The organism is Marinobacter azerbaijanicus, assembly GCF_030250645.1.
Classification (GTDB): domain Bacteria; phylum Pseudomonadota; class Gammaproteobacteria; order Pseudomonadales; family Oleiphilaceae; genus Marinobacter; species Marinobacter azerbaijanicus.
Map to the genome: position 1 here is coordinate 284,157 of NZ_JASSVS010000005.1, position 57,671 is coordinate 341,827.

General features: G+C 58.8%; 45 protein-coding genes and 1 riboswitch (2 of these 46 cut by a window edge). Of the genes, 19 read left to right on the top strand and 26 right to left on the bottom strand.

Annotated elements, in window-relative coordinates; translation table 11 throughout:
• The 5 genes from QPM17_RS12265 to cbiB all read right to left on the bottom strand — a co-directional run.
• On the bottom strand, nucleotides 1-406 hold the 5' portion of the coding sequence (locus tag QPM17_RS12265; protein ID WP_285391047.1) for a cobalamin-binding protein. 488 nt of this gene lie to the left of the window's left edge; 406 of the gene's 894 nt are visible here — the first part of the coding sequence; the start codon lies at nucleotides 404-406; the stop codon falls past the left edge of the window.
• The gene (locus tag QPM17_RS12270) at nucleotides 400-4,605 is read right to left on the bottom strand and encodes a cobaltochelatase subunit CobN (protein ID WP_285391048.1); all 4,206 of its coding nucleotides are present in this window, start codon (nucleotides 4,603-4,605) and stop codon (nucleotides 400-402) included. The genes QPM17_RS12265 and QPM17_RS12270 overlap by 7 nt, the downstream gene beginning before the upstream one ends.
• A gap of 24 nt (nucleotides 4,606-4,629) precedes the next feature.
• Nucleotides 4,630-6,474 (bottom strand): TonB-dependent receptor domain-containing protein, encoded by a 1,845-nt coding sequence (locus tag QPM17_RS12275; RefSeq protein ID WP_285391049.1) that lies wholly within the window; start codon nucleotides 6,472-6,474, stop codon nucleotides 4,630-4,632.
• Between the two features lie 152 nt (nucleotides 6,475-6,626).
• Nucleotides 6,627-6,838, bottom strand: a riboswitch (cobalamin riboswitch).
• Nucleotides 6,839-6,853: 15 nt separating this feature from the next.
• Nucleotides 6,854-7,885 (bottom strand): threonine-phosphate decarboxylase CobD, encoded by a 1,032-nt coding sequence (cobD, locus tag QPM17_RS12280; protein ID WP_285391050.1) that lies wholly within the window; start codon nucleotides 7,883-7,885, stop codon nucleotides 6,854-6,856.
• Nucleotides 7,882-8,838, bottom strand: a complete 957-nt coding sequence (cbiB, locus tag QPM17_RS12285; protein WP_422732759.1) for an adenosylcobinamide-phosphate synthase CbiB — start codon at nucleotides 8,836-8,838, stop codon at nucleotides 7,882-7,884. The genes cobD and cbiB overlap by 4 nt, the downstream gene beginning before the upstream one ends.
• Nucleotides 8,839-8,965: 127 nt before the next feature.
• Between cbiB and cobT the strand changes: the two genes are divergently transcribed.
• Nucleotides 8,966-10,030, top strand: a complete 1,065-nt coding sequence (gene cobT, locus QPM17_RS12290; RefSeq protein WP_285391051.1) for a nicotinate-nucleotide--dimethylbenzimidazole phosphoribosyltransferase — start codon at nucleotides 8,966-8,968, stop codon at nucleotides 10,028-10,030.
• A gap of 9 nt (nucleotides 10,031-10,039) precedes the next feature.
• The gene (locus tag QPM17_RS12295) at nucleotides 10,040-10,645 is read left to right on the top strand and encodes a histidine phosphatase family protein (protein ID WP_285391052.1); all 606 of its coding nucleotides are present in this window, start codon (nucleotides 10,040-10,042) and stop codon (nucleotides 10,643-10,645) included.
• Nucleotides 10,646-10,651: 6 nt separating this feature from the next.
• Here the strand turns inward: QPM17_RS12295 and cobU are convergent, their stop codons facing one another.
• Nucleotides 10,652-11,176: a bifunctional adenosylcobinamide kinase/adenosylcobinamide-phosphate guanylyltransferase gene (gene cobU, locus QPM17_RS12300; protein ID WP_285391053.1), complete on the bottom strand. Its 525-nt coding sequence runs from the start codon at nucleotides 11,174-11,176 to the stop codon at nucleotides 10,652-10,654.
• Between the two features lie 199 nt (nucleotides 11,177-11,375).
• On the opposite strand from cobU, the gene QPM17_RS12305 reads away from it, so the two are divergent.
• The 4 genes from QPM17_RS12305 to QPM17_RS12320 all read left to right on the top strand — a co-directional run bounded on the left by QPM17_RS12305 (nucleotide 11,376) and on the right by QPM17_RS12320 (nucleotide 19,595).
• Entirely contained in the window at nucleotides 11,376-13,835 is a 2,460-nt protein-coding gene (locus tag QPM17_RS12305) for a membrane dipeptidase (protein WP_285391054.1), read from the top strand.
• A gap of 16 nt (nucleotides 13,836-13,851) precedes the next feature.
• Nucleotides 13,852-16,863 carry a parallel beta-helix domain-containing protein gene (locus QPM17_RS12310; RefSeq protein ID WP_285391055.1) on the top strand — a complete coding sequence of 1,004 codons (3,012 nt, stop codon included), beginning with the start codon at nucleotides 13,852-13,854 and terminating at the stop codon, nucleotides 16,861-16,863.
• A gap of 127 nt (nucleotides 16,864-16,990) precedes the next feature.
• Nucleotides 16,991-18,868 (top strand): putative nucleotidyltransferase substrate binding domain-containing protein, encoded by a 1,878-nt coding sequence (locus QPM17_RS12315; RefSeq protein WP_285391056.1) that lies wholly within the window; start codon nucleotides 16,991-16,993, stop codon nucleotides 18,866-18,868.
• Nucleotides 18,858-19,595: a 3'-5' exonuclease gene (locus QPM17_RS12320; protein ID WP_285391057.1), complete on the top strand. Its 738-nt coding sequence runs from the start codon at nucleotides 18,858-18,860 to the stop codon at nucleotides 19,593-19,595. The genes QPM17_RS12315 and QPM17_RS12320 overlap by 11 nt, the downstream gene beginning before the upstream one ends.
• A gap of 11 nt (nucleotides 19,596-19,606) precedes the next feature.
• Here the strand turns inward: QPM17_RS12320 and msrB are convergent, their stop codons facing one another.
• The 3 genes from msrB to QPM17_RS12335 form a co-directional block, all read right to left on the bottom strand.
• On the bottom strand, nucleotides 19,607-20,827 hold the full coding sequence (gene msrB, locus QPM17_RS12325) for a peptide-methionine (R)-S-oxide reductase MsrB (RefSeq protein ID WP_285391058.1): 1,221 nt from the start codon (nucleotides 20,825-20,827) through the stop codon (nucleotides 19,607-19,609).
• 180 nt (nucleotides 20,828-21,007) lie between these two features.
• Entirely contained in the window at nucleotides 21,008-21,307 is a 300-nt protein-coding gene (locus QPM17_RS12330) for a hypothetical protein (RefSeq protein WP_285391059.1), read from the bottom strand.
• A gap of 419 nt (nucleotides 21,308-21,726) precedes the next feature.
• Nucleotides 21,727-22,176 (bottom strand): hypothetical protein, encoded by a 450-nt coding sequence (locus QPM17_RS12335; RefSeq protein ID WP_285391060.1) that lies wholly within the window; start codon nucleotides 22,174-22,176, stop codon nucleotides 21,727-21,729.
• Nucleotides 22,177-22,605: 429 nt separating this feature from the next.
• Here QPM17_RS12335 and QPM17_RS12340 point away from each other — a divergent pair, with 429 nt between their 5' ends.
• Nucleotides 22,606-23,010, top strand: a complete 405-nt coding sequence (locus QPM17_RS12340) for a cupin domain-containing protein (RefSeq protein ID WP_285391061.1) — start codon at nucleotides 22,606-22,608, stop codon at nucleotides 23,008-23,010.
• A gap of 356 nt (nucleotides 23,011-23,366) precedes the next feature.
• Here the strand turns inward: QPM17_RS12340 and QPM17_RS12345 are convergent, their stop codons facing one another.
• The gene (locus QPM17_RS12345; protein ID WP_285391062.1) at nucleotides 23,367-24,848 is read right to left on the bottom strand and encodes a sensor histidine kinase; all 1,482 of its coding nucleotides are present in this window, start codon (nucleotides 24,846-24,848) and stop codon (nucleotides 23,367-23,369) included.
• A gap of 3 nt (nucleotides 24,849-24,851) precedes the next feature.
• The gene (locus QPM17_RS12350) at nucleotides 24,852-25,565 is read right to left on the bottom strand and encodes a response regulator transcription factor (RefSeq protein ID WP_285391063.1); all 714 of its coding nucleotides are present in this window, start codon (nucleotides 25,563-25,565) and stop codon (nucleotides 24,852-24,854) included.
• A gap of 89 nt (nucleotides 25,566-25,654) precedes the next feature.
• Here QPM17_RS12350 and QPM17_RS12355 point away from each other — a divergent pair, with 89 nt between their 5' ends.
• Nucleotides 25,655-26,239, top strand: a complete 585-nt coding sequence (locus tag QPM17_RS12355; RefSeq protein WP_285391064.1) for a QsdR family transcriptional regulator — start codon at nucleotides 25,655-25,657, stop codon at nucleotides 26,237-26,239.
• A gap of 150 nt (nucleotides 26,240-26,389) precedes the next feature.
• Here QPM17_RS12355 and QPM17_RS12360 read toward each other — a convergent pair whose 3' ends face one another.
• The 6 genes from QPM17_RS12360 to QPM17_RS12385 form a co-directional block, all read right to left on the bottom strand.
• On the bottom strand, nucleotides 26,390-27,805 hold the full coding sequence (locus tag QPM17_RS12360; RefSeq protein ID WP_285391065.1) for an aldehyde dehydrogenase family protein: 1,416 nt from the start codon (nucleotides 27,803-27,805) through the stop codon (nucleotides 26,390-26,392).
• 15 nt (nucleotides 27,806-27,820) lie between these two features.
• Nucleotides 27,821-28,927: a Zn-dependent alcohol dehydrogenase gene (locus tag QPM17_RS12365; protein ID WP_285391066.1), complete on the bottom strand. Its 1,107-nt coding sequence runs from the start codon at nucleotides 28,925-28,927 to the stop codon at nucleotides 27,821-27,823.
• Nucleotides 28,928-29,121: 194 nt separating this feature from the next.
• Entirely contained in the window at nucleotides 29,122-30,924 is a 1,803-nt protein-coding gene (locus QPM17_RS12370; protein ID WP_285391067.1) for an acyl-CoA dehydrogenase family protein, read from the bottom strand.
• 439 nt (nucleotides 30,925-31,363) lie between these two features.
• Nucleotides 31,364-32,548 (bottom strand): acetyl-CoA C-acyltransferase, encoded by a 1,185-nt coding sequence (locus tag QPM17_RS12375; protein WP_285391068.1) that lies wholly within the window; start codon nucleotides 32,546-32,548, stop codon nucleotides 31,364-31,366.
• 268 nt (nucleotides 32,549-32,816) lie between these two features.
• Nucleotides 32,817-34,910 carry a 3-hydroxyacyl-CoA dehydrogenase NAD-binding domain-containing protein gene (locus QPM17_RS12380; RefSeq protein ID WP_285391069.1) on the bottom strand — a complete coding sequence of 698 codons (2,094 nt, stop codon included), beginning with the start codon at nucleotides 34,908-34,910 and terminating at the stop codon, nucleotides 32,817-32,819.
• A 290-nt stretch (nucleotides 34,911-35,200) separates the two neighbouring features.
• Complete coding sequence (locus QPM17_RS12385) at nucleotides 35,201-36,025, bottom strand: IclR family transcriptional regulator (RefSeq protein WP_422732760.1); 825 nt, start codon at nucleotides 36,023-36,025, stop codon at nucleotides 35,201-35,203.
• Nucleotides 36,026-36,166: 141 nt separating this feature from the next.
• On the opposite strand from QPM17_RS12385, the gene QPM17_RS12390 reads away from it, so the two are divergent.
• Complete coding sequence (locus QPM17_RS12390) at nucleotides 36,167-37,096, top strand: 2-hydroxyacid dehydrogenase (RefSeq protein WP_285391071.1); 930 nt, start codon at nucleotides 36,167-36,169, stop codon at nucleotides 37,094-37,096.
• A gap of 26 nt (nucleotides 37,097-37,122) precedes the next feature.
• On the opposite strand, the gene QPM17_RS12395 is transcribed toward QPM17_RS12390, so the two are convergent.
• On the bottom strand, nucleotides 37,123-38,478 hold the full coding sequence (locus QPM17_RS12395) for a hypothetical protein (RefSeq protein ID WP_285391072.1): 1,356 nt from the start codon (nucleotides 38,476-38,478) through the stop codon (nucleotides 37,123-37,125).
• Between the two features lie 182 nt (nucleotides 38,479-38,660).
• Here QPM17_RS12395 and QPM17_RS12400 point away from each other — a divergent pair, with 182 nt between their 5' ends.
• From QPM17_RS12400 to QPM17_RS12435, 8 genes are all read left to right on the top strand, one after another.
• A complete protein-coding gene (locus QPM17_RS12400; RefSeq protein WP_285391073.1) occupies nucleotides 38,661-39,830 on the top strand; it encodes an acyl-CoA dehydrogenase in 1,170 nt (389 codons plus the stop codon).
• Between the two features lie 31 nt (nucleotides 39,831-39,861).
• Nucleotides 39,862-41,058, top strand: a complete 1,197-nt coding sequence (locus QPM17_RS12405; RefSeq protein ID WP_285391074.1) for an acyl-CoA dehydrogenase family protein — start codon at nucleotides 39,862-39,864, stop codon at nucleotides 41,056-41,058.
• A gap of 10 nt (nucleotides 41,059-41,068) precedes the next feature.
• Entirely contained in the window at nucleotides 41,069-42,211 is a 1,143-nt protein-coding gene (locus QPM17_RS12410; protein WP_285391075.1) for an acyl-CoA dehydrogenase family protein, read from the top strand.
• A 33-nt stretch (nucleotides 42,212-42,244) separates the two neighbouring features.
• Entirely contained in the window at nucleotides 42,245-43,003 is a 759-nt protein-coding gene (locus QPM17_RS12415; RefSeq protein ID WP_285391076.1) for a class II aldolase/adducin family protein, read from the top strand.
• Nucleotides 43,004-43,031: 28 nt separating this feature from the next.
• A complete protein-coding gene (locus QPM17_RS12420; protein WP_285391077.1) occupies nucleotides 43,032-43,487 on the top strand; it encodes a MaoC family dehydratase in 456 nt (151 codons plus the stop codon).
• Between the two features lie 367 nt (nucleotides 43,488-43,854).
• The gene (locus QPM17_RS12425; protein ID WP_285391078.1) at nucleotides 43,855-45,807 is read left to right on the top strand and encodes a methyl-accepting chemotaxis protein; all 1,953 of its coding nucleotides are present in this window, start codon (nucleotides 43,855-43,857) and stop codon (nucleotides 45,805-45,807) included.
• Between the two features lie 41 nt (nucleotides 45,808-45,848).
• Nucleotides 45,849-48,185: an EAL domain-containing protein gene (locus tag QPM17_RS12430; RefSeq protein WP_285391079.1), complete on the top strand. Its 2,337-nt coding sequence runs from the start codon at nucleotides 45,849-45,851 to the stop codon at nucleotides 48,183-48,185.
• A gap of 196 nt (nucleotides 48,186-48,381) precedes the next feature.
• A complete protein-coding gene (locus tag QPM17_RS12435; RefSeq protein WP_285391080.1) occupies nucleotides 48,382-48,792 on the top strand; it encodes a helix-turn-helix domain-containing protein in 411 nt (136 codons plus the stop codon).
• Between the two features lie 3 nt (nucleotides 48,793-48,795).
• Here the strand turns inward: QPM17_RS12435 and QPM17_RS12440 are convergent, their stop codons facing one another.
• The 8 genes from QPM17_RS12440 to QPM17_RS12475 all read right to left on the bottom strand — a co-directional run bounded on the left by QPM17_RS12440 (nucleotide 48,796) and on the right by QPM17_RS12475 (nucleotide 55,533).
• Nucleotides 48,796-49,128, bottom strand: coding sequence for a ketopantoate reductase C-terminal domain-containing protein (locus QPM17_RS12440; RefSeq protein ID WP_340366692.1), 333 nt, complete (start codon nucleotides 49,126-49,128; stop codon nucleotides 48,796-48,798).
• Nucleotides 49,071-49,211 carry a hypothetical protein gene (locus tag QPM17_RS12445; protein ID WP_285391081.1) on the bottom strand — a complete coding sequence of 47 codons (141 nt, stop codon included), beginning with the start codon at nucleotides 49,209-49,211 and terminating at the stop codon, nucleotides 49,071-49,073. Before QPM17_RS12445 ends, QPM17_RS12440 begins: the two co-directional genes overlap by 58 nt.
• Nucleotides 49,208-50,884, bottom strand: a complete 1,677-nt coding sequence (locus tag QPM17_RS12450) for a long-chain fatty acid--CoA ligase (RefSeq protein WP_285391082.1) — start codon at nucleotides 50,882-50,884, stop codon at nucleotides 49,208-49,210. Before QPM17_RS12450 ends, QPM17_RS12445 begins: the two co-directional genes overlap by 4 nt.
• A 22-nt stretch (nucleotides 50,885-50,906) precedes the next feature.
• On the bottom strand, nucleotides 50,907-51,686 hold the full coding sequence (surE, locus tag QPM17_RS12455; protein WP_285391083.1) for a 5'/3'-nucleotidase SurE: 780 nt from the start codon (nucleotides 51,684-51,686) through the stop codon (nucleotides 50,907-50,909).
• Entirely contained in the window at nucleotides 51,683-52,744 is a 1,062-nt protein-coding gene (locus QPM17_RS12460) for a phosphotransferase (RefSeq protein ID WP_285391085.1), read from the bottom strand. The genes surE and QPM17_RS12460 overlap by 4 nt, the downstream gene beginning before the upstream one ends.
• Before the next feature lie 168 nt (nucleotides 52,745-52,912).
• A complete protein-coding gene (locus tag QPM17_RS12465) occupies nucleotides 52,913-53,680 on the bottom strand; it encodes an SDR family NAD(P)-dependent oxidoreductase (RefSeq protein WP_285391086.1) in 768 nt (255 codons plus the stop codon).
• 165 nt (nucleotides 53,681-53,845) lie between these two features.
• Nucleotides 53,846-55,048, bottom strand: a complete 1,203-nt coding sequence (locus QPM17_RS12470) for an acyl-CoA dehydrogenase family protein (RefSeq protein WP_285391087.1) — start codon at nucleotides 55,046-55,048, stop codon at nucleotides 53,846-53,848.
• Nucleotides 55,049-55,092: 44 nt separating this feature from the next.
• Nucleotides 55,093-55,533 carry a PaaI family thioesterase gene (locus QPM17_RS12475; protein ID WP_285391088.1) on the bottom strand — a complete coding sequence of 147 codons (441 nt, stop codon included), beginning with the start codon at nucleotides 55,531-55,533 and terminating at the stop codon, nucleotides 55,093-55,095.
• Between the two features lie 175 nt (nucleotides 55,534-55,708).
• On the opposite strand from QPM17_RS12475, the gene QPM17_RS12480 reads away from it, so the two are divergent.
• Nucleotides 55,709-57,289 carry a class I adenylate-forming enzyme family protein gene (locus QPM17_RS12480; protein ID WP_285391089.1) on the top strand — a complete coding sequence of 527 codons (1,581 nt, stop codon included), beginning with the start codon at nucleotides 55,709-55,711 and terminating at the stop codon, nucleotides 57,287-57,289.
• A gap of 254 nt (nucleotides 57,290-57,543) precedes the next feature.
• On the top strand, nucleotides 57,544-57,671 hold the start of the coding sequence (dctP, locus tag QPM17_RS12485) for a TRAP transporter substrate-binding protein DctP (protein ID WP_285391090.1). The gene runs 919 nt beyond the window's last position; the window shows 128 of its 1,047 coding nt (coding positions 1-128); its start codon is at nucleotides 57,544-57,546; its stop codon lies off the right edge, out of view.

Below are 57,671 nucleotides of genomic sequence, written 5' to 3' on the forward strand. Positions count from 1 at the left end.
CCTCAAACGTACGGGGTTCAATGGAAAACACCGGTAACCCCAGGTCTGCCAATGCTTCAAGCTGCTCCGGCGGATTGCCGGTGACCCAGCCGATCACCAGGTCCGGCTGCAGTTCCATCAGGCGCTCCAGATCCATACGGGTATGGCTACCCACGGAGGGCACGTTTGTTGCGGCTTCCGGGTAGTCGCTGAAGGACACCACCGCGACCACTTTTTCTCCCGCTCCCGCCGCCCAGACCAGTTCGGTGGCGCCGGGAGACAACGCCGCGATACGGCTGGCCGGCTGCTCAAGGCAGACCTCCTTGCCGGTATCATCGACTGCACACACCTCGGCAACAACAGGCGCCTGCCACAAGGCCAGCACGGCTGCGCCGATGATGGTCAATCGTCTGGAGACATTCAGCATGAGGCCGTCCGGCTAAACTGGTTCTGGCAATCATCGTTGGCAGCAGCCCCCAGGGGGTAGGCGGCCGAGCCTCCCTTGCGGGCGGATTCAAAGGCTTCCCGTTGTTGCGGCTCAAGCTGATCCGCCACCCAGTCCATCAGCGGATGATCCGGGCGGGTATGGCCGCTGCCAGGCAAGCCATGGTCGATGATATTACCGGCAAAGTCACGGGCCAGGGCACGACGCGTGAACACATCCGCCTCCCAGAATCCCCGCTTGGCCGCCAGCAACGCGATGGCCTGCATATGGGTCTTGACGTGGACATTGTGCCCCTCTGCCAGGAACTCATCCAGCCCCAGGCCATGACGATCCTGGAAGTACACTTCGTTGATCTCGTCCCACATGCTGGAACGCAGTACCTGGGGGCTGGTGATCTGCCAGCCCCAGAGGTTGTCGAGGAAATCGCTGCCCATGGTACGGGCCCCGGCATAACCATGCCCTATCAGCGGCGCCAGCCATTGGGGGTTGAGATTGCGGGCTCGAAGTTCCACCTGCAGCGCGCGCTGGAGCGAGTCAACCCTCGGGTTCTTCGGGTCGGCGTACTGCAACACGCGGTTCTGCGGGGGCTCGCCACGCAGGTGTTCCACCGCGTTGGACAGACCGCCCTGGAAGTCAAAACCATCGTCATTATCCAGCAGGCCATAGAGATGGCTGGCCCGCCCCAGGTAGGTGTGATTGACCGTTTGCAACTGGCTGTCAAAGGCCTGATGAGCGGGCTCGCCCTGGCTGCCCTTGCCATAGACGTGCCCCATCCGGCGGCGGTAGGCGTCGCCCAGTTGTGGCCGGTCCTGCCAGGCGCCAGTGCGGGTGGCCAGTCGGTTGACGCCGGCGCCGTAGGCCCCCGGTGCGGTACCGAAGACCCGATGGGCGGCCTGGGCACCGGCATCCCGCACGGAGACTCCTGCGGCCATCAGCACCCGTGTGTCCGCAACCCAGCGGGCCGCCACTCCGTTGGTCGACAGGGATTCATCACCCCGTTCACGCATGTCCGCAGGCAACACCGATAAGGCCTGCTCCAGCGCTTCGGCCAACTCGGGATGTTCCGCTTCGATGGTGTTCGCGGCCCCCGCAAGGGCATAGCGGGACGCCAGATCCAGCCATTCCAACTGGCTCTCGTAGAGATCCCGGAACAGCCCGGAGGTGGTGAACACCACGTTGCGCCGAACCGGCGTGTCGGTCTCCGGCCCGCTGGGCAAACGCTCCAGCCCCTTCACGATGCCCCGGCTGTTCCAGACCGGGCGAATGCCCAGCAGTTTCATGCCGAAGGCGATCATCACACCCTCGTCCCGCACGGTATCGGAGGCCCAGAGCACCAGGGCATCACTCTCGCCGGGCTGTTTGCTATTGTCGGCCATGGCTTCTTCTGCCAGTTCGGTGGCCAGGGACCAGGCCACGCGGGTCGGGATCAGGTCATCGGACAGGGCGTGGAAGTTGCGACCTGTTGGCAAAACCGCCGGCGTACGCAGGGGATCATTACCCTGTCCCGGCGGCACAAAGCGGCCCTCCAGCGCAGCAAGAAAGCTTCGGCGTTCCGCAGCCGGTGAAGCCACCAGATTCTTTCGCCATTCCGCCCTGGGAGTGCCGGCCTTACCCGCCATGGACTCCAGCATGGTGTCCACCATATCGGCACTCCAGTCGCGACCAAACACGTGCAGCCCCAGGGGCATGAAGTGTTCCTGCATATCGGTGACGTAATGGCCCGCTTCGTGGACCAACAGGTCGGGGGATAATTCGTCCAGGGACACTTCGTCCTCCGACAGCCCCATCTCGCCAGCGATTTCCCGCTCCAGATCCTCGCCTATGTCCAGTATCCGGATTTTCTCCCGCAGCATGGCCAGGGCCCTTTCCCGGGTCGGGCTGTCGGGCTCGTTGGCAGACTCCCAGGTTTCCACCAGCTGCCGCAATTCCAGAAGCTCATCATAGAGTTCCGTGGCCGCCAGGGGCGGGGTCAGGTGGCTGATCATTACCCCCAGGGCGCGGCGCTTGGCCTGTATACCTTCGCCCACACCGTCAACGATGTAGGGATAGATCAGCGGCAGGTCGCCACCCAGCAGGTCGGGGTAGTCATCACTGGTCAGCCCCGCGCGGCGGCGCGGCAGGAATTCCCGGGTGGAGTGGCGCCCGACGTACACCAGGGCATCCGCCTGATAGTGATCCCGCAGCCAGTGGTAGAAACCCACGTATTGATGGGTGGGCGGGAAGGTGGTGTTGGCATGCAGCAGTTCCTCGTCCACCTCCCAGCCTCGGGGTGGTTGCGGGCCGATAAAGATGTTGCCAAATCGCAGGCCGGGGAAGATCAGTCGGTCGTCCACCACCATGGACTGCCCCGGCGCCTCCCCCCAACCCCTGAGGCCGGGTATGCCGGTGTCGGCCAGGGCATTCCGGCCAGCTGCCAGTTTATCCTTGTGGCCACCCTCGTTCAGGCGGCGCTGCCACAGGGCTTCGTATTCATCCAGCCGGGCCAGGGCATTCTTGCGATTGGGATGTTGAACGTGCTCGATCAGATGGCGAAGGTCGCGGATGCCCCGGTTCAGCAGCCCGTTCGCCAGTTCCCTCTCCCCCAGGCCGTGGGCCTGTTCCAGGCGCTCATGCAGATAGCCCAGGGGACCGTGGGCCATTTCCTGCCGGACCACTGCCGGCAACGTCTCCAGGTAGCGCTGGTAGGTACTACTGCCCATGGAGGCCACCTGGCCGGCCATCTCCCGCAGGGCGCGGGGATCATCCGGCAGGCTCACGCCGCGCTGCTGGATCAGGTCCGTGAGGGCTTCCGGGCTGTCCGGCAGCGGGCCGGTGTCGTAGCCCTCGGCCTTGAGCCAGGTCAGCATTTCGTAGAGGGAGGCGGGCACATCCAGGTTGTCCGCACCGATGTTCTGGCGGCCGGGCGGGTGATTGTAGTAGATGATGGTCACGCGCTTGTCGGCGTTGTCTTTGGTTTGCAGAACCTGCCAGCGTTTCAGGCGGTCAGCCACGGCTGCTACCCGGCCCGCCACCGGTTGTGTCAGAGTCAGGGCGACGCCAGTACGTTCATCGATTATCTGAGGTTCGGCCGTGGCCAGCACCATGGGCTGGCTGACACCCTGGAGTTCGGGCATCGCCAGTTTGTAGTGGACCTTGTCCGCCGGTATGCCGTCCACCGACAGTTGCCACTGGTTAACCGTGCGCGAAGCCAGTCGCAGCCCCTTGATCACCGGCACATCCAGTTGGGTCAGCGCCTCGGTCACCTGGCGCCGCCCCTCTCCGCCGCCAACGGTGAAGTCCTGCAGGCTGATGATGCCGGACAGGGTGGCGGGCCCAATGGTGCTATCCAGGGTGCGGACCGCTTCCAGGCTGGCACCGCCCCAGCGTGACAGAATGGCAAAGCACTGGATCTCCCGGGCTTCCAGGGCGGCACAGGTGGCATCCAGCAGGGCCCGGTCTCCAGGGCGGTCGCCGCTGTCCAGGTCAAGAAGGGTGACAACCGGGCCGGCGGCCAGCTCCAGGTCTCCGGCATCTGCGGTCGCTTCCCCGTTCTGGTAGTACCTTATCAGAGCCCGGGGCGGCAGTTCTGGCACGGTCAGGTCGTGGCCGGCCTGCACCAGCAACCAGCGCAACAGCCCGTCCAGGTGATGCGGTGTCCGGCCCTGATAAAGGGCGCGTCCTTCCAGCCAGGGTGCCTGTTGAGGAAAACGCCGACGCAACTCTTCCCTGTGTGCTGTTACATCTGCCCCCGGGGCCGGGGCTTCCATCAGATCGGTAAGGGCCGAAGCATCCAGCCCCTCCAGCAACGTTCGACCTTCCAGTCGGGACAGGCGGCTCAGCGCCCGGTCGCCGTTGACGGCCAGGATAGGAAACGAACGACCTGCTGCCTGCGTGCGAACTGCCCGCTCGAGCCTGCCCACCTGATCGCCGAAGACGGCCGCCAGTAGCAATGCATCGGCTCGACTTACCAGCTCCTCCAGCGCCCGGTTGTCCAGGCTGGCCAGTTGCTCCGGCGTCCGCAGCACTACCTTGTCATCCGGCCTGGCTGTCAGAAATCGTTCCGCTCCGGCCGCCATTTCAGCCGCCGAACGTTCCGAGACTATGCCCACCACGGTGGCAGCCGCCAACGGCAGTGACACCACCCACCCGGCGAGCAGGAATACCAAAGCAACTGTCAGATAACGCGTGCCAGGTTGGTGCATCCTGCCCTTTCCTGTTTCCGGAGATTAACGGAAGTCGTAACGGACCGACAGGAAGCCAGCCGTGCCGGCTGCCACGTACTTCGTACCGTCAAAACGCAGTGCCGTGGCGTATTCCTTGTCAGTGACATTCTGCAGGGTGAGGCGCGCATTCCAGTCACGGGCAAACTCCCAGCCGGCACGCAGGTTAAGCGTCGCATAGCCCGGCAAGCGGTCTTCATTTGCCGCATCATCGTAACGATAGCCGCTGGCCTGGACAGTGCCGCCAAAGCTCCAGTCGCCCAGCTCCCGATCCAGATCCACACGCAGGGACTGGTGGCTGCGACGACGCAGGCGGTTATCGGTTTCACTGTCCCGGGGATCGAGCAGGGTCAGCTTGACCGCCAGATCCCATTCGTTAACGCGTAAGCCGGAACCCATTTCAATGCCGCGAATCCGCGCTTGATTGACGTTCACCGGACGAAGATCACCGCCCTCCGATTGCAGGTCGATCAGATCATCCACATCCAGCTGATAGAGGGCTGCGTCCCAGTACCAGGTCTCATAGCGACCACTGAAACCGATTTCGACCGAGCTGCCTTCTTCAGGTTCAAGATCGGGGTTGCCGGCGTAGGTACCGCCAAAGCTGAAGGTTTCCAACGGATAGTAAAGATCATTGAAAGTAGGCGCGCGGAAGGAGGTGCCGTAACTCACCCTCACGCGATGGGAGCGGTCGAAAGAATGCCCCAGGGCGATACCACCGGTCTCCTGACGACCATAAGCCTCGTTGTCGTCCCCCCGCAGGGACAGCTGCACATCGCTCGGACCGAAATTCAGGCGCAGCTGGCCGAACAGGGCCGCATTGGTGCGGCTGTCCTCGTCAAAATTGGTGGAGCTGTCCACCTCGTCAGATTGCAGTTCACCACCCACCGACAGCTCATGGACGCCTCCGGTGAAGGTGTTTTCCCATCGTGCCGTGCGGGTTTTGGTATAGAAAAAGGAATCACCGAACTCGCGGAAATTATCCTGCTCATCGGCAGCTTCCGACAACTGGATAGAGCTGCTCCAGTAGTCACTGACTGGTGTGTCGAGCCGGAAACCGATGGTGCGGATCATGAAGTCGGTATTGCCGCCATCAAATTCCGTATTTCCCTCGGATTGCATCGTCACGGCACTGGCTTCACCGCCGTTGGGAAATTCATGGACGATGCGCCCAACGCCGGCCGTATTGCGGAAACCCTTGTCTTCGCCATCTTCGACAATCGCTGTGCCGTCGGTTTCCTTGTGAAGACCGCTGAGACTGAAGCGGGTTGAGCCCGAACGGACGGAGGCACCGGCACTGGTTTTCTGGGTGTTGAAGTTACCAGCCCCGGTCTCCACCCAGCCTTTGTGACCATGCTCAGGGTCCAGAGTGAACGCCTGGATAACGCCACCGACCGCATCAGCCCCGTAGAGCGCACTGCGTGGGCCACGAACGATTTCCACACGCTCCACCAGTTCCGTGGGGAAGTACTGCCAGGGCGCACCGCCGCTGGTGGCGGACCGCAAGCGTACCCCGTCTACCAGGAAGACCGTGGAGTCATTGGTGGTACCGCGGGTATAGACACTGGTGTTCTTGCCGTAGGAACCGTTGGTTACCACGTCAATGCCCGGCTGGCCCTGCAGAAGGTCCTTGAACTCGGGCGGTGCCTGTTGGCGGATAGTCTCTTCTTCCACCACAGTCACCGATGACAGGCTCTCACCCACGGTACGCGGGCCGAGAGTGGCGGTAACAACGATAGGATCAAGCTCCGCGGTGTTTTTGGTATCGGCAGCGGATACCGTGGAAACTGGTAGAAACGTCAGTGGAATACCGGACAACAACAGGACCGGCATGGCCTTTGGCAAACCCATAATCAAAACTCGCTAGCGTCCCATACGCACCCGTATGGTCTGTTTTCATTATGCTGCGGAGCAGGAACGGGGTCTGTTCGGAACGGAGGCGGGCAGAGTCAGGCAGCAATTGAGAACAGGCTGGGATCACCCACCGCCGCTGCCCTCCGCAGCGTTTGGTGTGTTAACAGGCCGGTCTCCGGACTCGTGAGGGGCTCGCACTGCTGGCGAACCTGGACCATCACCTTCCCGTGCCTTGGCACAGTGGCGCATTCGATGGCCTGTAACTCACTTACCGTTGCGGGGGCAGCGCCGGACTTTCACCGGCTTCCCGTTTCACTCCCGTGTGGCTTTACACGGCAGCACCTGAAAACGAGCGGCAAGGCTAGCAAGTGGTCACTCACTGGTCAATGACATTTGACAGGCCGGCCAGTGCGCACGTCAATTTCCGCCATTGATCCTCGCTGCCGGGCAGCCCCAGGCGAAGCGCCGGCGGCGAGTCAAAAAAACGTACCAGAACGCCCTGGCGGGCAAGCTGGTCTGCGATATCCCGGGCTTTGCGATGGCGCTGATAGCGGAACAACAGCGTGCCGGTACTGCCCGGCATGCCCTGCCGGGCCAGCAGCTGTTTCAGCCGTTCACTGTCATGATGCAGCCGCTGCGCGGCGGCTGACTGCCACTCTCTGTCGCCCAGCGCCCTTTTCATCAGGTAACGGGCGGGGCCGCTCAGCGGCCAGGGACCCAATGCGGCGGCAAGATCAGCGGCAATCCTGCCATCACTCAGTACCGCGCCCGCTCGCAGCCCTGCCAGCCCGAAGAACTTGCCAAGGGAACGCATCACCACCAACCCCGGCATACCGGCAAACCGGGCCAGGCTGATGTCATCGCAACCATCGGCAAATGCCTCATCCACCACCAGCCAGCCACCCCGGCCCTGCAACCGTTGGCACCAGCGGGCGAGGCGGTCGGGAGCAATCACCTGGCCATCAGGGTTGTTGGGGTTGATCCAAACCAACACATCCAGTTCATCCAGCCAGCCTTCATCTTCACCAGTCACCTGAGCAGTGGCAAGGGGGACCACCTGATGCCCGGCGCGGGCCCACCAGTAACCATGCTCCCGGTAGCCTGGCGAGGGAACACCCACCCGGCAGGCGCTGCGAAGCCCGGGCAGTGTCATGATCGCAGCCTGGCTACCTGGTACCGGAACACAGTGAGCACTTTCCCCTGCCCCCGCCCATTCAAGCACCGCCTGGTCCAGGCCATCGTCCATTTCTGGTAATCGCTGCCAGACGTCGCCGGGAATATCGGGAACTGGCCAGCCACAAGGGTTGATGCCGGTGGACAGATCCAGCCATTCACCGCGGGGAATGCCCCAACGCTCCGCAGCTGCGTTCAGCCGCCCACCATGGTGGGGGCCGTTGATAAACCTCACAGATAGCCTCCAGCGGCCAGTTTGATGGAAATCGCCACCACCCCCAGCAGGCCGAGCCAGGCCCACACTCCATAATGCACCAGGCCGATGGCCTCATTGACGGTGCCGGCCGTGGCAGCTGGGCCCTCTCCCAGGGTGGGCCGCTGCCGGGTGCCGGATTCATAGGGCGCCGGCCCTCCCAGGGAAACGCCCAGAGCTCCGGCGCCAGCCGCCATTACCGGACCGGCATTGGGGCTATCCCAACTGACAGCCTGAGTTCGCCAGCAACGCCACGCCAGAGAGGTATTGCCGAGCAGGGCGAAAGTCAGGGCGGTGAGCCGGGCGGGCACCCAGTTCATCACATCATCGAGTCGTGCAGCGCTCCGTCCGAAATACAGATAACGTTCATTGCGATAGCCCCACATGGCATCCAGGGTATTGACCATCCGATGTAATAACACCCCGGGGATGCCCGCCACCAGAAACCAGAACAAACTCGCAAACACGGCATCAGCGCCGTTTTCCAGCATGGATTCACTGGCTGCTGTTGCCACACCGTGTTCATCCAGCTCACTGGCCTTGCGGCTGACAATCCGTCCTACCTGTTTCCTCGCGAGCTCAAGGTCACCACCGTGCAACGCATCCGACACCGCCCGGCCGTGCTCGATCAGCCCCCGGATGGAAAGGGCAAGGTACAACACCGCAACCTGGAGCAGCAGGTACGCCCAGCCATTCAACGTCCATCGCAACAGTTCGGTCACCGCAAGTACAGGCAATACCACGGTTAACACACCCAACAGCCCCATGAATACTGACCGGCCCTTCTGCTCCGGCAACCGATTCAACCGCCGCTCCACGAATGACGCCAGACGCCCGAACCCCACCAGCGGATGCCACCGACGCGGCTCCCCGAGCCAGTAGTCCAATAGCACGGCAACAAGGCAAACAGTCACAGAGAACAGAAAGGCGTTCAAATCAGCAGCATCTCTCTTAAGCAGACAAACCCGGGAGCAGGCAGAAGTTTAACCGAGTCACCGTCGGCCTTGACACCTTTTCGGGCCGGGTAGACCATTCCCTGTTTTCACCGGCCAGGACTTTCCCATGTTTTCTCCGCCTCCAAGCTGGACCCAGCAGCTGCCGAAACCGGATGTTCTCAGAATCCGACAAGCAACGGACCGCCAGCAGGTTCTAACCAAGCCACCGGGATCCCTGGGACAACTGGAACAACTGGCCATCCAGTTATCCGGTTTACAAGTGATGGACCAGCCTACCGTAGACCCGATACAGATCACTGTCTTTGCTGGCGACCATGGTGTCTGTGAGGAAGGCGTATCCGCATTTCCGCAGGAAGTCACGGCGCAGATGATCGCCAACTTCGCCGGCGGTGGTGCCGCCATCAGCGTGCTTGCAAAACAGCTGGGTGCTTCGCTGGAGGTGGTGAACCTGGGAACGGTGGGCGATGTGCCAGTGTTAGCCGGTGTCCGGAATGAAAGCATTGCGCCGGCAACGGCCAATCTGGCGATAACCATGGCGATGACCGAAGATCAGGCGTACGCGGCACTGACCAGCGGCGATGCCGTTGCGGAGCGTGCTGCCAATGCCGGATGCCGACTGTTTATTGGCGGCGACATGGGCATTGGCAACACCACCAGTGCCGCAGCTATGGCCTGCGCCCTGCTTAACGAGGCCCCGCAACAGCTGGTTGGCCCCGGCACTGGTCTGGACACAGCGGGCGTTTCCCACAAAAGTACCGTGGTGGGCCGTGCCCTGGAACGCCACGGTGATAATATGGACCCTCTGGCGGTACTGGCCTCCCTCGGTGGTTTCGAAATCGCCGGGCTGACCGGTGCAATCCTGGGCTGCGCGGCGCGGGGCATTCCCGTGCTGGTGGATGGTTTTATTGTCTCGGTCGCAGCGCTGCTTGGCATGCGTCAGCAACCCGGCCTTCGGGACTGGCTGCTGTTTGCTCACCGCTCGGCAGAGCCAGGGCATGCCAGGGTACTGGAAGCCATGAACGCAAACCCCCTGCTGGATCTGGGCATGCGCCTGGGCGAGGGCAGTGGCGCTGCGGTGGCGGTTCCCCTGCTGCGGGCAGCCTGCGCCCTGCACAACAACATGGCCAGTTTTTCCGATGCCGGAGTCAGCAATAAAAACGCGACGTCCTGAAGGAGCCTGATGCAGAACCTCACCACCACCATTGACCTGATCCGCCACGGCGAGCCCGCCGGCGGGCCCATGTTCCGCGGCAACCGGGACGACCCCCTCAGCGACCTGGGATGGCAACAGATGAGATCAGCCATTTCCAAAGCCGATCAATGGGATCTGGTGGTCACCTCACCGCTGCTGCGTTGCCGCCGGTTCGCGGAGCAGCTTGCCTCCGAACGCCAGCTAACCCTGGAACAGGATGAGCGGCTACGGGAAATCAGTTTCGGTGCCTGGGAGGGCATGACCGCGGATGCAATCCTGGCGCAAACCCCGGAAGCACTGACCCGGTTCTGGAACGACCCGGTCGCCAATCCGCCACCCGAGGGAGAGCCGGTAGCCGGCTTCCACGCCCGGGTCCGGGAGGCGTGGAGCCACTGGTGTCGTGAAGCAGCGGGGCAGCATGTTCTGGTGGTGTGTCATGGCGGCGTTATCCGCATGATCCTGGCCGAAGTAATGGGCATTCCTCTGGACCGAAGTTTCTCGGCCCTGGCCGTTCCCTACGCCTGCCGCAGCCGGGTACGCATTGACCAGTCCGAGCACGGCGTTTTCAGTTGCCTGCAAAGTCATGGCTGCTGAAACTCATCACTCCTTGAGCCACAGGGGCAATCCCGCAATGCTCATCACCACCCCATCGCAGCTGTTCGCGAGCGCCTGGTTCAGCCAGCCCAGCTCATCGCAGAACCGGCGTGTCAGGGGGTCCATGCCAATGGTGCCCAGACCCACCTCGTTGCTGACAATAACAACACTGCCGGAATAATCGAGCAGTGCCTTCAGGAACGCCTCACGCTCGCGATTGAAGGTCTCCTCACCGGCAAACAGCAAATTGCTGACCCACAGGCTCATGCAGTCGATCAGCAGGAAAGGTGGGTCTGCCTCCGCACCATAGCTCTCCAGGACACTGGCAAGCCGTAGCGGTGCTTCCGCCAGCCCCCAGTGATGCGGCCGGTTTTCCACATGTTGCTTCACCCGCTGCGCCATTTCCTCATCACCCACGGTTGCGGTGGCAACGTAGACCACCGTGTCGCCGGAAGCATCTGCCAACCGCTCGGCTAACGCTGTTTTACCCGAGCGAATGCCTCCGATGACAAGAGTTCGAGAAATGCTCATGAATGCTCCTTCGGGATCCGCAGATTGATCAAAAAATGGCCCAATGTGACGCAGTTCACATTTATTTAGCATGTTACAAACTGTCACGTTACTCCGGGATTGGGGCCTTCCCGAGGGACAACAACAATAATCGAAATGCCTCAACAATAAAAAATCGATTTACCGGGCTACCGGTAATGACGACGAATGAGAGATTCACATGAACTATAACAAACGATCCATGCGCACAGCGTGGGCCTTTGTCAGTGCCATGCTGATCGCCGGGTGTGGCGGCTCTGAAACTGACAACGACAGCAGTCCGCAACAGGGACCATCAACGCCTTCCGACAACCCCGGCGCCTCCCAGCACAAAGAAACCGCCGCTCTTGATCGCTACAGCTTCGCCAATGGCTGTTACACCCTGGAGGCAAAGGGTCGTTACCTGAGCGCGGATCCGCAATCGGGACAGTACTCCACCACGGGTGATGCCACCCAGGCGGCAGCTTTCCGGATGCGCCCCACCCGCCTCGGGGCCTATCTGATGATGTCCGGTTACCAGCGCAATACCGGGGAGGTGGGTCGCTTTGACTTGCTGGGCATCAGCGATCCTGCCGGCGAATTCCTGGATGAAGCCGGTAATTTCATCGGTGAAGTTTCCTATCTGGTTGCCGGCCTTGGTGACACCACCAACCTGGTCCTGGACCCGGTGGCTCCGCTGGGAGATGCCCTGCGCTCTATTGGCGAGAGCCTGGAGTTCACCGGCGACCAGATCGGTGACACCACCGTCAATCCCGCGCTTGCCATGGTGGACGCTCCCAGCGACCTGTCCGTATGGCAACTGCAGCGGCTGGGTGATCAGCAACAGTATACCCTGGCATCCGATGTTACCGGCCTGATGCTGTCAGCCAGAGAGGACGGCCTTGCCCTGGTATCCCCTTCTGTTATCGATGAGACGGGGGCCTTTACCCTGAAAGAGGCAGAGGGCTGCAACCACTACCCCGAAGCCGAACTGAACGCCGAGGTACTCGACTCGCAGGGCCCTGCAACCTATCTCACGGAAGTAGACCGCTTCCGCAAGGTGAAGGGGATCGACAGGGACGATATCTTCGGTTTTGTCGACACTCACTCCCATATCTCCGCCTATGAGTTCATCGGCGGGCGGGTCAACTACGGCGCGCCATTCCACCGATTTGGTGTTACTCACGCCCTCCATGACTGTGAGGCCGTTCATGGCCCCTGGGGTGCAACCGGCTTTGTGGAGCTTGCCACCAGCGGTATCGGCACCCACGACACCCAGGGCTGGCCCACCTTCAATGACTGGCCTCGCTACAACTCTCTACAGCATCACCAGAGCTATTACCGCTGGATGGAGAGGGCCCATCTGGCGGGGATGAAAATCCTGGTCAACCATCTGGTTCACAACGAGATTCTCTGCCGTATCAATCCGCAGAAAGAGAACGATTGCGACCCCATGGAATCGATACTGCTGCAGATCCAGCGCATGTACGAGATGCAGGATTATATCGATGCCCAGCATGGTGGCCCGGGTGAAGGCTGGTTCCAGATCGTCACCAGCCCGGCCCAGGCCCGCAACGTGATCAAGGACGGCAAGCTTGCCGTGGTGCTCGGCATAGAAATGTCCAAGGTCTTCAAATGTGGTGAATTCCTTGGGGTGGCGGAATGCACTCGGGAACAGATCGTGGAACGGCTGGATCAATTCTATCAGCTGGGGGTTCGCAACATCTTCCCGGTTCATAAATTCGATAACGCCTTTGGCGGGCACCTGCCGGACCTGTCCACCGGCATTGGCATCGGGCCCATCCTTTATGCCGGTAACCTGCTGGAAACCGGTCACCCGGTGGAGTTCGAGCAGTGCCCCGAAAATGTGGAATACACCGGGGGCGAGCCCGACCAGAACGCCAGTCTTCAACCCTTCGGCCTGTTCGATCAGCTCCTGTACCAGATGGACTACCTGGGCGAACGTTTCCCGGAAACACCGGAGGAAATGGCCGCTCTCGACCCCCGCCGGGGCACCGATCAGCTCTGTAACCGTCGTGGCCTGAGCGACCTGGGCGACTTCCTGATTGAGGAACTGGTTCGCCGCAAGATGATGATCGAAACCGACCACATCAGCCGCAAGGCCGCCGCCCGGATTCTGGAGATCACCCGACCGCTTGATTACCCGGTGATCAACAGCCATGGCAGCTGGGGCGGCACCGAGGCCCTGCGGGACCGTATCGCAGCCCAGGGCGGCATTACCGCATCCTTTGGCGGTACCCGTGAAGACTGGGTGCGCAAGCTGACCCGGGACGGCAACCGCCCTCGCCACCAGGACCTCAAGGTAGGCCCATTCGGCGGTGCCGGCTTCGCCTCTGACGTTAACGGCATTGCCCAGCTGGCGTCCAACCCCGGCACCGCCGAGGACGAAGCCGGCCTCTATCCGTTTACCTCCATCGACGGGCGGGTCCGTTTCGACGTGCAAACCACCGGCGACCGGGAGTTCAGCCTCTACGATGGCCGTGGTGTGGCCCACTACGGCCTCTACCCGGATCAGATCGAAGACATGATTCGCAATAGTGATGCCGATCCCGAACAGGTTGACGATGCCATCAATCAGCTCTTCACCTCCGCCGAAGCCTACCTGCGAATGTGGGAACGGATTGAAAGCGCTCCGCTATAAGAACAGGGACAATGACATGAACCACAAGATCTTCTACAACAACCTGAAACGGTGGCAATCGGGTCTCATCCCCTTGCTGGCAGTTACTCTCCTGATCTCCGGGTGCCTGGGCGGCGGCGATGGTTCGTCAGATTCTGCAGTCGCTAATGACAATCCCGGTTCCGAAAATAATAGCAATGGCAGTGGACAGCAGGCCGACCGTTTCAGCGACGGCCGCACTTTCCTGGTGGAACCCGGCCCCGATGCCACCCACGATATGGTCCACGCGATGATTCAGCTGCGGCCCGGTGACACCCTGGAATTCGGCTGTGGCTTTATCGAACTGGATCACGGCCTGTTGATACAGGCCACCGAAGACGTTCTGATCAAGGGCTGCGGCAAGGACAGCACCGTGTTGTCCTTCCGCGACAGTGACAACGTCACCGGCCTGGAAGCGTTGAACGTGCGCGGCATAACCGTGCAGGACCTGACCATCGCCGACTCACCGGGGGACGCTTTCAAACTCAAGGGGGTGAAATGGGGCACACTGCTCAATGTGCGCGCCATCTGGTCCGGCGGAGGCGAGCCAATCACCGCCAGCAACTACACCGACCGGCTCCAGGTACAGTGCACCAACCCGCCGCTGAACGAAGGTGATCCCACACCGGACTACATTCCCAGCTCTGCCAGCGGTCGCTACGGTATCTACCCGGTGGAGTCGGAGAACATCCTGGTGGATAACTCCGAATCCGTGGGCGCGTCCGACGCCGGCATTTACGTCGGCCAGACCAACACCACCATCATCCGTAACAGCCGTGCCGTCTATAATGTCATGGGCTTCGAGATCGAGAATGTGCAGGGCGGCGAATACGACAGCAACCTGGCCGAGTGCAACACCGGCGGCTTCCTGATCTATGATCTGGAGAACATCACCCAGTACGGCGATACCTCGGTGATGCTCAACAACACGGCCCGCAACAATAATACCTACAACTTTGCCCACAGTGGCCTGGTGTCCGCCGTACCCCGGGGGACCGGCTTCATCACCCTTGGCTACGACAATATCGAGATCTACAACAACACCTTCGAGGATCACAGCACCGCAGCTGTGATCTATACCAGCTATGAGCTGATCGACGGCAAGGACAAAACTTCGGACAAGAAACTCGATCCTTATACCGAAGGCCTTCATATTCACAACAACGTGATGAAGAACTCCGGATACGACCTGCCCCCGCCCAACTTTGAAAAGGTGGTACTGGAAGGCCAGGTGGAAACGGTATTACCCACCCTGATCGGCCTGAAAAACATCACCAATCCCGGCAAGGGTGCGCACATTGTCTGGGACGGACTGCTGGATGAGCTGGACGAGGATTGCCCCTATCCGGTGGATGCCAACGGTGATCCGGTGCCGGCCGATGAGAACGGCAAACCGATCCACACCAATGAGCACCCGAACCCGTCGTGCCACTACAACGCCTACAAGTTCGAAGCCAGCGGTGAGCGTAAACTGCCCCAGTGGGGCTCGTGCTTCCATGACAACGAGCTGGCGGCCGACAGCCAGGCCTATATGAACTTCCATGGCACCGAAGGGCTGGAACTGGCCCTGGCGGCTGCCGAACAGGACACCAGCATTCTCACCCTTGAGGGACTGCAATCGGTGCTCGAAGGCCTTGACGGCGTGGTAGCCGACACCGACAAGTCGGTTCACGATTGCCAGGCCCGCTTTGGCAAGGTGCTACCATCACTGCCCAGGGTGGAAATCCCGCCATTCGAGCGCAGCGGCACCATTGATCCAGCCCCCAGCGAGGAATACATCAACCGGCTCTGCAGCAAACGCGTCAAGTCTGGGCGCGTCAACCGGGATGCACTGGAAGTGAACTGCCCGACACTGGAGCAGTACAACCTGTTTGCCGATCCCCACGATCCCCGCAGCACGCCGAATGACGGTGGTGTGCCGTTCGTGCTCAACAGTAAGCTGTTCTCCGACTACGCCACCAAATACCGGGTTGCCTTTGTTCCCCCGGACACCAAAGCGGTCTATATGGACGGCCAGGGCGGCGGCAACGTCAACGGCACCATCCACTTCCCCACCGGCACGGTGATTGCCAAGACCTTTGCCTTTACCGATGAGAGCAAGGGCACCGAGGAACTGGTGGAAACCCGGTTGTTGATCAAACGGGTCAGCGAGAGTGGCAAGGCGTTCTGGGATGGCCCCACCTACATCTGGGAGGAAGACAGTGAAGGTCGCCCAGTGGCGACGCTCGCCATGGGTGGCGGCACCCGCGCGGTGAGCTGGCATTACCAGGACCAGGTTACCGGCGAGCTGCTGGCAGGGAGTACGGATAACTATGCCATTCCAAATGCCAACCAGTGCATCACCTGCCACAGCAATGATGACGCGGAATCCGGCAGCGCACCTATTGGCCCGAAACCCCGCAACCTGAACCGCGCCTACGCGCCGGAATCTGCTTTCATGGGCACCCGTGGACAGGGCGGTTTCCCCCGGGTCAACCAGCTCAAGTACTGGCAGGATCAGGGCATTCTCACCAACGTACCGGACCTGAAGATCAATGGTCGCGGTATTGCCACCAACATCGAACGCCTGCCCCACTGGAACCTGGCTGGTGACAGCGGCGAAACCGCCGGCTCCGATGCCGATGTGGAAGCGCGCCTGCGGGCGTACCTGGAAGTGAACTGCCAGCACTGTCACAACGACCGCGGCGCAGCCTCCAACACCGGTTATTACCTGGATCATTACCGGGAGATCGACGCCGGCTATGGTATCTGCAAGAAACCAACAGCCACCGGAGGTGGCTCCTGCGGTCGCCAGCACATTGTGGTGCCGGGCGATTCCGACAGCTCCATCGTGTCTTGCCGGGTAGCGGACAGCACCGATCCCCAGCGACGCATGCCGCCCATCGCCCGCAGTGTCACCCACACCGAAGGCGTGGAGCTGCTCAGCTACTGGATCAATAACGTCGTGGACAGTGACTATGCCAATGGTGACGCCTGCGGCAACGGCAGTATCTTCCAGTCGCTGGACTGAGCAGGCCGGGGCGGCCAGGCCTGAAAGGCCGCCCCTTTTCTCCCCTGGCTTTCGTGGCCCTCTCCTATCCTCACTGCTATATTGCTCCCTAAGAACGTCATATCCGCCGGCCAATCAGGGAGAATTCATGCAGGCAGAGCTGATCGAAATACGTAACCATCTCGCCCAGCACGCTCCATTCGACGAGATGCCGGAAGAGACCCTGGACAAAGTCGTCTCAAGCATCGAAATCGCCTATTTCCGCGCAGGCGCGGAAATCCTCAAATTCGGCGAACGCAATGCCTACCTGCACTACATCCGCAGTGGCGCCGTCGAGATGTATCGTCGTTCGGGAGAGCTCTACAATCGTCTTGGTGAAGGCGAGATTTTCGGTCAGTATGGCCTGCTGATGAGTAAAACGGTGCGATTTCCGGTCAAGGCGATCGAAGATTCCCTGATATACCTGATTCCTGAAGAAATCTTTCAGTACCTTTGGGAAAATGACGATAACTTTACCGATTTTGTGGAGGTTGAGGACCGCTCCCGCCTGCGTTCGGCACTGTCCCGGCGGGAAAAATCCAACCAGCCCATGACCGCCCGGGTAACCCGGCTGATTTCCCGCGAGCCGGTTACTGCCCCCAATACTGTTCGCTTGCAGGAAGCCGCCCGCATCATGACAGAGCAGGGTGTCTCAGCATTGCTGCTGATGGACGAAAGCAGTGACCAACCCAGACTTTCAGGCATTATCACAGACCGCGACCTTCGCACCCGCGCGCTCAGCGAAGCCCTGCCCTCTGAAACGCCCATCAGCGACATCATGACAGACGGCCTGATTACCACCACCACTAATGCGTTCATCTTCGAAGCGATGCTGACCATGCTGCACAATAATGTGCACCATCTTCCGGTGATGGAAAACGATCGTGTCAGGGGTGTCATTGCACTGTCCGATATCGTCAAACATGAATCCCAGAGCAGTCTGTACCTGGTCAGCAACATTTACCACCAACAGGACGTCAAGGGGCTGAAGCAGCTGAGCAAAGAGGTGCCCAACACCTTTGTACGCATGGTCAATGAGGACGCCAATTCCCATATGATTGGCAGCGCCATGGCCGGCATCGGCCGCAGCTTCAGTCAACGGTTACTGGAGCTGGGAGAGGAAAAGCTGGGGCCGCCCCCGGTGCCTTACTGTTTCATGGCGCTCGGCTCCATGGCCCGGGACGAGCAACTGGTGGTGACTGATCAGGACAACGCCATGGTGCTGGACGATAGCTTCGACCCGGCGCAACACGATGAATACTTCCTGGCCCTGGCGAAGTTTGTCAGTGACGGCCTGGCGGCATGCGGGTATGCCTACTGCACCGGCGACATCATGGCCACCAACCAGAAATGGCGCCAGCCTCTGAAAGTCTGGAAAGAGTACTTTGCCGACTGGATAGAAAACCCCAAGGCCGAAGCCCTGCTGAACAGCAATATTTTCTTTGACCTGGATGGCATCCACGGTCGCACCGATTACACCGAAGAGCTCAAGGGCTTCATCGCCGGGAAAGCCAGTAACAGCCAGCGATTCCTGGCGATGCTGGCACGCAACGCCCTCAACCGGACGCCGCCCCTGGGCTTTTTCCGCACCTTTGTCATGGAGGAAAGCGGCAAGCAGGCCAAGACCTTCAACCTGAAACGTCGCGGAACGGCTCCCGTTTCCGACCTGATCCGCGTACATGCCCTGGCCTGTGGATCGAAAGCCCAGAACACTTTCAATCGCCTCAAAGCCATCGGTGAAACCAAGCTGATCCCGGAGGACGGTGTTGATAACCTGCGGGACGCTTTCGAATTTATTGCTATTGTAAGAATTCGTCATCAGGCCCTGGCAATAGAGGCGGGGCGGGAACCAGACAACAACGTCCGGCCCGAGGATCTGTCCCCGTTCGAGCGCAGCCATCTGAAAGACGCCTTCCAGGTAGTGAGCCAGGCCCAGAAATTCCTCAGATTCCGCTACAACGCACAGGTGGGCCGGAATGTCGGGTGATCAGAAAGCGACCACCACCGATGCCCGGACGGACACCCTATCCTGGCCTGACCGTTTTCGGCAGCTTGCGCAGCAGGCCCGGGACACGCGGCTGAAAGCCTTCTATGAAGCCGGCTGCGTCGCCCCTGAAACGCCCGTAAAAGACGTTCCTTTCGTGGCCCTGGATTTCGAGACCACCGGCCTGGATCCCAACCAGCATTCCATTGTGAGCATCGGCTTAGTGCCATTTACCCTGGATAGGATACAACTGGGAGGTTCCAGGCATTGGCTGGTCAAGCCGCAACTGCCGCTGCACCAGACATCCATTACTGTGCACGGCATTACCCACACGGATATCTACGAGGCCCCGGACCTGGCAGAAGTTCTGGATGATATCCTGGCCAGCCTGGCCGGTCGCATTCCGGTGGTTCACTATCGAAACATCGAAAGGCCGTTCCTTAACGTGGCCGTGAAGTGGCGAACCGGAGAGGAAATCTGGTTTCCGGTAATAGACACCATGGCGATCGAGGCCCACCTGCACCCCAACCGACAACCGAACTGGTGGCAGAAGCTCAGGGGGCAGCAGCCAGTATCCATTCGCCTCGCCGACAGCCGGCTCAGGTATGGCTTGCCGCACTACCCGCCCCACAATGCACTAGTGGACGCGCTGGCGAGTGCCGAGTTACTCATGGCCCAGGTTCAACATCACTTTTCACCAGAGACCCCCATTGGTGATCTCTGGCTGTAAAAGGCCCGGCGTTAGTTGGAAGCGGTGCGACCGGCTTCCTCCACTTCACTGATCAATGCGCCATAGCCCTCTTTCTCCATGTCCTCCAGCGGAATGAACTTCAGCGCCGCGGAGTTCATGCAATAACGCAGGCCGGTGGGGGCGGGTCCGTCGTTGAACACGTGCCCCAGGTGGGAATCCGCATAGCGACTGCGGATTTCGGTCCGTTTCATAAAGAAGCCGTTATCTTCTTTCTCTACCACCATATCCGGGCTGATAGGCCTGGTGAAACTGGGCCAGCCAGTTCCGGAGTCGTACTTGTCACGGGATGAAAACAGCGGCTCTCCGGAGACAACATCCACATAGATACCGGGCCTCTTCTCATCGAAGTACTCATTCCGGAAGGCAGGCTCTGTGCCATCTTCCTGAGTGACGTAGTACTGCTCTTCCGTCAGGCGGGCCTTGAGCGTCTTGTCGTCGGGCTTTTCGAACGTCTGCGGATCAAATGCCTCAACCCTGCTCAGGTCCAGGCCGGACTCCCCGCCCCCGGTCTGGCCTGAATTACTGCTGTTATCCGCGCCGTTCTCTTGTGGGCGGTATTGGGAATAATCCACTTTTTCGTCCTCGCCCCAGACCTCCTCGATAAACTGGTAACGGCCAGAGTTGAAGGTGTAAATCTTGTACCTTATCGGATTCTTCCTGTAATAATCCTGATGGTACTCCTCGGCCTCGTAGAAGGCCTCGAAGGGCACAATCTCAATCTTCACCGGATTGTCATAGCGGCCTGATTCTTCAAGCGCTTTTACCGATGCCTCGGCAGCCCGCTTCTGCTCTTCGTTGTGATAGAAAATGGCGGGCCGATACTGTTTACCCCGGTCTACATACTGGCCGTTCACGTCAGTGGGGTTCGCAGTACGCCACAGCGCCTGAAGCAGGCCTTCATAGGTAATCACATCCGGGTCGTAATAGACCTGAACCGCCTCGGTGTGGCCAGTACGCCCGCCGGCAACCTGCTGGTAGGTGGGATCTTTCTCGTCACCACCACTGTAACCAGACACCGCCTCGACAACGCCCGGCACTTTTTCCTCATAAGCTTCTTCCACGCACCAGAAACACCCACCGGCGAACGTGGCAACGGCCAGATCCGGATCATCGGGAGCGTATTTCGAGTCCACCTCATCGGAAGCGCCAACCTGGAACACGGCCAGTGCGATGGCGGCCGCCATGGAGACAGGTAACAGATACCGTTTCATAACCTTAACCTCTTGCCCTTTGAATACTGTGACCAGTTTGCACGGAATTCGTCACAGCACTTTCTCCAGTTTATTACGTTTGTATAACGCCGGAGAGATCACTACGGATGCTGTCAGCACCGGCACCGGCACATAACCCGGGCCGGAGCATAGGCTCTGGCGCCACTCGGAGATGTCCGGTTAATTCATGGAATCCGACTTGCCCATGCCATCGTCCTTCATATCATCGTGCATGGCCTTGTCGTCTTTCATGTCCATTCCGTCGTCCTTCATCTTCATGCTGTCCCCAGCCATGCCGTCGTTTTTCATACCATGGTCCATGGAGTCGGACATGTCATCCTTCTTCATGTCTTTCTGATCCATGGACTGTTCCATGCCGTCATCCATCATGCCATCGTCGGATGCCATTTCATCCGCGTGGACGGCACTGGCCATCAGACCGAACAGGCACATTGCTGCAATTGTAGTGAACTTTTTCATAGCGATTTCTCCCCAAGGGTTTCAGCCTGCCGGACTGGCAGGTTCGGAACCATCCTGAGTGCGCGCCATCACGGGATAATCACAAAGCGTTAAAGAGTGTATAGCGAAAAGTTCACAAATCTGTCACGGGTGGATCCAGTAACCGCCGGGCTTTGTGACGGTTTTCGATCAGCCGAACGGACGGAAAACCGTCCGGCAACAGCTCTGGGCATCACGGTCGGCTAATGATGCCGCTATCTCCAGATACGCTCGTTTAGAATCAGGCCTGAAAAGGCCTGCTCCAGGGTAGATTTTGCCAAGCAGAGTGTCCAGAAAGCTTTGGCTGCTCGCTGGTGGGGCAGGATTGTTCAGGAAGAGGTAATGTTCTTCGCTTCATCAAAAACGCGGGCTGATCGAGTCAGCCCGCTCTCAGCCTTGCCTCACTTCACAGGAAGCAAGGGGCACTGGAAGTACACTGGTGGGCCATCTGGAAATGATCCCGGAGTAATGACCAAGTGGCCCAAGTTTTTATGCTCCTGGATGTCCTCATAGGAGGTCAGGACCGGCACGATGCCATGATCCATAAACGCGAATCTGGTCCATTCCACGGTATGAGTGAACCAGCGTCCCCCGTTATAGGCCGGATTACCAGGCGCTGCTTCGGAGACTGGCAACTGACCTTCCGGGTTATTGGAATTTGTCACCACGTAGAGGGCGTCAAAGGACTGAACGTTGTTGTCCGTGGGGGCCGGCAGGGTGGTGGTGCCCTTGGTGCCCCAAAGTTCGCCATCACCCCAAAGGGCGGGCATGAAATTCGGCTTACCGGGGTCGGCATGAGCCAAACTGGTGAGAAGAAAACTTCCTAGTAAAAGCAAAGCGATACGTGACATGGTGGATCCTCCTTGGCAGTACGGTTGTTGCTTTTTGCACTCTAGCCCGCAGGATTTCCAACGGGCTAGGTGTAGCATCTACCACCCCCAAAGAGGGTTCTTCACATAACGATAACGAAATGATCAGCATTTCATAAAGACTTTGGTACTTGCGGCACACGAGCCCGGAAAAGGAGATAATGGACAATCAGGACACCACCTGTTCCATCCAGGCCGGAAACCGCTCATATTGGGGATTTGATTTTGCCAACACATGGATTCCAGCCGGGTTAATCAGCGTTTCCTTATGTTATTCTGTTCTTGAAACTCCCTCATTCCCTCTGAGCCAAGGCCATCTGCCCATTTATTGAGTGTCCTGCGTTGACCAATAAAATCATAAAGCGGCACCCCATATCCGCATGATGCCAGCACCATATCTACAGAAAGGTCATGGATTTGTCGCGCACCAGGCGTATCAGATTACAACAGGCTTTTGATGCTCCGGTGCTCTTGCCCCTCGACTCTTTGCCCTCGCTGGAGAAGATTCTGGATCTCCTGTTCGAAGAAGCCTTTGCCGAGCGCTGCGGCCAGCAGACGGCTCTCGATCGACTTTGCGAATTGGTTATCATCCAGCTAGTTCGCCACCTGATGGATCATAAGGGGGTTGATATAGGGTTACTGGCGGGATTAGCGGATCCAAGGCTGGCAGAAAAGGCCGGGATGTCCCGAGCCCGACTTTTCAGCCAGCGGAAAATCCAGGTTACACCAGGTGTTCACGCACAACTCCGACTCATCGTGACGGTCGAAGAACTCGGCGACCAGGCACCTTACACAGTCGAAGCCAATGACATATGACGGGCCTTCTACGTCCTCCCACAGATAACCGGGTTCGCCGAACGGAAAGGAGCGAAAGAGGTCGGTGGCGATACGCAGGCGCTTGGCATGCAGCATCAACTCGCCGGGGAATACAAACCCGTATTTGTAGCCGGCGCGCATCCCCTCAACCCAATCCAGGGTCAACACGCGTACACTCGTCTGCTCCCAGTGAACCGCCGGCAGCCGGCGTGGAGACAGGTAACAGATACCGTTTCATAACCTTAACCTCTTGCCCTTTGAATACCGTGACCAGTTTGCACGGCATTCGTCACAGCGATTTCTCCCATTTATTGCGTTTGTATAACGCCGGAGAGATCATCAAGGATGCAGGCTGTTCAGCCTGCAGGCTTTACCGGTAATCGTATACAGAAGCATGCGCCACCGGCGTTCAGGTTTTCAACATTGATATCACCACCCTGGAGGGTCATGATCCTGCGGGCGATGGCCAGCCCGAGACCAGCATGAGGTTCTGACCCGCCAGAGGATTCACCCCGGTAGAACGGATCAAAGATATGGGGAAGGTCCGGCTCCGGAATGCCCGGGCCGCTGTCCCGCACGCAGACTTCTGGCAGGCCGTCAGCTTGTCTGATCGCCACCTCGATACGACCACCAGAAGGGCTGTACGCAATGGCATTGCCAATCAGGTTATCCAGCACCCGCTCGGTCATGGCCAGGTCCGCGTAGGCCAGCGGCTGGTCGGGGTCACCTTTGACGGTCAGCTCAATCCGCCGGTTCCCGGCTTCCGGCCCATGTTTCTGAACCACATCATGTACCAGCTCCGCCAGGGGAAACGGCTCTGGTACCGGTTGCTTTTCCCTGGCCTCCAACGCTGCCAGCTCGAACAGTTCATCCACCAGGCGGTTCAGACGTCGACCTTCCTTGAGTGCAATGTCGAGAAAGCGGTCCTGCTCTTCCGGGCTCAGACGATCCCGTCGCAGTTTCAGGCTTTCAATGTAACCCTGCATGGACGCCAGTGGCGTGCGCAGATCGTGGGATACCTGAGCAACCAGTTGGCGGCGCTGGGCGTCCTTTTCCGTCAGTTGTTCAATCTGGGACGCAATCCGGCTCGCCATGTCATCAAAGGTGGCACCCAGGTAGTCAATCTCATCGCGGACCACAGGCCGCATGCCACGCCAGGTGCTGGCAGGTTGACGACTCATGTCGCTGTGTTCGAAGTCCTCCACCAGCCGGGTCAGCAAGGTAAGCCGGCGGGTCAGAAGCCGGAATACCGCCAGCCCCGCAATCATCACCACCGCCAGGCTGACAATCAGGGCCCAGGCACTCAGCTCCAGTAGTTGGCCGCCCCGGGCCATGGTTTCTGCAGCGTCGTATTCCTCGCCCCGCAGCACCACGTAGAGATAACCCTCCGGGTTGTCCGCCGATGGTACGGGGGTCACGGAAAAGACCTTCTGCCGGTCGTGGCTGCGCGGGTCATCGCCCAGTACGGGGTAGCGGCTCATGTCGTCCATCAGCCGCTTTATGGGCTCCAGCGACACCTGCTTGCGCTTGATTTTCGCCGGGTCCGCGGAGTACGAGAGGATGGTGCCGTCCAGATCCAGCAGGTAGATTTCGATACTGGGGTTGATGGTCATGTACAGCGCGAAGAGTTCCTTCAGGGCGCTGCGATCAAGCTCCCCTCCGCTGACCAGGTTCCTGTCCGCCACCAGGTTTTTCGCCAGGTCACGGTGCAGCTCCTGATTCACTGAAGCGTTGTACTCCCGCAGCGAATAGAGACTGATAAAGGTGTAAAGCACACCAACGGCCAATAACAGCAGGAACAGGCCAAGAGCCAGCCGTGTGTAGAGTGTCTTCACCATGAATCAGTCCCGAAAGCGATAACCCACCCCCCATACAGTCTCGATAAACTCGGGCCGGGCCGGGTCCCTCTCAATCTTGCCCCTGAGGCGGTTGATGTGGGTATTAACGGTATGCTCATAGCCTTCATGGTTATAGCCCCAGACCTTGTCCAGCAACTGGGCACGGCTGAACACTCGGCCCGGGTGATTGGCAAAGTACCAGAGCAGGTCGAATTCCCTGGCCGTCAGCTCCACCTCCTGCTCCCGTACAAATACCCGGCGGCGGGCCGGGTCAATGCGCAGGCCATCAGTAGTTAGCTCGCCATTCACTTCGGTAGCGTCAGCATCTGCAGCCTGTGCCACTGCCATGGCATCCACCCTGCGAAACAGGGCTTTCACCCTTGCCGACAGTTCAGCCACGCTGAAGGGCTTGGTGAGATAGTCGTCCGCACCCATCTCCAGGCCCAGGACCCGGTCCAGCTCCGTGCTTTTCGCTGTCAGCATCAACACCGGCACGTAACCCGGGCCGGACCGGATCTCGCGACACACAGAGAGACCGTCGACTCCAGGTAACATCAGGTCGAGCACAACCAGATCAATATCCCCCTCACGAAACCGCTCAAGGCCGGTATCGCCCCGGTCACACAGAATAGGGGTCAATCCCAGGTCAGCCACGTGCATCTGCACAAGCTCGCCAATTCCCGGGTTGTCCTCAATAATCAGTACGTTTCGTGTCATTGCTTTCAGACTCTGGCCAACAGGAAAATCACAGTCTCTTGATAGCAGTGTATAGTGGAAAGTTCACAAATCTGTCACGGAAGGGCTGAATGGCAGCAGACGTAATCACAACCAGGGCGACACCTGCGGACGTTATCCGCCGTGCCCGCCGGCTTTGGCTGAAGGGGGAGCGAATTCACCTGGCTTCGCTGTCTGAAGAACTCAGCATCGGGCGGGCCACTCTCTTTCGCTGGATTGGCAACAAGGACCTGCTCATGGGGGAGGTCTTCTGGTCGCTCTATGATTCCCTGCGCCAGGATGCCATCAGCCAGACGCCAGGACAGGGTGTGGATTATGTCGTGGGCGTGTTTCGCCACATCAATTCGGTGCTTCTGCATTCCGAACCCTTGCGGCGTTTCGTCCATGACGATCCGGAATACGCCCTCAGGATCCTGACGTCGTCCCAATCCACTTTTCATAGCCGCACCATTGAGGCGAATACCCGGATACTGAAAGAGCAGGTGGATGCTGGCTTCATCCACCCGCCAATGAACCTGGAAAGCCTGTCCTATTTCATGGTGCGGCTGGCAGAATCCTGCCTGTACAGCGACATCATCTGCGGGCGCGAGCCCCGTGATGAGGAGCTGGAGGACGCCTGTACTGCTGTTCGTATTCTGCTTGGTGGAAAGGTCTGAATCTGGGGGCTACCCCCACCCCGGGACCGACCGGACTTCCGAGTGATTCTGTCGGATTACGCTTCGCTAATCCGACCTACGGGGCGCATGAGGAGTTTATCCTGTAGGTCGGATTAGCGAAGCGTAATCCGACACCCAGCTACTGCCCCATCACAACTGCAACGACCGGACCTCCAGAAACTCCTCCAGTCCCCACTTGCCAAACTCACGGCCGACACCGGAATGGCCAAACCCGCCGAACGGCGCCATGGGATTGAAATCTCCGCCATTGACGAACACCTGTCCGGTACGCAGCTTTCCGGCCACTTTCTTGGCGTGGGCGTCATCTCCGGACCAGACAGCGCCTGACAGGCCATACGCAGTACCGTTGGCAATTTCGATAGCCTCAGCTTCATCCTCATAGGGAATGACACAGAGCACCGGCCCGAAAATTTCTTCCTGGGCGATGCGGCTGTCCGGCTTGACGTTGCCGAAAACGGTGGCTTTGACAAAATAGCCGTGGGCGCAGCCTTCTGGCGATTCCGGGCCACCGGCAATCAGGGTCGCGCCGTCCTGAATACCAAGCTTGATATAGTCAATCACCCGGTCCCGTTGTTGCGCTGAGGCCAGCGGGCCCAGGCGCGTGCTTTCCTCCAGGGGGTTACCCGGGGTCATTTTCGCCACGGCATTGGCCGCCAGCTCGCAGGCTTCGTCGTGCTTTTGGGCGGGCACCAGCATTCGCGTCAGCGCGGTGCAGGTCTGGCCCGAATTCAGCAGGCAGTTGTTGACTGTTCCCTTCACCGCTTTGGCCAGATCCGCATCCGCCAGGATGACCGAAGCGGACTTGCCCCCCATCTCCAGGGCGTAGCGCTTGAAGTCATCGGCTGCGGCATGGGCGATCAGGCTGCCGGTGCGGGTGGAGCCGGTGAAGGACACCATGTTTACGTCGGGGTGCTTGACCAGGGTATCGCCTACGGTATGCCCTTCTCCACACACCATGTTGAACACGCCCTTGGGCAGATCGGTGCCGTCGAGGATATCCGCCAGGATATAGGCGCTCTGGGGTGCGATTTCAGACGGCTTGAGTACCAGGGTGCAGCCAGCGGCAATGGCTGGAACCACCTTGAGGATTACCTGGTGCAGGGGGTAGTTCCAGGGAGTTATGCAACCCACCACGCCCACTGGCGTGTATTGCACCTCGGAATTACCCACCTGTTCGCTGAATGGGAAATCCGGCAACAGTTTCAGGTAGCTCTTGGTGATAGCGGCGGGCATCCCGGCCTGAATGGCGGTTGCCAGTTTAATGGGCATGCCCACTTCCCGGCAGATGGTTTCAGCAATCTCGCCTGCTCGCTCTTTCAGGCCGGCATGAAGCTGTTCCAGAACGTGAATGCGTTTTTCCAGTGTGCTTTCGGACCAGCTTTCGAAGGCGTTGTCTGCCGCAGCGATGGCTTTTTCCATCTCCTCACGACCGGAAGCGGGGACCCTGGCGATAACGTCGCCGGTGGCGGCTTCGTGGACATCAATGGTCTCGCCATTCCAGTCCTGCCACTGGCCGTTGATGTAGTTCTTGCTGAGGTTGTTCATGGTTCTGCTCCTGAATCAGTCGAAAACGATCACGCCACGGGCGTTCTTGCCAGCCAACATATCATCGAACGCCTGTGGCGCGTCATCAATGTGGTAGGTGCGGGTGACAAGTTCATCGAGCTTGAGTTTGCCAGCCCTGTACAGTCCGAGGATACGGGGAAAATCGTACTGCGGCCGCGCAGAGCCCAGCCAGCTACCCTTGAGAGTTTTCTCATCGGCGGGCAGGGTCAGGGTGGTGATGGAGGTTTTGTCCTTCGGGTCCGACACCCCCACCACCACCGCGGTACCACCACGGCCAAGGCACTTGTAGGCCTGCTCAACGACCGGGCCCGCACCCACACATTCGAAGGCATAGTCGACGCCGCCGGTGAGCTTTTTCACGGCTCTGGCGCCATCCTCCACCTCGTTGATATTAATGGTGTGCGTGGCGCCGAATTCCCTGGCCATCTGGAGTTTTTTCTCGTTGTTATCCACCGCAACGATCATTTCCGCACCTGCGGCAACACAGCCCTGGATAGCGTTCAGCCCGACACCACCAATGCCGAAGACGGCGGTGCGGGAACCCGGCTCGACTTTCGCGGTGTTGAACACAGCACCGACGCCGGTCATGACAGCACAGCCTACCAGAGCAGCGTTCTGCATGGGTACGGACTCATCCACCTTGACGCAGTTGTCCACGTGCATGGTGGCGTATTCGGCCATTACGCCGCAGGCGCCGAAAACATTGAGATCCTCGCCATCCGCGCCCTTGGTGCGAACAGTGCCATCCGGCAAGGTAAACATCGCCTTACGTGCGTTTTCACAGAGCACCGGGCGGCCACGTACGCATTGGCGGCACTTGCCGCACATGGAGATGAAGGAACTGACGACGTGGTCGCCCTCCTTGAAAGCGGTGACACCCTCGCCCACTTCGATGACGACGCCGGCGGCTTCGTGGCCAAGGACCAGGGGCGCGGGGTAGGGGATCTTGCCGGTGGTGGCGGAATGGTCGCTGTGGCAGACGCCGCAGGCAGCGATCTTTACGGTTATTTCGTCCCGCTTGGGGCCTTCCACGGTGATGGTTTCCACCTGAACGGGTTGACCCCATTCGCGGCAGACGACTGCCTTTGCCTTTCTGTCCATTTTGTTTGACTCCTTGGTTTACGTAGCCTTGTTGTTTTGGGGCTGGCCGCGAGGTGAGGTACCCCACCCCGCAGCCGTTCTGACAATGTTGGCTTTGTCGGATTACGGCTGCGCCTAATCCGACCTACATGGGGTACCTCACAAGCAACCGTAGGTCGGATTAGCGAAGCGTAATCCGACAAACAAACCCTCTGCTAGAACTCGGAATCCAGCATACCCAACGTCGTGGTATCCACAGCACTCAACAGCTCCGCCAGACTGACAACCTTCGGCAACTCATACCTGGCAAAATACTCACAGGCTTTCACCTTACCCTCGTAGAATTCCGCTGTCTGCTCACCTTTTCCTTCCAGCCCGGCAATGGCCTTGATGGCCTGGCGCAGCCAGAGCCAGCCGACAACGGTGTGACCAAAGGCCTCCAGGTAGAGCGAGGCATTAGCCAGAGCTTTTTCGACGTTACCGTTGGCTTTTTCCGCGTTGGTCGCATCCGTGGCTGCGGCCATGGCTGCCACTGCGCGGTTCAGTTGATCGGCGCAGATTGCCAGTCGTTCGTTCCCGTGGGCTTCGGCGATGGTGGCATTCATACGGTCCATAAGCCCCCGATAAAACTTACCCCCGTCCATGGAGACCTTGCGGCCCAGAAGATCGATTCCCTGGATGCCGTGGGTGCCTTCATGGATCGGGTTCAGGCGGTTATCACGGTAGAACTGTTCAACCGGATACTCGCGGGTGTAGCCGTAGCCGCCGTGTACCTGGATCGCGAGACTGTTGGCTTCCAGGCAGAATTGGGAGGGCCAGGATTTGATGACCGGGGTGAGCAGATCCAGCAGGCCAGCGGCCAGCTGGCGTTGCTCGTCGGTGGCTCCGTGCTTTTTCTCGTCCACCAGCATGGCCCCCTGCAGACACAGGGCCAGCCCCCCTTCCACGTAAGCTTTCTGGGCCAGCAGCATGCGGCGGATATCGGCATGACGGATCAGCGGGACTTGCGGCGTGCCGGGGTCTTTCTCGCCAACGGGACGACCCTGTTTGCGCTCGCGGGCGTAGTCCAGCGCGTGCAGATAGCCGGTATAACCCAGCATGACCGAGCCCAGACCGACGCCGATGCGAGCTTCATTCATCATATGGAACATCGCCGCCAGGCCGTTGTTGGGCTCGCCTACCAGATAGCCCACAGCACCGTCTTTCTCGCCGAAATTGAGCATGGTGGATGTCGTGCCGCGATAGCCCATTTTGTGAATCAGACCTGCCAGCGCCACATCGTTACGCTCACCCAGGCTGCCGTCCTCGTTAACCAGGACCTTGGGCACAATAAACAGGGAAATGCCTTTCACCCCGGCAGGGGCGTCTGGCAAGCGGGCAAGTACCATGTGGATGATATTGTCGCTCAGCTCGTGATCACCTGCAGAAATATAGATCTTGTTGCCGAACAGGCGATAGCTGCCATCGTCCTGAGGCTCCGCCCGGGTGCGCAGATCGCCCAGGGACGATCCGGCCTGGGGCTCCGTCAGACACATGGTGCCGAAGAAGCGGCCGGCCATCATCGGCTCGGCGTACTTTTTCTGCTGATGCTCGTTGCCCTGGGCCACAATCAGATTCGCCGCCGCAATCGTCAGCCCGGCGTAGCCCTGGGTACCCACGTTCGCACCCTTGAGCATGCCTACGCACATCTGGGCCACCGCGGTGGGAAGCTGCATGCCGCCACGTTCATAGTCCTGACCGGCGGCCATCAGGCCGGTTTCCCGCAGAACACCCAGGGCCTTTTTGACTTCCGGGCGCATTGTTACGCGACCGTTCTCGAACCGGGGTTCTTCTTCGTCGACCAGTCTTGCGTGAGGTGCAAACTCTTCTGACGCAACCTTTAGGGCCAGTTCAAGTGCAGCCTGGAGCGTTTCCCGGTTGTGCTCCGAATAGCGCTCGTAGCCCAGGACCTGTTCGACGTCGTGGAGTTCGAAGAGCTGGAAGGCAAGGTCCTGGGTGTTGATGATTTTTTGTTGCATGGCCTCGTTACCTTTGGCATGGATTAGCACGGTAGCCTGCTAGCCTCGAGTCTGGTCCTGCGGTGGGGGTACCTTTTCTTCTGGGAAAAGAACTCGCTTTGCTCAGACACCTTTTCCCGTCAGAAAAGGTACCCCCACCACATGACCGGCCTGGCTGCACAGTTATATCCGGTTTATATAAACTTGCATCCATCGCTGATCAGTTCTATGGGTCGTAGGTCGGGTTAGCCAACGGCGTAACCCGACAGTCGGATTACGCTTCGCTAATCCGACCTACGTGGTAATGGGACGACGTGGCGATAACCGTGCCGTCCGGACGGGCCCGGGGTGGGGTGTCTTTTCTGCCGGGAAAAAGATGTCTGAGCGCAGCGAGTTATTTTTCCCATAAGAAAAGACACCCCGCCGCGGGCCCAGCCCCCAAACCAACAAGCCAACGGAGTTAAACCACTTCAAACAGGCCAGCGGCCCCCTGGCCACCACCGATGCACATGGTTACGACAACGTACTTGGCACCACGGCGTTTGCCTTCGATCAGGGCATGGCCCGTCAGGCGGGAACCCGTGACACCGTATGGATGGCCAATGGAGATGGAGCCACCGTTCACATTCAGTTTTTCCATCGGGATACCCAGACGATCACGGCAGTAGACCACCTGGGAAGCGAAGGCTTCGTTCAGTTCCCACAGGTCGATGTCATCCATTTTCAAACCGGTGCGTTCCAGCAGGCGTGGAATCGCGAAAACCGGGCCTATGCCCATTTCGTCCGGCTCGCAGCCAGCAACCGCGAAGCCACGGAAGATGCCCATGGGTTCGATGTTGTTTTTCTCGGCGTATGTGGAGTTCATCACCGTGCACACGGATGCACCGTCCGAGAGCTGGGACGCGTTGCCGGCGGTGACAAACTGATCATCTCCACGCACCGGATTCAGCCCTTGCAGGCCTTCCAGTGTGGTGTTCGGGCGATTGCACTCATCACGGGCCAGAGTGACATCCTTATAACTGATGTCCCCGGTTTCCTTGTCCTTCACCATCATAGTGGCGTCGAAGGGCACAATCTCATCGTCGAATTTGCCAGCTTCCTGAGCGGCCGCGGTGCGCTGCTGGGAAATCAGCGCGTACTCGTCCTGGGACTCGCGGCTGATGCCATAACGTTGGGCAACAATATCGGCCGTTTCAATCATTGCCAGGTACAACTCAGGCTTGTTCTTCATCAGCCAGTCGTTGGTGGCGTGAAAGCTGTTGAGCTTGTCGTTCTGCACCATGGAAATGGATTCGACACCACCGGCCACCATGGCCGGCACTTTCTCTGACACCACCCGTTGAGCGGCAATAGCAATGGACTGAAGACCGGAGCTGCAGAACCGGTTGATGGAAAGGCCAGCAGTCGTCACCGGCAGACCGGCACGAATCGCCGCCAGGCGAGCGATGTTCTTGCCCTGGGCGCCTTCGTGGAAGGTTGCGCCGAGGATCACGTCTTCAACAACATTCGGGTCGATACCCGCACGCTCAACCGCGTGCCGGATCACATGACCGGCCAGATCCACAGAATGGGTGTTGTTCAAAGCGCCACGGTAGGATTTACCGAGGCCCGTGCGTGCTGTGGAGACAATAACGGCATCAGACATAACAATATCCTTAGTAATCGGTGTACACGTAGGTCGGATTAGGCGAAGCCGTAATCCGACACAGGGTTGGGCGTTTCGACGACGTTGTCGGATTACGCTTCGCTAATCCGACCTACAAGAGCAAGGGGTCAAGCCTCCAGAGTAAGGTCGGTCGTGGGGAAGGGTGCCTTTTCTTCTGGGAAAAAGATGTCTGAGCGCAGCGAGTTATTTTTCCCAGAAGAAAAGGCACCCCTCCCCATGACCAGCCCCCACACCAGCAGGCTAGTCCTTAAAGATCCCCGAACTTCCGACCTTCACCAACCAGCTTCTCCAGCAACCCAGCCGGCTTCCACTGCTCGCCACCCACTGTGTCATGGAAGTTCTTCACCGTCGCCAGAATGGTATCCAGCCCGATCTCATCCGCCCAGAACATCGGGCCACCCCGGTAAGCCGGGAAGCCGTAGCCGTAGATCCACACTACATCGATATCCAGAGGCCGGTCGGCGATACCTTCTTCCAGAATCTTCGCGCCCTCATTGACCATCACGTACATGCACCGCTCCAGAATTTCCTGGTCAGTAATCTCTCGGGGCTTAATACCCTGCTCCTGACGGAAACTGGCAATGATCTCGTCCACTTCCGGGTCGGGAATCGGCTTGCGATTACCTTCCTCGTATTTGTACACACCCGCCCCGGTCTTCTGCCCAAGACGACCCTGCTCCGCCAGCTTGTCCAGCCAGCTTGCAGGCACATCCTCACCAGCCTTGCGGCGTTCCTGACGGATGCTATAGCCAATATCGATGCCGGCCAGATCCGACATGGCGAACTGCCCCATCGGAAAGCCGAGATCGGTCAGTACCCTGTCCACCTGCTGCGGAGTTGCGCCTTCATTGACCAGCGCCATGGCCTCGGCACCACGCTTGTGCAGCATGCGATTGCCAACAAAGCCATAGCAGTTACCCACCATGACCCCGACCTTGCGGATTTTCCTCGCCAGTGCCATGGCGGTTGCCTTGACCTCGTCAGAGGTTTTCTCGCCGCGCACGATTTCCAGCAGCTTCATCACGTTGGCGGGGCTGAAGAAGTGAAGCCCGATCACGTCCTGCGGGCGACTGGTTGCCGCCGCAATGTCATCAATACTCAACGTGGAGGTGTTGGAAGCCAGGATCGCGCCCGGCTTACAGGCTTCGTCCAACTGACCGAAGATTTTCTTCTTCAGGTCCATACTCTCGAACACCGCCTCAATCACCAGATCCGCATCACTGAAATCGTCATAGGTCAGGGTGCCACTGATCAGGCTCATGCGCTCCTCAACCTGGGCCTGGGTGATGCGGCCTTTCTTTGCGGAGTTCTCGTAGTTTCTGCGAATCACCGCCAGGCCCTTGTCCAGCGCCTCCTGTTTGACTTCGGCAATCGTCACAGGAATACCGGCATTGGCGAAGTTCATGGCGATACCACCACCCATGGTGCCGGCGCCAATCACACCCACTTTGCGGATCTCACGGACCGGCGTGTCTTTGGCCAGGCCTTTTACCTTGGCCACCTCACGCTCGGCAAAGAACGCGTGGATCAGCCCGCTACGCTGGGGCGATTCCATACACTCCATAAACAGTTCCCGCTCACGCTTCATGCCTTCGTCAAACGGCAGGTTGAAAGCAGCTTCTACCGCGTCCACACATTTGAACGGAGAAAACAGGCCCCGGGCTTTCTTCTGCAGACTGGCGCGAAACTGGTCGAATACGTCACTGTCTTTGTCCGCTTCAACCCTGTCGGTCAGGTCACGTACCCGGCGGACCGGCCTGCCTTCATCGGCAACCGTCTGCGCGTATGCCAGACCAACCGATTTGATATCCTCGCTGTCTTCAACAGCGTCCAGAATACCCGCTTCGAAGGCGTCCTGGGCCTCCACAAACTCGCCGGTGGTAATCATTTCAAGGGCTTTCCGTGCCCCGGTCAGGCGCGGCAGACGCTGGGTGCCACCGGCCCCGGGCAACAGGCCCAGCTTCACTTCCGGCAGACCAACCCTGGCGCTGCTCAGCGCCACCCGGTAGTGGCAGCCGAGAGCAGTTTCCAGACCACCTCCCAGAGCAGTACCGTGAATAGCGGCCACAACCGGCTTGTCGCAGTTTTCAAAGTGATCGACCACCGCCGCCAGTCCCGGCTCATGCATTGGCTTTCCGAATTCCCTGATATCGGCGCCGGCAATAAAGGTGCGACCTTCGCAGACCAGCAACAGTACTTTGGCGTCAGCGTCTTTCTGGCCCTGCTCCAGCGCAGAGACCAGGCCGGAACGAACCGCATGGCCGAGAGCGTTCACCGGCGGGTAGTTCACGGTGATCACCCCAACGGTGCCTTCCCGGTTGTAAGTTACGACCTCAGACATAATTTCTCCTCGCCTTATATGGAATATGGTTTTAACTAGCGAAACATAGGAACGATTTAATACAAGTTGCCGGCAGGTTTCAACCATCAATTAAAATGCAGGCACAAAAAAACCCAGGACGAATCCTGGGTTTTCTACAAAAGCTTGGAGCAGGGTCCGGGCAGGGATCTCCCTCCGAAACACGCTGTGAATACCTCCCTGTACCGCTCGGCTCCGCCATCCATGGCTCCGCACGGTTTCGGAGGGAGATCCCCGCCCGGACCCCATGCCTGTTCAGTTAAACGCTGGAATCACACGCCGAGCGATTCTATATCGCTGGCCAGCATTGCCAACTGGTGAGCGATGGACTCCCGCAGCTTTTCGGCCGGCACCAGGTAGGAAGGCGCCGCGCAGGTCAGCGCCATGATGGTGCCATCCTGCAGATGAATGGGCACACCCGCGGAATTGATATTGCGATCCCACTCACCAATTGAAAGACAGAAACCATACTTCTTGTAGTCTTCCATCGAACGCATCAGGCCTTCATGTTTCTCAGGCCAGGCGTCACCATACTTGGCTTCCATGGCATCATCGATTACCTTACGGCCCTTTTCAGAGATGGCACAGTAATAGGCGCGCCCCGCCGAAGTGGTGGCCATGGGAAGTTTCAGGCCGATGTCCATGCGCAACAGGGAGGCTTCCGGCGGCAGCCGGTTCTCGACATAGATCATGTGCAGGCGATCGCGGCAGGTCAGGCCAACCGACATGTTGGTCTGGCGGGCAAACTCGTCCATATATGGCTTGGCCAGCTGTCGCACTTTCAGATTGGACACATAGGCGTAACCCAGGGCAAGAACGCCGGAGCTGAGCTGGTACTTCTCAAGCTGCGGGTTGTAGCTGAGGTAACCCAGCTTGGTGAGGGTGTAGGTCATGCGTGAAACCGTCGGCTTCGGCAGGCCGGTCAGGCGTGAAATGTCCTGATTGCCCAGAATGACCGAGCCCTGACTGAAAGCACGAAGCACGTCGAGGCCGCGGGAAAGCGCCTCTACAAACTTGCGGTCTTTTTCTGGCTTTACCGGCTCACCGTCACCGGACGCCGCCATCAGTTCCGGCGGGGTGTTTTGTGCTTTACTCATAATGGGGCATCCTCCAACAGCATTGCCTGAACCGCTTTTACGATACCTCGACCCGGGTTTACGAATCTATTTCGGTATAATATTCTGCAAAGCGAAATATTATAAAGAAAATTTACCCACCTTACGATGCCAGGAGCGCACATGAAGGTTCTTTTCGTAGCCGGAGACCCCAAGCCAGAACGCTGGACCGCACCCATCAGGGAGCTGCTTCCAGAGGCAGAGGTTTACGTGTGGGACGCCAACGGGCCCGCCGTGGACGCCGATTACGCCATTGTCTGGCAGCCGCCTTCGGAACTGTTCGAGCGGGAGACCAAACTGAAGGCGGTATTCAACCTTGGCGCCGGCATCGACGGTCTGCTGGAGATACCCAATCTGCCCCCTCACCTTCCGGTAGTGCGCCTGGAAGACGCCGGCATGTCCGTACAGATGGCAGAATACGTTCTGCACCAGTTGCTGGAAGCCAGCCGTGGCATGGAAATCTATCGCGAACAACAACGGGAGCGCGTCTGGAAAATTCACCGTCCGATCAAACGCAGCGAATGGCCTGTGGGGATCATGGGGCTGGGCCATATTGGCAAACGCGTAGCGTGCACGCTCGCGGACCTGGATTACCGGGTCAATGGCTGGGCGCGCAGCGACCATACTCTGGACAAGGTGAGCACCTTTGCCGGTATGAACGAGCTGCCTGACTTTCTGGGCTCAACCCGCGTACTGGTAAACACTCTGCCATTGACTGATGAAACCCGCGACATCCTCAACCACCAACTCTTCAGTCAGCTGATGCCCGGCGCCGTGGTGATCAATGTCGGCCGCGGCGAACATCTGGTGGAAGAGGATCTACTCAAAGCGATAGATGACGGCCATGTGGCACGAGCCTCCCTGGATGTGTTCCGCCAGGAGCCGCTGCCCGCGGATCACCCATTCTGGCGGCAGCCGGAGATCACCATCACGCCGCATATTTCGGCCCGCACCCTGAGGGATGCCACACTGGAACAGATTACCGGGAAGATTCGCACCCATTACCACAACCGTCCCATCACCGGTATCGTCGACACCAGCCGCGGCTACTGAGCACCGCATCAATGCGCCGGCCACCCTCATCCCCCGGTGGCCGGCGCTACCACGAACAGACCCCACAGCATCACCAGTAATAACGGAATGGACAGCAGTACGAACAGCCCGTTCCAGCCAAACGCCACCACCCAACGCGACACCTGCCCGAAACGCGACAGCAACATGACCGCCGGGCCGAACGGCGACAGCATCATTGCCAGGGAAAACCCGATGACCAGTGCCACAGCAATGGGCAGCGGATCGACCCCTTCCGCAATCAGTTGCGGCATCAGCCCCGCCTGCACGCTCAATACGGTAATCGGAATAATGCCGATAGCTGACAGCATGGGCATCATCAGCAATCCGCAGGCCGCCAGCAGGAACACACCCAGTTCTCCCGACGCCAGCCCCGCCAGTGCATCCGCCGGAATCACCGCCACCAGGGCAGCACCCAGGATGGCGGACCCGGCGAAAATGGACATCTCGTTGTTCATGCCAAGCATGTTGTTCACAGCTTCCCGGGCCACACCGGGCAGTGAACGGTCACGCCACCACATATAGAAAAAGGTTACCACCGGCACCGTGAGCATCGCCGCCACCGAAACTTTAACGCCGGACCACTGCACCAGCGCCGCCATGGCAACGAAAATCACCGTGACCAGCAGGGCCAGCTGGCCGCTACCGGATGGCCAGTGCTCCAGCGCCTCCCGCTCGCTGCTGATCAGCCGGAAGCGTTTGTGCTCAAGGAACCAGCCAACAAGTATCAGCAGCACGGCACTGCCAATGCCGTAAGGCAAAAGACCGGACCAGCTCAGGGTCGGCACTTCACGGGTAATGATCGCCACCGCGACACTGGTTGGCGCGACCAGCGGCACCAGCGCAAACCCGCGCAGGGTACTGATCAACACACTGCGCAGCCAGCGCAGACGTGAGGCGCCGGTAATACCCCGGTCCCGAAGGGTATCCGTCAGGGTGCCGCAAAGCAGGTTCATAACCCCGAAGCTCAGCACCGACGCAATACCGCAGCTGACCACTGCGTATTTCGGATACAGTAGCCCAGGGCGGCCACCCAGCAGAACGTCGTGAATGCGCTGCAACACTTCCAGCCGCCTTACCAGGCACTGCATCATGCCCAGACTGCCCAGAAACGCGGCGTAGAAGGCGGCATTGGAGGCCGCGCGCATAAGCTCCTCGCTCCCCATCCTGCCCGCCAGCGCAAGGGAACCCACCAGCAAGACCGAGACCAGAAAAAGGAAACGGGAATAGACCTGCAGCTGCCCGAGCACAGTGAGGAAGTACAGCACAAACAGCACGCCGGACAGCACGCTGAGCCAGGGACTGGCCAGATACAGCGCCACAAGCTCCAGCAACACGGCAACAGGAACCAGAAAACGGCTCATAGAAAAATCACGACCTTCGGTGGTGGTATCGGTTGCATTTCACACAGACCCGGATTAGTCTTTATCCATCAATATACAAAACTTAATTCCGCTATACGAAACTATAGTAACATTTATGGCGAAATAAGTCCGAACCCTTTCTGCCCTGCAGAGGGAGGACCAATTTTCTGAGGAGATACACCATGGCTTCCGCACCCTGGGATGACCTGCTGCAGTTCGACAAGCAACTGGATGAAACCGAGCGTCAGGTCAGGGACAGTATACGTTCCTTCTGCGACCAGCGACTGATGCCCGGCATTATCCAGGCGAACCGACATGAGACGTTCGACCGCTCCATCTTTACCGACATGGGGGACCTGGGCATGCTCGGGGCCACTCTGCCGGAAGAGTACGGTGGCCCGGGCCTGAACCATGTGTGCTATGGCCTGATTGCCCGTGAAGTGGAGCGGGTAGACTCCGCTTACCGCTCAGCACTGAGTGTCCAGTCGTCACTGGTTATTCACCCGATTCACGCCTTCGGCCAGGAAGCCCTGAAAAAGCGCATCCTGCCGCAACTGGCATCCGGTGAAAAAGTGGGCTGCTTTGGCCTGACCGAGCCTAACCACGGGTCTGACCCCGGCAACATGGAAACCCGCGCCAAAAAGGTCGACGGTGGCTATCTGGTCAGCGGCTCCAAGACCTGGATCACCAACTCACCCATTGCCGATGTTTGCGTTGTCTGGGCCAAGCTGGATGGCAAGATCACCGGCTTCGTAATTGAACGTGAAGGTGCCAAAGGTCTGGACACGCCGAAGATTGAAGGCAAGTTTTCCCTGCGGGCTTCCGAGACCGGATCTATATTCATGGACGAGGTCTTCGTCCCGGATGAGAACAAGCTCGACGTGGAAGGCCTGAAGGGTCCGTTCAGTTGCCTGAACAAGGCCCGCTTCGGCATCAGCTGGGGTTCCCTCGGCGCCGCCGAGTTCTGCTGGCACGCAGCACTCAATTACACCCTTGAGCGCAAGCAATTTGGCAAGCCGCTGGCGGCCAACCAGCTGATCCAGAAAAAGCTGGCGGATATGCAGACCGACATCACCCTGGGCCTTCAGGGCGCGCTGCAACTGGGCCGCATGATGGACACCGGCAATTACTCGACGGACGCTATCTCCATGCTCAAGCGCAACAACTGCGGCAAGGCTCTGGACATCGCCCGGGTGGCTCGCGACATGCACGGTGGTAACGGCATTTCTGACGAATACCACGTGATTCGCCACGTGATGAATCTGGAAGCGGTGAATACCTACGAAGGTACTCACGATGTTCACGCCCTCATCCTGGGGCGTGGCCAGACCGGTATTCAGGCGTTCAGCTGATAGTTGCACAAACGCATACGAGGTTTATCCGATGAACATGAACTACACCGCGGAGGAACTTGCCTTCCGTGACGAAGTCAGAGCGTTTCTGGATGAAAAGCTGCCGGCAGATATCGCCGCCAAGGTGAAAGGATTCCGCCGCCTGTCCAAAGAAGACCATCAGCGGTGGCAGAAGATTCTCTGCAAACAGGGATGGTATGCCACGCACTGGCCGGAAGAGTATGGCGGTGTAAACTGGACGCCGGTACAGAAGCACATCTGGGACGAAGAGTCCTCCCGTTACGGTGTGCCCCGCTCCATCCCGTTCGGGGTGAACATGGTGGCGCCGGTGATCATCCGGTTTGGTAACGAGGAACAGAAGCAGCGATACCTGCCACGCATCCTGAGTGGCGAGGACTGGTGGTGCCAGGGCTATTCCGAGCCCGGCGCCGGCTCCGACCTGGCTTCCCTCAAGACCCGTGCGGTACGTGACGGCGACCACTACATCGTCAACGGCCAGAAGACCTGGACCACCCTGGGCCAGCACGCCAATATGATCTTCTGTCTGGTACGCACCAACACCGAGGTCAAGAAACAGGAAGGCATTTCATTCCTGCTGATCGACATGAATACACCGGGCATTAGCGTGCGCCCTATCATCACCCTGGACGGCGAACACGAAGTCAACGAAGTGTTCTTCCAGGACGTGAAGGTACCGGTGGCAAACCTCGTTGGCGAGGAAGACAAAGGCTGGACCTACGCCAAGTTCCTGCTCACCTACGAGCGTACTGGCCTCGCCGGCATTGGCATGTCCAAGGCCGCGCTTTCCCACCTCAAACAACTGGCCAGCCGCCGAATGAAAAACGGCAAACCGTTGATTGAAGACCCGTCCTTCAGCCAGCGCATCGCCAGGGTGGAAATTGACCTGACCGCAGCCGCCATCAGCAACCTGCGCATCATTGCCTCGGTTGAAGGTGGCGGCGTACCCGGTGCGGAAAGTTCGATGCTGAAAGTAAAAGGCACCGAGATCCGCCAGGCCATCAACGATCTGGCCCGCCGCGCCATCGGTCCCTATGCCCTGCCATTTCTGGAAGAAGAAATGGATCTGGATTACGACGGCGAGTTCCTGTCCGATAAGGACGCCGCACCGCTTTCAGCCCAGTACTTCAACAACCGCAAACTGTCGATTTTCGGCGGATCCAATGAGATCCAGAAAAACATCGTGTCGAAAATGATTCTCGGGCTTTAAGGAGGCGACCATGGATTTCCAACTCAATGAAGAGCAGCAGATGCTGCAAGACACGGTGGCCCGCCTGGTGCGTGGTGAATACAGTTTTGAGAAACGCCTGGCATTCAGCGAAACCGATCTGGGCTTTAGCGCCGACTTCTGGAAGCAGCTCAGCGAACTGGGTCTGACGGCCGTGCCCTTCTCCGAAGAACTGGGCGGCTTTGGCGGCGGTGGCGTGGAAGTGCAGTCGGTGATGACGGAGCTGGGCCGCGGCCTGTGCCTGGAGCCATATCTTCAGTCCATCATTCTCGGCGGCGGACTGATTGGCCAGGCCGGCAACGACAGCCAGAAAGAAAACTGGCTGACCGGTATCGCCAGCGGCGAATTGAAAGCCGCAGTGGGCCTGCAGGAGCCCCAGAGCTTCTATGACCTGAACAATATAGAAACCCGTGCCGAGAAAAACGGTGAGGGTTACGTTCTGAATGGCCGCAAGGCAGTGGTGATCGGTGGCCATTGTGCCGACGTGATTGTGATTTCTGCCCGCACCTCCGGTGACAGCCGCGATACCAACGGCATCACCCTGTTTGCCCTGAGCCCGGAGACTGCCGGCATTGAGCGCCGCACCTATCCCACCATCGACGGTGCCAAAGGCTGTGACATTACCCTGAACAAGGTTCAGGTAAGTGCGGACGCGCTGCTGGGTGAGGAGGGCAAGGCTGCCGGGGTCATCGAATTCCAGGCCGGCCGCGCGATTGCCGCCCTGTGTGCCGAGGCTGTTGGCGTGATGGAGATAGCCAACGAGCTGACCCTGGAATACCTCAAACAGCGCAAGCAGTTTGGCGTGCCTATCGGCAAGTTCCAGGTACTGCAGCACCGCATGGTGGACATGATGTCAGAGTTGGAGCAGGCTCGCTCCATGGCCATTCTGGCCGCCAGCGTTGCTGACGGTGAACAGAATGATGAGCGCCGTCGTGTTCTTGCAGGCGCCAAGAATGTCATCGGGCGCGCGGGGCAGTTTATCTCCGAAAGCGGTATCCAGATGCACGGTGGCATTGGCATGACCTGGGAATACAACTTCGCCCACTACGCCAAGCGGCTGATCGGCATCAACCACCAGCTCGGTGACGACGATTTCCATCTGGAGCGTTACGCCAACCTGCTGCAGGCAAGCTGAACGGCTCAGAACCTGTGAGCCCGAGGAGATTCCATGACAACAAACGAGCTGTCACCACAACAGGACCTGAAGCAGGCCGAATGGAAGGTGCGTACCGAGCTGGCCGCCGCTTATCGGCTGGTGGCACTGTTTGGCTGGGATGATCTGGTGTTTACCCATCTGTCCGCGCGGGTGCCCGGGCCAGAGCATCATTTCCTGATTAACCCTTACGGCCTGCTGTTCCATGAAATCACCGCGTCCTCGCTGGTGAAAGTGGATCGTGATGGACAGGTAGTGGAATCCGGTGGCCTCAGCCGCGTCAACCCGGCCGGCTTTACCATTCACAGTGCCGTACATATGGGCCGTGAAGACGCCGGTGCAGTGATGCACCTGCATGCGCCCGATGGCGTTGCGGTATCCGCTCACCGGGATGGTCTGCTGCCACTGAGCCAGACAGCCATGCTGTGCCTGAATCATCTAAGCTATCACGACTACGAAGGCGTGGCCCTGAATCTGGATGAGCGCGAGCGGCTGATCAACGATCTTGGCGACAAGTCGATGATGCTGTTGCGCAACCATGGTGTGCTGACCGCAGGTAAGGATGTGCCTGAGACCTTCACCTATCTGTATTTCCTGATGAAGGCCTGCGAGATTCAGGTCAAGGCCCAGAGTTGTGGTCCCACCTATATGCCCTCGGAGCAGGCCATTCAGACCACGGCGGATCAATCTCAGGCGCTGGGTAGTGCGGCGGCTTTAACCTGGCCTGCTCTGGTTCGGCTTCTGGACAGCAAGAATCCCGGTTACGCCGTATAGCTTTAACCATCGATTCAAGGATGCAGGTATGCTTTCGGTTGAGCTGAACGATCTGGAAAAGCACAAGGATTCTTTGATTGGCCACAGCCCCTGGAAAACCGTCACCCAGGAGATGATTCAGGCTTTTGCCGATGCCACGGGCGACCACCAGTGGATTCATCTGGATGTCGAACGGGCAAGACGTGAATCACCCTGGAAGAGCACGGTGGCCCACGGTTTTCTGACCGCCTCGCTGATTCCTCAGTTGAATCAGCAGGTGATCAACGTGCAGGGCAAAAGCGCCAGCATCAACTACGGAATAAACAAGCTACGCTTCCCCGCCGCGGTGAAGTCCGGGTCGGCTATCCGGAGCAGAATGGAACTGATGGATGTGACCAGAGTGGACGACCAGCGCACCCTCGCCGCTTACAGGACCACAGTGGAGATTCAGGGGGAGGACAAGCCTGCCTGCGTGGCGGAGATTCTGGTGATGTACGTGGTCTGAACCCTCGCCATTGGCAGCCGGACCGAATTTTTCTGTCTCGAACCTGCCTGTCTGTCTGCATCGCAGCAGACAGGTGCCGCTACCCCTTTCGTGCCGCTGAAGATGCGCCTATGGAGGTAATCTAAAAAACAATCAATTTCTACGAAAATACCGAAAAGAATTTGCCCTGAAAACATATTTAATAATTAAATATATTAAGTAAGAATAAATAATAAACATATAAAACCGCCAACATTAGACATGTAAAATTAAAACCTATAAATTAAAAAACCTTCAATCCTTAGCTAAAACAAATAATCTATTTAGTCTTTTAAAACATAGTCCTAGGGAAAACTGACATCAAAGGCAGTCTAAGCCAGGCGGTACTATGAGAAATTTTTTATTGAACACCTCCGTAAAAGTTAAGCTTTTATCAGCATTCGGATTTACTCTCTCACTCATCATCATTACCTCTTTTTTCTCCTACTCGGCGTTCGATGATCTGTTCGAGCGCAGCGAGAATGTCCGGGCGGTATCCAAGATCAACAACCTTGTCGACCAGGCCCGGTTTAACGAAAAGAATTTTTTCCTTCGCAACGAGCCGCGCTATATCGATGGCACCCTTACCGCCATCGAGTCCGCTAGCGAAGTGGCAGGGAAAGAACAGGACATCCTTGAAAATCCAGAGCAGAAGGATGCCATGGGATCCATTCGCAAAGATCTTGCGGAATACCGTGAAGCTTTCCAGCGAATGGTTGCTCAACGGGCCGAGAGTGAGACGGAGCTGACCGCGATGGAGCAGCGGGCCCGCCAGGCAGTAGAGGGATTCGTGCAGCTGGAGCAGTTTTTCCAGACTCGGTCGCAGGAGCAGCTGAGGGCTGGCCAGGAAGTCGCGGCCCGGGACTCCATGCGCATGGTTCGCCGGTCCGGCGAGCTGGCGCGGGACATGCTCGACGCGCGGCGCATCGAGAAGAACTACGTCCGCTCGGAAAGCGCCGAAGATTCAGCGGCGCTGACCCAACGCCTTACTGAGATCCGAGAGGGGACGAAAGAGCTGGCCGACTTCGCCGATACCCAGTCGGCAAAGGATCGAATCGCTGATCTTGAGGCCGCGCTTGGTGCCTACGAAACGGGATTCTCCAACCTGACACGAACTGTCGCTACCCTGGAACAGGACGACGCCCGTGTCACCGAGCTGGCGCGGAATACCCGGGAACAGGCAGAAGCCGCGCTTGCCCATGAGCGCACCCTCATGAGCAAGACCCGGGACGACGCTTTGCAGATCCTGTTGTGGGCGTCCATCGTGGCCGTCGTGGTTGGCAGTGGATCGGCGCTGTTGATCACCCGCTCCATTGTCCGTCCGCTGGAGCAACTGGCGGCACACGCCGGCAAGGTCGCAGATGGCGATCTGACCAACAACATCCATACCGATCGCAAGGACGACCTTGGTCGCCTGATGATGGCCATGCAGGTGATGACTGAAAACCTTCGCCACATGGTGCAGGAGGTTTCCGATGGGATTGCCCAGGTCGCGAGCTCGGCCGAGGAATTGTCGGCCGTGACCGAGCAGACCAGTGCCGGCGCAGCGCAACAGCGGGACCAGACCGATCAGGTGGCCACTGCGATGAATGAAATGACGGCCACCATTCAGGAAGTGGCTCAAAACGCCGAAGCGGCGGCCAATGCGGCGTCCGAGTCCGACACCAAGGCGAAGGACGGATACGACGTCGTGTCGACCGCCATGAACAAGATTGAAACCCTGTCCCAGGATATTAACCACAGTGCCGAGTCCATCGCCAAGCTGCGGGAAGACAGCGCCAATATCGGGACCATTCTGGATGTGATCCGGGAAATTGCTGAACAAACCAACCTGCTGGCACTGAATGCCGCCATCGAAGCGGCACGGGCCGGCGAGCAGGGACGCGGTTTCGCCGTCGTCGCCGACGAAGTTCGTGGGCTGGCGCAACGGACTCATCAGTCGACCGGTGAAATCGAAAACCTGGTCAATGCTCTGCAAAAAGGCGCAAATGAAGCCGTGGAGAGCATGCACAGCAACAGCGAGAGCGCCGAATCGTCGGTGCAGGTCTCGCGCACAGCCGGCGAGGCGTTATCCAGCATTGCCGATTCGGTGTCCACCATTCAGTCGATGAACCATCAGATTGCGACGGCGGTGGAAGAGCAGACTTCGGTTGCCGAGGAAATTAGCGAAAATGTGGTGAGCATACGGGAGGTTACCGACCAGAACGCAACTGCGAATAACCAGATCGCTGTTTCATCCAATGATCTCGCCCAACTGGGCAGTGATCTGAAACGGGTATCCGAGCGTTTCCGTCTTTCTTAACCGCCGCTAGCGGCACCGACTCCCATTGTCAGGATTTTCCGATGATTAAGAGGCCCGCAAGCAACGCTGATCATTCAGGTAGACCATCAACGCCCCTAGTGGCGGTGATGGTCGGAAACGCAGCTGAGCGTCGGCTTCTTGCGGACAGTGGGGATTTTGAGATCGCCAACCAGGAGGTCTCGGTCTGGCACAAGTGTGGCCTTGACCTTGCCATCCTGGATCTGCCATCGCTGCTTCACCATGAAAGTGAGATTCGCAAGCTAAAGGCGCTGTCCCCGCCCGATCAGGTTCCGGTCCTTCTCGTGGTCAACGACGCCCAGTTGAGGGATTCACAGGCTGTTCTGGGAAAGCTGGCCGACGACGTCATCCGAACGCCGCTTTGCGGGGTTGAGCTCCGGGCACGGATCGACAATCTCTTGCGTTTCCGCAGTCTGCCGGATGCCAGGGGCCTGGATATCGAGCCCTCCGCGCTCGAAGTGAAAGGCGTCGCCATGGCACTGCACGCGTTCAGCGCAGGTAATGACCGGACCATTCGCGCCTGTAGCGAACAGGACATATTATCCAACCTGTGCAAAAGCCTGAGCCATGAAGGCGGCTATCCCCTTGCATGGGTCGGCCAACGCCTGGCCGACAGCGACAAGAGCATCAAGCCGGTCGCCTACTCGGGGCATTACAGCTACCTGGTCCCCCGTGTCGCATCAGCGGGAAAAAGCGAGACGACCGCAGCCGGATTGATGAGCAAAACCTTTGCCTCGGGCGCTGTTACCCAAGCAGATTTACCGGTGGCCACGGAGCGCCCTGCACCCCGGGAATTGGCCGAGGCGCAGCACCCGACATCGATGATTGTGTTTCCGCTCACCAGACGCGGACAACAGCCGTCAACCTGCCTGGCGGTGTATTCCTTCGAGCCGACCGCTTTTGATCACGATGAAACTGAGCTGTTGCAGCGGCTGATTGATAACGCACTGCACGCAATCTATGCCCTGCGCGAAAAATACAGTCAGCGCCGGCGCGAACGAGAAGCCATCAAGCTGGCCTACCGGGATAGCCTGACCGGCCTGGCGAACCGAACTGCCATCCTCAAGGCCCTGGGCAACCGATTGCATAGCTCAGCCCCATACCCGCCCGCCACTGCGTTGCTACACCTGGACCTGGACGGCTTTAAACTCATCAACGATGCTCTGGGCCATGACGTCGGAGATGCGGTACTTATTGAGGTCAGCCGACGACTCCAGTCCGTGGTCCGGGATGGCGATCAGGTCGCCCGCCACGGCGGCGACGATTTCGTCATCCTGCTGGCTCTTGAAACCGACTCAGACCAGGCCCCCACGCCATCCAGCCATGCTTTCGCGACCGTAAGCGCCTTGGCAGAGAAAATTCTGGATGCTCTGCAGGAGCCCTTTCAGATAGAGGGGCGGAACTATCACATTGAAAGCAGCATCGGGATTGGCATGTGCCCTGCCCATGCCAAAGAAGCCTTCAGCCTGTTAATGAAGGCCGACAGTGCCGTGTACGAGGCCAAGAAGATTGGCGGTAACAGCTTCCGGTTTTTCTCGACCGAATTGTCTGAACGCCGGCAAGAACGTCTGCAACTGGAGAGCCGGTTGTATCAGACCGTCGATGCCAGGGCATTTGAAATCGCGCTGCAACCCATCATCGACCTGAAGGATGACCACATCGTTGGTGCTGAGGCGCTGTTGCGTTGGCCCCAAGCCGATGGCAGCTACATCTCGCCCGCGGAGTTTATCCCCATTGCCGAGGAAACGGGCCTGATTATTCCGATCGGCGACTGGGTGATGGAAGAATCCCTGAAAGCCGTGCAGAGATTGAGAAGCCAGGGCTTCCCCGACCTGCAAGTGGCGGTAAACCTGGCCATTGCCCAGCTGTGGCAAACCCATCTGGTCGAGCGGATTGTCTCGCTCATGCGTTCACTCGACCTGCCGGCATCAGCCCTGAAAGTGGAGCTAACGGAAGGCTCCTTGATGAACGATATCGAACGTATGGAGGAAGTGGTCAGGGAATTTCGGGACGCCGGAATCGAAGTTGCAATCGACGACTTTGGCACCGGCTATTCCTCACTGGCGCGACTCAAATCCCTGCCTATCACGACCCTGAAGATCGACCGGAGCTTTCTTAACGGCGTGCCGGAAGAAGAGAACGCCGTCAGTGTTGTGAACACCATCGCCCACATGGCCTACAACCTGGGCATTCAGTCGATCGCCGAGGGCATTGAAACCGAAGCCCAGTGGCAGATCCTGCAGGAGATGGGGTGCCCTCTCGGGCAAGGGTTCTATTTCGCGCGCCCGATGCCCGAGAAAGAACTATTGGCCCTGCTGCTGATGCAGGCGGAAGCCGGACAGCGAATCGCCTCCGGCTGATCGGCCGGCCCGGCCGCAAAAAAACACGGCAGCTTTTCTAGCACGGTCTATTATTTAACCAGGTTCAAGCCCGAGAAAGCGCTTGAAAGCAAATGCCAGGGAGGCCTTTTTCACACACTGTTTATGCGTCTTGTGCACCTTTGTTTGTGGCGATTTTTGCCTGTAATATCATGATCTTGGATAGCAGGTAACTTTGATGAATTTAGGGCAGGCCATCAGGCGTTTACGAAAGCACCGGGGTATAACTCTGGCCGAGTTGGCAAAAAGTTGCGATTCCCATGTTGGCAATCTTTCCAGAATTGAGAGGGGGCTGGCACGGCCCAGCCTGGAACTGCTTTACCGGCTGGCCGGGGCCCTGGGCCTGTCACTGACCGACATCTTTTCGGTGGCGGAACGAAAGCAGCTCGACTCGGAACAGGTCGCGCTAAATGCAGCCTTCATCTCCCTCCTTGAAGATGACCGACAGCTGCTCCTGGAATTCGCCGAACTCCTTCAACGCCGTTCTCCCCACCCCATCGGTAACGTGAGTGTTGGCCAGGACGCCTTACCGGCTAACAAAACCAATGCTGGGCCACCCGAGGAAGAATCGGGAGATTCGTCGAACTGACCGTCAGGCCCGAGCTTCGAGGCTTGCCCGCATTTTCAGAGTGACCAAGACGGTGTTCAGGTGCGGCACGGCAATACCGTGACGTTTGGCGATCGCCACCACATTGCCTAGCACCGCATCCCGCTCGATAGGTCGGTCATTGAGATAGTCCAGCGCCATGCTGTTCTTGTAGGCCGGCATCTTGCGGGTGCCGTCGATATTCTGTTCAATCACGGATTCCTCCATGGGATAGCCCTCCGCCTCGGCCACTGCCATCACTTCACGGATCATAGCCCGGATCAGCGCCTCTCCCCCGTCCGTATCCAGAATGGTTTTGGTGTCGGCACCGTTGGCAATGACCGATAGCGGATTGACAGTTCCCCCAGCGGACTGCCGATGGCCCCGGCACCGACAATCAGAATACTGGGTTTATGGCTCATGCCGTGGGCACCTTGCCCTGCCACTCCTCCTCCTGTAACGCTCGCCACATCAGCTTACCAGTAGGTGACTTGGGTAGCTGGTCAACAAACTCGATCAGGGTAGGAATCTTGTAGGCAGCCATCTGCTCCTTACACCAGATGGTGATATCCTCAGCCGAGGTCTTACCCTCTGCCTCCGGGGTCAGCACGATACAGGCCTTCACGGTCTCACCACGCTTGGGATCCGGCGAGGAAATAATGCAGACTTCGTGAATCCCCGGGTGCCGGTACATCAGGCCCTCAACCTCTGATGGCCAAACCTTGAAGCCGGACGCGTTGATCATCCGTTTGACCCGGTCCACCATGAAGAAGTACCCCTCCTCGTCGTAATAGGCGAGATCACCGGTACGGAAGAAACGTTTGCCGTCGATTTCCACAAACGCTGCTTCGGTTTCGGCCGGGCGATTCCAGTAACCCTGGGTTACCTGTGGACCGTTCGAGACAATTTCCCCCACCTCACCCGGGCCTTTTTCTTCCAGGGTTTCCAGATCGATGATTCGGCTGTCCACATCAAACACCGGAATCCCGAGGCACTGGGGCTTGGGGCGATTCGACGGATTGATGTGAGTGGCCGCCATGGTTTCCGACAGCCCGTAACCCTCGATGTAGTCAAGTCCGGTCATGGCCTTGAGCTTGGCAGCAACCGATTCCGGCATGGCTGCCCCGCCACCACCAATAGTATTCAGACTGCTCAGATCGTACCGGGCAATGTCGGGGTTGGAGAGGAAGTCCACCGCCATGGTAACAATGTTGGTCCAGCCCGTGACCTTATACCGTTCGATCAGCCGCGCCGCGGTGGTCCGGTCCCAGCGGGTCATGATTACCGTGGTGGAGCCACTGTAGATGGGACTGTTCATGGAGCCAGTCATGCCGGTAACGTGGAAAAACGGCAGGGTGGCCAGCTGTACCGTGTTGGCAGTGCTCAGATTCCAGAACGCCCGGTGCACGGCGGTGGCCATTACGCTGCGATGGGTGTGCATGCAGCCCTTGGGAGCGCCGGTGGTACCCGAGCTGTAAGGGATTACGGCGAGATCATCCGGGCCGGCAGTGTGCTGGGATGGTGTGTGCCCCGCCTCCAGCGCTTGCTCCCAACTCACCAGGCCAGCCATCTCCTGCGACCATGCCGGTGCGGCAACTTCCGCTGGCAGGTCCAGATCAGTGTCCGGAGTGATGTAGGTGCTGTAGGAAGCGACCACTATATGATTGAGATCGGTGGTTTCCATCAAGGGAGCGATAAAGCCAGTCAATTCCTGGCCCGCCAGGCAGACACTGGCGCCGGTATCAGCAATGTAGTGTTCCAGTTCAGCCGACCGGTTCATCGGGTTGATCGGAATCACTACGGCATCCGCGCGCAGGATGGCGTAATAGGCAACCACGTACTGGGGCGAGTTCTGCATGTACAGCAGCACCCGGTCACCCTTTACAACGCCCTGCGCCTGCAGGTACCCGGCCATGGTTTCTACTTCCTGGAACAGACGGCTGTAGGTCATCGGCGCATCGTAGAAAATGATCGCGGTGCGATCCGGGTAACGCCACGCAGAAATTTCCAGGTTGGTAAACACGCTGGTACGGGGCAGCGCCATGCTCTTGGGCAGCTCTTTCGGCCAGACGGCGTAATGGCGTGTAAATGTCATTGTTATATTCCCCTTATTCGGTTCAGTGAGCCGCCGCGGCGACCAGATCAAATATGTCGGTGTCGCCGGGAAGGCGTTCCTGATGACGTAATGGCGTAATGGCGACCGCGCTGTCCCGCAGCACACTGACGTCTTCACCGGGCGCCACAATATGGCGAGAGCTGCGATCAAACCCCAGCCACCAGTACGGCAGGCTGCGGGCATCCTGACCCGCCAGCAGGCGCGCTCGCTGGATAGAACCACTGGACTGCCTGCACCAACGCGCCTGGGCTATGCTCGCTGGCTCACAGGCCGGGAAATTCACGTTCCACGCCCAGCTCTGTCCCGGCTGCCACAATTGGCGCACCACAGACTCTCCGAATCGGGCGACTGGCGACCAGTCGACCCCTTCCCGGCTCAAAAAAGCCTGGCTCAACGCAATGGCGGGTATGCCCATATGCTCGGCGCTGAGCACCGCGCCCACGGTGCCCGAGTATTGCACCGAGTCACTGATGTTCGCACCGCAGTTCACCCCCGACAGAACCAGATCCGGCGGCGTTTCCCCGAACCACTGCGCCAGTGAATACAGCACACAGTCCGCTGGTGTACCGGACACCGCATAGCGCTTGTCACCCTGCTCATACACCCGCAACGGATCGTGAATGGAAATGCTTTGGCCGGCGCCACTACGGTCATGCTCCGGCGCCACCACCCAGACTTCCTCAGCCAGATTACGGGCGATCTGCTCCAGCACCTTAAGGCCAGGTGCGTTGATACCGTCGTCGTTGGTGATGAGGATGCGTTTGACCATGGGCTCATTCATGACCGTTCACCCTCACTGGCAATCCGCCAGCCGGCCTCGGCCAGCAAGCTGGCACGTTTCCCGACCTGCAGCGCATCGGCGTTGGCGGCGTTGCCCTGCAACGCACGGGCATAAACGCCCTGCAGAATGGCCGCCAGACGGAACAGCGAAAACGACAGGAATACATGCCAGTCGGCAATGCCGTCACGGCCGCTCTGCTGGCAGTAGCGAGCAATGGTTTCCTGCTCGTCGGGAATACCCAATGCTTCCAGGTCTTCACCCTGTAGCCCTCGCATGCCTTCCATGTCCGAAGGCAGGTGATAAGGCAGACAGAAATAGGCCAGATCCGCCAACGGGTGACCAAGGGTAGAGAGCTCCCAATCCAGAATGGCAATGACCTCGGGCTTGTCGGGGGCCAGCATCAGATTGCCAAAACGATAGTCGCCATGGGCGATGGCACACTCGTCGGTGGACGGCAGATTCTGCGGCAACCACTCCATGAGTTTATCCATGGCAGGCATATCATCGGTCTTGGCCGCCAGGTACTGCTTGCTCCACCGAGCGACCTGACGTGCCACATAGCCTTCCGGACGGCCATAGTCACCAAGGCCGACCTGATGAACGTCTACTGCATGCAGCGCCGCCAGGGTATCAATGGCGGAGTAATGCGCGGACATCCTCTCTTGACGATCCAGCGCCCTGAGAGCCGGGTGGCTAACGATACGGCCCTCCAAATAGTCCATGACGTAGAAAGGTGTGCCGATGATGCTGCTGTCTTCACACAAGGCACGGGTAACCGGGACCGGAACATCGGTGTCGGACAGCGCACGCATAACCTTGTATTCCCGTTCCACCATGTGGGCCGAAGGCAGCGTTTTCCCGGGCGGTTTTTTCCGCAGCACATACTTGTCACTGTCGGTATTCAGCAGGAATGTAGGGTTTGACTGTCCGCCCTGAAATTGTTTTACCTCCAGCCGGGTTCCAAAGTTTGGAATCGCTTTCTGGAGCCACTCCAGAAGCCGGCTCTCGTCAAATTTGTGTGCTGGCAGAACCTCTACCAATTCCGGGCTCATACTCATTATTCATTTCAACCTTCGTTATCTTTAAGCGTCACGGCCTGCAAACAGTTCCGCGGACGGTGGGTGGGGTGCCTTTGTGCAGGGAAAAAGGTGTCTGAGCACAGCGAGTTCTTTTTCCCGGAAGAAAGGCACCCCACCCGCCGGCCTCCCCGCTATTGAAGGCAATCCTCAGCAAATGGTTTCACCACCGTCTGCGACGATCACCTGACCGGTGATGTAAGCACTGGCCTTGGTTGACAGAAAAACTGCGAGGCCGGCTATATCAACTGGATCGCCTATTCGTCTTAACGGAGTCCTGTCTTCCGCACGCTTAACACGCACCGGATCTTCCCACAGGGCCTTTGCGAAGTCGGTTTTAATGAGTCCAGGAGCGATGCTATTGACGCGAATGCCCTTTGGGCCCCATTCCACAGCCAGATTTCTGGCCAGCGCCGCTTCAGCGGCTTTGGATACGCCGTAAGTACCGATAGTGGTGTTTCCCCGGATACCCGCAATGCTGGACAATAGCACCACCGCACCTTCACCTTTTTCAGCCATTTGCGGCAATACCATGTTGGTCAGCCAAAAGGTGCCTTTGACGTTGGTGTCCATGATCTTGTCCCAGGCGTCGTCGGTCATTTCGGCCGTGGTGCCGTAGACCGGATTGGTGGCGGCGTTGCATACCAGTACATCGATGGTGCCCCAGGCTTCGTTGGTCTTGTCCACCAGGTTCTGCAGGTCCTCTTTCTTGCCCACATGACAGGGAATGGCGATGGCCTCGTAGCCCTGTGCTTTCAGCTCGTTGGCCACCTCTTCACAGGCGTCGGCCTTGCGGCTGGAGATCACCACTTTGGCGCCCAGTCGGGCCATTTCTTCAGCGATGGAACGGCCGATGCCTTTGGTGGAACCTGTTATCAATGCGACTTTTCCGGTCATATCAAAAAGCGGATTAGTCATAATTCGATCCTCATGCTCAATGCTTGGGGAACGACCGGGGAGGTACCTGTCGGGACTGTGCAAAACATGGATGTTTTGCTCAAGCCTACACGGACGTATTCACGGCGTGTCCCGGCAGGTGCCTCCCCGGTCGTTCATGCACCCGACGAAGCGGGCCAGGAGTATTCAGCGGTATTGGCGAAGCTCAATCTTGGCAACAGAATCCAGATGCACCTCATCAGGGCCGTCCGCCAGACGCAGGGTCCGCACCTTGGCCCAGGCTTCAGCCAGGAAGGTGTCCTGGGACACACCGGCACCGCCGTGAACCTGAATGGCACGGTCAATTACGTTCAGCGCCATGCTCGGTGCAATCACCTTGATCATCGCGATCTCCTGACGGGCAACCTTGTTACCGACGGTATCCATCATGTGAGCCGCCTTCAGGGTCATCAACCGCGCCTGCTCAATCTCGATGCGGCTGCGGGCAATGTCCTTGCGGATGGAATCAAAACTGGATAGCGGCTTGCCGAAAGCCTCGCGAGAACTGGCACGCTTGCACATCAGCTCCAAAGCGCGCTCAGCGACGCCGATAGTGCGCATACAATGGTGGATGCGCCCCGGCCCGAGGCGACCCTGGGCGATCTCGAAACCACGGCCCTCACCCAGCAGTAAGTTCTCCACTGGTACCCGCACGTTCTCGTAGTGAATCTCGGCATGGCCATGTGGCGCGTGATCGTAGCCAAACACCGTCAACGGACGAATCATCTTCACGCCTGGGGTATCCAGCGGCACCAGGATCATCGACTGCTGTTGGTGTTTTTCGGCATTTGGGTTGGTCTTGCCCATGACGATGGCAATCTTGGCAGTAGTCGTCATGGCTCCAGAAGACCACCATTTGCGACCGTTGATCACATACTCATCACCATCACGGTGGATCTCACAGGCGATATTGGTGGCGTCGGAAGAAGCCACGTCCGGCTCGGTCATGGAAAAACAGGAGCGGATTTCGCCATTGAGCAGGGGCTTCAGCCATTGGTCCTGCTGCTCCTTGTTACCGTAACGGGCAATGGTTTCCATGTTGCCGGTGTCCGGCGCGGAGCAGTTGAACACTTCCGGCGCCATGGCGGAGCGTCCCATCACCTCACACAGGTGGGCGTATTCGTAGTTGGTCAGCCCGGCACCAAACTCGCTTTCCGGCAGGAACAGGTTCCACAGGCCGGCCGCCCTGGCCTTGACCTTCAGCTCCTCGATGATCGGTACCGGAGCCCAGCGGTTTTCCGCCTGTTCGATCTGCTCATGGTGCTTTTGCTCGTTGGGATAAATGTACGCATCCATGAACTCGTTCAACTGCGCCTGCAGTTTCTTCGCTTTGTCAGACAGTTCAAACATGTCCGCTTCCTCTTGGGGTTGGCATTGAGTCGGTGACCGTTCCGTCAGATCGGAACACCCTCCGGTCTGTCGCTGCCGGACCGAATCCGGAACGTACCCTCGGCGATGGCCAACAGATTGCCCTTGTCGTCATGAACCTCGCCGGTGCTGTTGAATATGCGGGTGCCGCCGGCACGCTTGCGGCCAGTGACCGTTATGGTTCCGCCGGAACACTGGCCCGTGAAGGTGGTGGTCAGGGTCAGGGTGATAGCCTTGCGCATCCGCCCTGGGTAAGGGCAATGGGTGCCTGCCTGGGCCAGCACAATGTCCAGCAGGGAGGTAAGCACACCTCCGTGGATCACTCCCCCCAGGTTTAGGTGCCGAGGCTCCAGTGCCAGTTCCAGCACCGCTTCGTTCTCTTCCCAGGACACCTGCCGATAGCCCAGCAGGCTGTGAAAGCCCGGCAGGTTTGTTCCATCGGCAAACAGGGGTTCTTGCTCACTCATTACAGTTTCATTCCCGGCAGATTATGAGAACCAGTGTTTTGTGGCTTATTCGCGCCATCACAAAAATCACGTCGAGGTAATTTGTCACGCCTTCCGGTTTTGAGTCAATATAACGAAAGTAAATTTCACTAGATAAAACACGATAACACCGAAAGGCCAAAAAATGGAAAGTCTGATGCAAATGCCAGTACACGCTCCGGTGGACCCCGAAGAAACCATGGAAACCATCGGTGATCGCATTCAGGATCTGGCTGCGGCACGCCCCCATCAAACCGCGCTTATCGACGATCAGGGCAGCGTCAGCTGGCGCGAACTGGTAAGTCTCGCCAACCGCATTGCCAACCGGCTGCGCGCAGAGGGCCTGAGGGAAGGCGACACCGTCGCATTGCTGTCAGAGAACCGCATTGAGGCGGTGGCTGTGTACCTTGCCACTCTGGTGGCCGGCGGCTGCGTGGTGCCGTTATCAGGCATGGCCAGTGGGGACAGTCTCGCGCTGATGGTCAACGATTGCGCTGCCCGCTTTCTGTTTGTTTCGAAAAAAAATCTGCCCCTGCTGGACACAATGACAGGCAAGCTGAACCAGCTCACAGCGGCGGGATGCATCAGCCTGGACACAGACGACGACAGGCTGAGCGGCCTGAACCAGTGGCTAGGCCAGACAGACTCCGAGGCGAAGCCAGCAAAGGTGACCCTCGACCATCCGTTCAATATCATTTACAGCTCAGGCACCACCGGCACGCCCAAAGGCATCCTCCACGATTACCGATTCCGCCAGCGCCAGATGGTGCGCATGAGCCGCTTCGGACTGGACGGCAACGCGGTGAACCTGGTGTCGACACCGCTATACTCCAACACCACTCTGGTCTCAGTGCTGCCCACTCTGTTCAATGGTGGAACACTGATCCTGATGGCCCGCTTCGATGCCCGGCGGTTCCTGGAACTGGCCGAGCACCACCGTGTCACCCACGCCATGCTCGTGCCGGTGCAATACCAGCGCATTCTGGCGGACCCCGGGTTCGACCGTTTCGACCTGTCGTCTTTTCAGCTCAAACTGTGCACCAGCGCCCCATTACGCGCGGATGTTATCCGCGAGGCCATGGCCCGCTGGCCGGGAAACATCCGGGAAGTCTACGGCCTTACCGAAGGTGGTATTTCCACCTGCCTGGATTGTGCCGCCCACCCGGATAAGTGGGAGTCAGTGGGGATGCCCACGGAGGGCGCCGAGGTGCGGGTGATTGATGAACAGGGCAACGAACTGCCAAGGGGCGAAACCGGAGAGATCGTCGGCCGCGCGATTTCCATGATGCGCGGTTACGTCAACCGCGACGACCAGACCCGGGAGATGCTCTGGACCAGCCCCGAGGGCCAGGTGTTCTACCGCAGCGGTGATATGGGACGTGTGGACGAGGACGGTTTCGTCTACATACTCGACCGCCGCAAGGACATGATTATTTCCGGCGGCTTCAATATCTACGCGACGGATCTGGAGCAGGTACTGCTGTCACATCCGGCAGTGGCCGATGCCGCTGTTATCGGCATTCCCAGCGAGCAGTGGGGCGAAACGCCGCTGGGCCTGGTGGTGCTTGCACCTGGAGCCAAGGGCCGGGAACAAAGTGAGGCAGAGCTGCTGGCCTGGGCCAACAGCAATCTGGGCAAAACCCAGCGCCTGGCCGCCATCGAGGTCCGTAGGGAACTGCCCCGCTCCTCCATTGGCAAGGTACTGAAGCGGGAGCTGCGGGCACCCTACTGGCCGTGAAGGGCTGATGGCTCATGCTTTCTCATGCCAGCCCGCCGGATGACGAAATGGACATGTCCCGCTTCATGTTGAGCGATCCTCACTATACTCATTTTTGTGATATGGAAACCGGTAACAGAATATCCACTTCTATCCTATTGCAAAAAGCAAAGCGTGTGATAGATTCGAATGCATGGATTCATTCTGCAGTCATAGGTTCTGCAGAGCGAAACTAAGCACGGGACGATTAACACAATAATGATCGAGGTCCAACAATGAAGATGCTAACCACCGCCAGAAAAACCCTTACCGTTTATGCCTCAGCACTGACGCTGGGTCTGACGGCAGCGCTGGCCAGCGCGCCGGTTACTGCCGAGGAAACCTTTACCTGGAAAGTTCAGTC

What these genes read in the sequence shown, in the direction of transcription:
- QPM17_RS12370 (WP_285391067.1), bottom strand. Translation starts at nt 30,924, where the DNA reads ATGCAACAAAAAATCATCAACACCCAGGACCTTGCCTTCCAGCTCTTC.
- QPM17_RS12270 (WP_285391048.1), bottom strand. Translation starts at nt 4,605, where the DNA reads ATGCACCAACCTGGCACGCGTTATCTGACAGTTGCTTTGGTATTCCTG.
- QPM17_RS12340 (WP_285391061.1), top strand. Translation starts at nt 22,606, where the DNA reads ATGGATTTGTCGCGCACCAGGCGTATCAGATTACAACAGGCTTTTGAT.
- cobU (WP_285391053.1), bottom strand. Translation starts at nt 11,176, where the DNA reads ATGAGCATTTCTCGAACTCTTGTCATCGGAGGCATTCGCTCGGGTAAA.
- QPM17_RS12480 (WP_285391089.1), top strand. Translation starts at nt 55,709, where the DNA reads ATGCAAATGCCAGTACACGCTCCGGTGGACCCCGAAGAAACCATGGAA.
- QPM17_RS12365 (WP_285391066.1), bottom strand. Translation starts at nt 28,927, where the DNA reads ATGGACAGAAAGGCAAAGGCAGTCGTCTGCCGCGAATGGGGTCAACCC.
- QPM17_RS12350 (WP_285391063.1), bottom strand. Translation starts at nt 25,565, where the DNA reads ATGACACGAAACGTACTGATTATTGAGGACAACCCGGGAATTGGCGAG.
- QPM17_RS12375 (WP_285391068.1), bottom strand. Translation starts at nt 32,548, where the DNA reads ATGTCTGATGCCGTTATTGTCTCCACAGCACGCACGGGCCTCGGTAAA.
- QPM17_RS12405 (WP_285391074.1), top strand. Translation starts at nt 39,862, where the DNA reads ATGAACATGAACTACACCGCGGAGGAACTTGCCTTCCGTGACGAAGTC.
- msrB (WP_285391058.1), bottom strand. Translation starts at nt 20,827, where the DNA reads ATGAAACGGTATCTGTTACCTGTCTCCATGGCGGCCGCCATCGCACTG.
- QPM17_RS12355 (WP_285391064.1), top strand. Translation starts at nt 25,655, where the DNA reads ATGGCAGCAGACGTAATCACAACCAGGGCGACACCTGCGGACGTTATC.
- QPM17_RS12460 (WP_285391085.1), bottom strand. Translation starts at nt 52,744, where the DNA reads ATGAGTATGAGCCCGGAATTGGTAGAGGTTCTGCCAGCACACAAATTT.
- QPM17_RS12315 (WP_285391056.1), top strand. Translation starts at nt 16,991, where the DNA reads ATGCAGGCAGAGCTGATCGAAATACGTAACCATCTCGCCCAGCACGCT.
- QPM17_RS12435 (WP_285391080.1), top strand. Translation starts at nt 48,382, where the DNA reads ATGAATTTAGGGCAGGCCATCAGGCGTTTACGAAAGCACCGGGGTATA.
- QPM17_RS12385 (WP_422732760.1), bottom strand. Translation starts at nt 36,025, where the DNA reads ATGAGTAAAGCACAAAACACCCCGCCGGAACTGATGGCGGCGTCCGGT.
- QPM17_RS12415 (WP_285391076.1), top strand. Translation starts at nt 42,245, where the DNA reads ATGACAACAAACGAGCTGTCACCACAACAGGACCTGAAGCAGGCCGAA.
- QPM17_RS12395 (WP_285391072.1), bottom strand. Translation starts at nt 38,478, where the DNA reads ATGAGCCGTTTTCTGGTTCCTGTTGCCGTGTTGCTGGAGCTTGTGGCG.
- QPM17_RS12310 (WP_285391055.1), top strand. Translation starts at nt 13,852, where the DNA reads ATGAACCACAAGATCTTCTACAACAACCTGAAACGGTGGCAATCGGGT.
- QPM17_RS12465 (WP_285391086.1), bottom strand. Translation starts at nt 53,680, where the DNA reads ATGACTAATCCGCTTTTTGATATGACCGGAAAAGTCGCATTGATAACA.
- QPM17_RS12335 (WP_285391060.1), bottom strand. Translation starts at nt 22,176, where the DNA reads ATGTCACGTATCGCTTTGCTTTTACTAGGAAGTTTTCTTCTCACCAGT.
- QPM17_RS12390 (WP_285391071.1), top strand. Translation starts at nt 36,167, where the DNA reads ATGAAGGTTCTTTTCGTAGCCGGAGACCCCAAGCCAGAACGCTGGACC.
- QPM17_RS12380 (WP_285391069.1), bottom strand. Translation starts at nt 34,910, where the DNA reads ATGTCTGAGGTCGTAACTTACAACCGGGAAGGCACCGTTGGGGTGATC.
- QPM17_RS12410 (WP_285391075.1), top strand. Translation starts at nt 41,069, where the DNA reads ATGGATTTCCAACTCAATGAAGAGCAGCAGATGCTGCAAGACACGGTG.
- QPM17_RS12430 (WP_285391079.1), top strand. Translation starts at nt 45,849, where the DNA reads ATGATTAAGAGGCCCGCAAGCAACGCTGATCATTCAGGTAGACCATCA.
- QPM17_RS12295 (WP_285391052.1), top strand. Translation starts at nt 10,040, where the DNA reads ATGCAGAACCTCACCACCACCATTGACCTGATCCGCCACGGCGAGCCC.
- QPM17_RS12400 (WP_285391073.1), top strand. Translation starts at nt 38,661, where the DNA reads ATGGCTTCCGCACCCTGGGATGACCTGCTGCAGTTCGACAAGCAACTG.
- surE (WP_285391083.1), bottom strand. Translation starts at nt 51,686, where the DNA reads ATGAATGAGCCCATGGTCAAACGCATCCTCATCACCAACGACGACGGT.
- QPM17_RS12360 (WP_285391065.1), bottom strand. Translation starts at nt 27,805, where the DNA reads ATGAACAACCTCAGCAAGAACTACATCAACGGCCAGTGGCAGGACTGG.
- QPM17_RS12445 (WP_285391081.1), bottom strand. Translation starts at nt 49,211, where the DNA reads ATGAGCCATAAACCCAGTATTCTGATTGTCGGTGCCGGGGCCATCGGC.
- QPM17_RS12305 (WP_285391054.1), top strand. Translation starts at nt 11,376, where the DNA reads ATGAACTATAACAAACGATCCATGCGCACAGCGTGGGCCTTTGTCAGT.
- QPM17_RS12475 (WP_285391088.1), bottom strand. Translation starts at nt 55,533, where the DNA reads ATGAGTGAGCAAGAACCCCTGTTTGCCGATGGAACAAACCTGCCGGGC.
- QPM17_RS12425 (WP_285391078.1), top strand. Translation starts at nt 43,855, where the DNA reads ATGAGAAATTTTTTATTGAACACCTCCGTAAAAGTTAAGCTTTTATCA.
- QPM17_RS12450 (WP_285391082.1), bottom strand. Translation starts at nt 50,884, where the DNA reads ATGACATTTACACGCCATTACGCCGTCTGGCCGAAAGAGCTGCCCAAG.
- QPM17_RS12345 (WP_285391062.1), bottom strand. Translation starts at nt 24,848, where the DNA reads ATGGTGAAGACACTCTACACACGGCTGGCTCTTGGCCTGTTCCTGCTG.
- cobT (WP_285391051.1), top strand. Translation starts at nt 8,966, where the DNA reads ATGTTTTCTCCGCCTCCAAGCTGGACCCAGCAGCTGCCGAAACCGGAT.
- QPM17_RS12275 (WP_285391049.1), bottom strand. Translation starts at nt 6,474, where the DNA reads ATGGGTTTGCCAAAGGCCATGCCGGTCCTGTTGTTGTCCGGTATTCCA.
- QPM17_RS12330 (WP_285391059.1), bottom strand. Translation starts at nt 21,307, where the DNA reads ATGAAAAAGTTCACTACAATTGCAGCAATGTGCCTGTTCGGTCTGATG.
- QPM17_RS12470 (WP_285391087.1), bottom strand. Translation starts at nt 55,048, where the DNA reads ATGTTTGAACTGTCTGACAAAGCGAAGAAACTGCAGGCGCAGTTGAAC.
- QPM17_RS12420 (WP_285391077.1), top strand. Translation starts at nt 43,032, where the DNA reads ATGCTTTCGGTTGAGCTGAACGATCTGGAAAAGCACAAGGATTCTTTG.
- QPM17_RS12320 (WP_285391057.1), top strand. Translation starts at nt 18,858, where the DNA reads ATGTCGGGTGATCAGAAAGCGACCACCACCGATGCCCGGACGGACACC.